Annotated in this window: 59 protein-coding genes (2 of these 59 only partly in view); 20 read left to right on the top strand and 39 right to left on the bottom strand. The window is 67.1% G+C overall.

What is annotated here, in order from left to right:
- Positions 1–78, top strand: the end of a protein-coding gene (locus BLS34_RS01015; protein WP_093147534.1) for an alpha-D-ribose 1-methylphosphonate 5-triphosphate diphosphatase. The gene continues 1,062 nt to the left of window position 1, outside the view; 78 of the gene's 1,140 nt are visible here — the last part of the coding sequence; its start codon lies off the left edge, out of view; its stop codon occupies positions 76–78.
- Between the two features lie 299 nt (positions 79–377).
- Here BLS34_RS01015 and BLS34_RS01005 read toward each other — a convergent pair whose 3' ends face one another.
- The 5 genes from BLS34_RS01005 to BLS34_RS00985 all read right to left on the bottom strand — a co-directional run bounded on the left by BLS34_RS01005 (position 378) and on the right by BLS34_RS00985 (position 4,528).
- On the bottom strand, positions 378–845 hold the full coding sequence (locus tag BLS34_RS01005; RefSeq protein WP_051244824.1) for an L-2-amino-thiazoline-4-carboxylic acid hydrolase: 468 nt from the start codon (positions 843–845) through the stop codon (positions 378–380).
- 14 nt (positions 846–859) lie between these two features.
- Positions 860–1,624, bottom strand: coding sequence for an SDR family NAD(P)-dependent oxidoreductase (locus BLS34_RS01000; protein WP_028794939.1), 765 nt, complete (start codon positions 1,622–1,624; stop codon positions 860–862).
- Between the two features lie 15 nt (positions 1,625–1,639).
- Positions 1,640–2,536, bottom strand: coding sequence for an alpha/beta fold hydrolase (locus BLS34_RS00995; RefSeq protein WP_093147530.1), 897 nt, complete (start codon positions 2,534–2,536; stop codon positions 1,640–1,642).
- A 150-nt stretch (positions 2,537–2,686) separates the two neighbouring features.
- Positions 2,687–3,475: a hypothetical protein gene (locus BLS34_RS00990; RefSeq protein WP_093147528.1), complete on the bottom strand. Its 789-nt coding sequence runs from the start codon at positions 3,473–3,475 to the stop codon at positions 2,687–2,689.
- Positions 3,476–3,559: 84 nt separating this feature from the next.
- Positions 3,560–4,528 carry a LysR family transcriptional regulator gene (locus BLS34_RS00985; RefSeq protein ID WP_093147526.1) on the bottom strand — a complete coding sequence of 323 codons (969 nt, stop codon included), beginning with the start codon at positions 4,526–4,528 and terminating at the stop codon, positions 3,560–3,562.
- A 79-nt stretch (positions 4,529–4,607) separates the two neighbouring features.
- On the opposite strand from BLS34_RS00985, the gene BLS34_RS00980 reads away from it, so the two are divergent.
- Entirely contained in the window at positions 4,608–5,516 is a 909-nt protein-coding gene (locus BLS34_RS00980) for a DMT family transporter (protein WP_175474056.1), read from the top strand.
- 124 nt (positions 5,517–5,640) lie between these two features.
- Here the strand turns inward: BLS34_RS00980 and BLS34_RS00975 are convergent, their stop codons facing one another.
- Positions 5,641–6,420 carry a hypothetical protein gene (locus tag BLS34_RS00975; RefSeq protein ID WP_093147522.1) on the bottom strand — a complete coding sequence of 260 codons (780 nt, stop codon included), beginning with the start codon at positions 6,418–6,420 and terminating at the stop codon, positions 5,641–5,643.
- 5 nt (positions 6,421–6,425) lie between these two features.
- Positions 6,426–6,947, bottom strand: coding sequence for a gamma carbonic anhydrase family protein (locus BLS34_RS00970; protein WP_028794944.1), 522 nt, complete (start codon positions 6,945–6,947; stop codon positions 6,426–6,428).
- Positions 6,948–7,069: 122 nt separating this feature from the next.
- Here BLS34_RS00970 and BLS34_RS00965 point away from each other — a divergent pair, with 122 nt between their 5' ends.
- Entirely contained in the window at positions 7,070–7,642 is a 573-nt protein-coding gene (locus BLS34_RS00965) for a formyltransferase family protein (protein WP_028794945.1), read from the top strand.
- 13 nt (positions 7,643–7,655) lie between these two features.
- Here BLS34_RS00965 and BLS34_RS00960 read toward each other — a convergent pair whose 3' ends face one another.
- Positions 7,656–8,243 carry a TetR/AcrR family transcriptional regulator gene (locus BLS34_RS00960; RefSeq protein ID WP_093147520.1) on the bottom strand — a complete coding sequence of 196 codons (588 nt, stop codon included), beginning with the start codon at positions 8,241–8,243 and terminating at the stop codon, positions 7,656–7,658.
- Positions 8,244–8,315: 72 nt separating this feature from the next.
- Here BLS34_RS00960 and BLS34_RS00955 point away from each other — a divergent pair, with 72 nt between their 5' ends.
- The 3 genes from BLS34_RS00955 to yghU all read left to right on the top strand — a co-directional run bounded on the left by BLS34_RS00955 (position 8,316) and on the right by yghU (position 10,459).
- Positions 8,316–8,900: an NAD(P)H-dependent oxidoreductase gene (locus tag BLS34_RS00955; RefSeq protein WP_093147519.1), complete on the top strand. Its 585-nt coding sequence runs from the start codon at positions 8,316–8,318 to the stop codon at positions 8,898–8,900.
- A gap of 67 nt (positions 8,901–8,967) precedes the next feature.
- Positions 8,968–9,405, top strand: a complete 438-nt coding sequence (locus tag BLS34_RS00950; protein ID WP_028794948.1) for a YqaA family protein — start codon at positions 8,968–8,970, stop codon at positions 9,403–9,405.
- A 199-nt stretch (positions 9,406–9,604) separates the two neighbouring features.
- Positions 9,605–10,459, top strand: a complete 855-nt coding sequence (yghU, locus tag BLS34_RS00945) for a glutathione-dependent disulfide-bond oxidoreductase (RefSeq protein WP_093147517.1) — start codon at positions 9,605–9,607, stop codon at positions 10,457–10,459.
- Positions 10,460–10,518: 59 nt separating this feature from the next.
- Here yghU and BLS34_RS00940 read toward each other — a convergent pair whose 3' ends face one another.
- From BLS34_RS00940 to BLS34_RS00920, 5 genes are all read right to left on the bottom strand, one after another.
- Entirely contained in the window at positions 10,519–11,967 is a 1,449-nt protein-coding gene (locus BLS34_RS00940; RefSeq protein ID WP_215906015.1) for a TrkH family potassium uptake protein, read from the bottom strand.
- A 163-nt stretch (positions 11,968–12,130) separates the two neighbouring features.
- Complete coding sequence (gene rpsI, locus BLS34_RS00935) at positions 12,131–12,628, bottom strand: 30S ribosomal protein S9 (protein WP_038014234.1); 498 nt, start codon at positions 12,626–12,628, stop codon at positions 12,131–12,133.
- Between the two features lie 3 nt (positions 12,629–12,631).
- Positions 12,632–13,090 carry a 50S ribosomal protein L13 gene (rplM, locus tag BLS34_RS00930; RefSeq protein WP_028794952.1) on the bottom strand — a complete coding sequence of 153 codons (459 nt, stop codon included), beginning with the start codon at positions 13,088–13,090 and terminating at the stop codon, positions 12,632–12,634.
- Between the two features lie 172 nt (positions 13,091–13,262).
- Positions 13,263–14,159, bottom strand: a complete 897-nt coding sequence (locus BLS34_RS00925) for an aldose 1-epimerase (protein WP_093147514.1) — start codon at positions 14,157–14,159, stop codon at positions 13,263–13,265.
- 13 nt (positions 14,160–14,172) lie between these two features.
- Positions 14,173–14,613 carry a PaaI family thioesterase gene (locus BLS34_RS00920; protein ID WP_028794953.1) on the bottom strand — a complete coding sequence of 147 codons (441 nt, stop codon included), beginning with the start codon at positions 14,611–14,613 and terminating at the stop codon, positions 14,173–14,175.
- Between the two features lie 72 nt (positions 14,614–14,685).
- Between BLS34_RS00920 and BLS34_RS00915 the strand changes: the two genes are divergently transcribed.
- The gene (locus BLS34_RS00915; protein WP_028794954.1) at positions 14,686–15,792 is read left to right on the top strand and encodes an NADH:flavin oxidoreductase/NADH oxidase; all 1,107 of its coding nucleotides are present in this window, start codon (positions 14,686–14,688) and stop codon (positions 15,790–15,792) included.
- A gap of 45 nt (positions 15,793–15,837) precedes the next feature.
- Here the strand turns inward: BLS34_RS00915 and BLS34_RS00910 are convergent, their stop codons facing one another.
- Together BLS34_RS00910 and BLS34_RS00905 are read right to left on the bottom strand one after the other, a co-directional pair.
- The gene (locus tag BLS34_RS00910; protein WP_028794955.1) at positions 15,838–16,500 is read right to left on the bottom strand and encodes an HAD family hydrolase; all 663 of its coding nucleotides are present in this window, start codon (positions 16,498–16,500) and stop codon (positions 15,838–15,840) included.
- Positions 16,501–16,514: 14 nt separating this feature from the next.
- Complete coding sequence (locus BLS34_RS00905; RefSeq protein WP_028794956.1) at positions 16,515–17,324, bottom strand: alpha/beta fold hydrolase; 810 nt, start codon at positions 17,322–17,324, stop codon at positions 16,515–16,517.
- A 128-nt stretch (positions 17,325–17,452) separates the two neighbouring features.
- Between BLS34_RS00905 and BLS34_RS00900 the strand changes: the two genes are divergently transcribed.
- Positions 17,453–18,391: an AEC family transporter gene (locus BLS34_RS00900; protein WP_093147513.1), complete on the top strand. Its 939-nt coding sequence runs from the start codon at positions 17,453–17,455 to the stop codon at positions 18,389–18,391.
- A 34-nt stretch (positions 18,392–18,425) separates the two neighbouring features.
- On the opposite strand, the gene BLS34_RS25220 is transcribed toward BLS34_RS00900, so the two are convergent.
- Positions 18,426–19,670 (bottom strand): hypothetical protein, encoded by a 1,245-nt coding sequence (locus BLS34_RS25220; RefSeq protein ID WP_215906014.1) that lies wholly within the window; start codon positions 19,668–19,670, stop codon positions 18,426–18,428.
- 179 nt (positions 19,671–19,849) lie between these two features.
- On the opposite strand from BLS34_RS25220, the gene BLS34_RS00895 reads away from it, so the two are divergent.
- From BLS34_RS00895 to BLS34_RS00885, 3 genes are all read left to right on the top strand, one after another.
- Positions 19,850–20,662, top strand: a complete 813-nt coding sequence (locus BLS34_RS00895; protein WP_028794958.1) for an enoyl-CoA hydratase — start codon at positions 19,850–19,852, stop codon at positions 20,660–20,662.
- Positions 20,663–20,666: 4 nt separating this feature from the next.
- Positions 20,667–22,505, top strand: a complete 1,839-nt coding sequence (locus BLS34_RS00890) for an O-acetylhomoserine aminocarboxypropyltransferase (protein WP_093147511.1) — start codon at positions 20,667–20,669, stop codon at positions 22,503–22,505.
- 104 nt (positions 22,506–22,609) lie between these two features.
- Positions 22,610–23,068: a hypothetical protein gene (locus BLS34_RS00885; RefSeq protein ID WP_093148101.1), complete on the top strand. Its 459-nt coding sequence runs from the start codon at positions 22,610–22,612 to the stop codon at positions 23,066–23,068.
- Positions 23,069–23,104: 36 nt separating this feature from the next.
- Here the strand turns inward: BLS34_RS00885 and BLS34_RS00880 are convergent, their stop codons facing one another.
- Positions 23,105–24,559 (bottom strand): amidase, encoded by a 1,455-nt coding sequence (locus BLS34_RS00880; protein ID WP_093147509.1) that lies wholly within the window; start codon positions 24,557–24,559, stop codon positions 23,105–23,107.
- A gap of 293 nt (positions 24,560–24,852) precedes the next feature.
- On the opposite strand from BLS34_RS00880, the gene BLS34_RS00875 reads away from it, so the two are divergent.
- The gene (locus BLS34_RS00875; protein ID WP_028793176.1) at positions 24,853–25,269 is read left to right on the top strand and encodes a PAS domain-containing protein; all 417 of its coding nucleotides are present in this window, start codon (positions 24,853–24,855) and stop codon (positions 25,267–25,269) included.
- Here BLS34_RS00875 and BLS34_RS00870 read toward each other — a convergent pair.
- Complete coding sequence (locus tag BLS34_RS00870; RefSeq protein WP_093147506.1) at positions 25,260–26,501, bottom strand: MFS transporter; 1,242 nt, start codon at positions 26,499–26,501, stop codon at positions 25,260–25,262. The two genes, BLS34_RS00875 and BLS34_RS00870, sit on opposite strands and share 10 nt — an antisense overlap.
- Before the next feature lie 47 nt (positions 26,502–26,548).
- Positions 26,549–27,433, bottom strand: a complete 885-nt coding sequence (locus BLS34_RS00865; protein WP_093147503.1) for a protein-methionine-sulfoxide reductase heme-binding subunit MsrQ — start codon at positions 27,431–27,433, stop codon at positions 26,549–26,551.
- A gap of 250 nt (positions 27,434–27,683) precedes the next feature.
- Between BLS34_RS00865 and BLS34_RS00860 the strand changes: the two genes are divergently transcribed.
- Complete coding sequence (locus tag BLS34_RS00860) at positions 27,684–28,706, top strand: LLM class flavin-dependent oxidoreductase (RefSeq protein ID WP_093147502.1); 1,023 nt, start codon at positions 27,684–27,686, stop codon at positions 28,704–28,706.
- A 6-nt stretch (positions 28,707–28,712) separates the two neighbouring features.
- On the opposite strand, the gene BLS34_RS00855 is transcribed toward BLS34_RS00860, so the two are convergent.
- The 6 genes from BLS34_RS00855 to BLS34_RS00830 all read right to left on the bottom strand — a co-directional run bounded on the left by BLS34_RS00855 (position 28,713) and on the right by BLS34_RS00830 (position 34,013).
- On the bottom strand, positions 28,713–29,342 hold the full coding sequence (locus BLS34_RS00855) for a hypothetical protein (protein WP_093147500.1): 630 nt from the start codon (positions 29,340–29,342) through the stop codon (positions 28,713–28,715).
- 278 nt (positions 29,343–29,620) lie between these two features.
- Positions 29,621–30,319 (bottom strand): 16S rRNA (cytidine(1402)-2'-O)-methyltransferase, encoded by a 699-nt coding sequence (rsmI, locus tag BLS34_RS00850; protein WP_051243886.1) that lies wholly within the window; start codon positions 30,317–30,319, stop codon positions 29,621–29,623.
- Positions 30,316–31,302, bottom strand: a complete 987-nt coding sequence (locus tag BLS34_RS00845) for an RsmB/NOP family class I SAM-dependent RNA methyltransferase (protein WP_093147498.1) — start codon at positions 31,300–31,302, stop codon at positions 30,316–30,318. Before BLS34_RS00845 ends, rsmI begins: the two co-directional genes overlap by 4 nt.
- 1 nt (position 31,303) lies before the next feature.
- Positions 31,304–32,128: a TrmH family RNA methyltransferase gene (locus BLS34_RS00840; RefSeq protein ID WP_093147495.1), complete on the bottom strand. Its 825-nt coding sequence runs from the start codon at positions 32,126–32,128 to the stop codon at positions 31,304–31,306.
- Positions 32,121–33,011 (bottom strand): class I SAM-dependent methyltransferase, encoded by an 891-nt coding sequence (locus BLS34_RS00835; protein WP_245701879.1) that lies wholly within the window; start codon positions 33,009–33,011, stop codon positions 32,121–32,123. Before BLS34_RS00835 ends, BLS34_RS00840 begins: the two co-directional genes overlap by 8 nt.
- A 264-nt stretch (positions 33,012–33,275) precedes the next feature.
- Entirely contained in the window at positions 33,276–34,013 is a 738-nt protein-coding gene (locus BLS34_RS00830; protein ID WP_028793170.1) for a proteasome-type protease, read from the bottom strand.
- 112 nt (positions 34,014–34,125) lie between these two features.
- On the opposite strand from BLS34_RS00830, the gene BLS34_RS00825 reads away from it, so the two are divergent.
- A complete protein-coding gene (locus BLS34_RS00825) occupies positions 34,126–34,596 on the top strand; it encodes a flavodoxin family protein (RefSeq protein ID WP_093148097.1) in 471 nt (156 codons plus the stop codon).
- Here the strand turns inward: BLS34_RS00825 and BLS34_RS00820 are convergent, their stop codons facing one another.
- On the bottom strand, positions 34,597–35,145 hold the full coding sequence (locus BLS34_RS00820; RefSeq protein WP_093147494.1) for an isochorismatase family protein: 549 nt from the start codon (positions 35,143–35,145) through the stop codon (positions 34,597–34,599).
- 134 nt (positions 35,146–35,279) lie between these two features.
- On the opposite strand from BLS34_RS00820, the gene BLS34_RS00815 reads away from it, so the two are divergent.
- Together BLS34_RS00815 and BLS34_RS00810 are read left to right on the top strand one after the other, a co-directional pair.
- Positions 35,280–36,827 carry a DEAD/DEAH box helicase gene (locus BLS34_RS00815; protein ID WP_093147491.1) on the top strand — a complete coding sequence of 516 codons (1,548 nt, stop codon included), beginning with the start codon at positions 35,280–35,282 and terminating at the stop codon, positions 36,825–36,827.
- A gap of 125 nt (positions 36,828–36,952) precedes the next feature.
- Entirely contained in the window at positions 36,953–37,195 is a 243-nt protein-coding gene (locus BLS34_RS00810; protein ID WP_028793166.1) for an Lrp/AsnC ligand binding domain-containing protein, read from the top strand.
- A 169-nt stretch (positions 37,196–37,364) separates the two neighbouring features.
- Here the strand turns inward: BLS34_RS00810 and BLS34_RS00805 are convergent, their stop codons facing one another.
- The 11 genes from BLS34_RS00805 to BLS34_RS00755 form a co-directional block, all read right to left on the bottom strand.
- A complete protein-coding gene (locus tag BLS34_RS00805) occupies positions 37,365–38,252 on the bottom strand; it encodes a polysaccharide deacetylase family protein (RefSeq protein WP_093148094.1) in 888 nt (295 codons plus the stop codon).
- Positions 38,253–38,265: 13 nt separating this feature from the next.
- Complete coding sequence (locus tag BLS34_RS00800) at positions 38,266–38,964, bottom strand: aspartate/glutamate racemase family protein (RefSeq protein ID WP_093147490.1); 699 nt, start codon at positions 38,962–38,964, stop codon at positions 38,266–38,268.
- Between the two features lie 27 nt (positions 38,965–38,991).
- Positions 38,992–41,652 carry an aminopeptidase N gene (gene pepN, locus BLS34_RS00795; RefSeq protein WP_093147488.1) on the bottom strand — a complete coding sequence of 887 codons (2,661 nt, stop codon included), beginning with the start codon at positions 41,650–41,652 and terminating at the stop codon, positions 38,992–38,994.
- A gap of 58 nt (positions 41,653–41,710) precedes the next feature.
- Positions 41,711–42,487 (bottom strand): SDR family NAD(P)-dependent oxidoreductase, encoded by a 777-nt coding sequence (locus BLS34_RS00790; RefSeq protein ID WP_093147486.1) that lies wholly within the window; start codon positions 42,485–42,487, stop codon positions 41,711–41,713.
- Positions 42,488–42,641: 154 nt separating this feature from the next.
- Positions 42,642–44,348: a thiamine pyrophosphate-binding protein gene (locus BLS34_RS00785; RefSeq protein ID WP_093147483.1), complete on the bottom strand. Its 1,707-nt coding sequence runs from the start codon at positions 44,346–44,348 to the stop codon at positions 42,642–42,644.
- On the bottom strand, positions 44,323–44,994 hold the full coding sequence (locus BLS34_RS00780; protein ID WP_093147482.1) for a hypothetical protein: 672 nt from the start codon (positions 44,992–44,994) through the stop codon (positions 44,323–44,325). Before BLS34_RS00780 ends, BLS34_RS00785 begins: the two co-directional genes overlap by 26 nt.
- Before the next feature lie 38 nt (positions 44,995–45,032).
- Positions 45,033–45,677, bottom strand: coding sequence for an ABC transporter ATP-binding protein (locus tag BLS34_RS00775; RefSeq protein ID WP_028793159.1), 645 nt, complete (start codon positions 45,675–45,677; stop codon positions 45,033–45,035).
- The gene (locus tag BLS34_RS00770) at positions 45,670–46,479 is read right to left on the bottom strand and encodes an ABC transporter ATP-binding protein (protein ID WP_093147479.1); all 810 of its coding nucleotides are present in this window, start codon (positions 46,477–46,479) and stop codon (positions 45,670–45,672) included. The genes BLS34_RS00775 and BLS34_RS00770 overlap by 8 nt, the downstream gene beginning before the upstream one ends.
- Entirely contained in the window at positions 46,476–47,471 is a 996-nt protein-coding gene (locus BLS34_RS00765) for a branched-chain amino acid ABC transporter permease (RefSeq protein WP_093147477.1), read from the bottom strand. Before BLS34_RS00765 ends, BLS34_RS00770 begins: the two co-directional genes overlap by 4 nt.
- Positions 47,472–47,480: 9 nt before the next feature.
- The gene (locus BLS34_RS00760; protein WP_028793158.1) at positions 47,481–48,377 is read right to left on the bottom strand and encodes a branched-chain amino acid ABC transporter permease; all 897 of its coding nucleotides are present in this window, start codon (positions 48,375–48,377) and stop codon (positions 47,481–47,483) included.
- Between the two features lie 142 nt (positions 48,378–48,519).
- On the bottom strand, positions 48,520–49,827 hold the full coding sequence (locus BLS34_RS00755; protein WP_215906012.1) for an ABC transporter substrate-binding protein: 1,308 nt from the start codon (positions 49,825–49,827) through the stop codon (positions 48,520–48,522).
- 219 nt (positions 49,828–50,046) lie between these two features.
- On the opposite strand from BLS34_RS00755, the gene BLS34_RS00750 reads away from it, so the two are divergent.
- Complete coding sequence (locus BLS34_RS00750) at positions 50,047–51,480, top strand: aldehyde dehydrogenase family protein (protein ID WP_211228866.1); 1,434 nt, start codon at positions 50,047–50,049, stop codon at positions 51,478–51,480.
- 36 nt (positions 51,481–51,516) lie between these two features.
- On the opposite strand, the gene BLS34_RS00745 is transcribed toward BLS34_RS00750, so the two are convergent.
- Complete coding sequence (locus BLS34_RS00745) at positions 51,517–52,818, bottom strand: pentapeptide repeat-containing protein (RefSeq protein ID WP_175474055.1); 1,302 nt, start codon at positions 52,816–52,818, stop codon at positions 51,517–51,519.
- Between the two features lie 120 nt (positions 52,819–52,938).
- Complete coding sequence (gene phnF / locus BLS34_RS00740) at positions 52,939–53,697, bottom strand: phosphonate metabolism transcriptional regulator PhnF (RefSeq protein WP_093147471.1); 759 nt, start codon at positions 53,695–53,697, stop codon at positions 52,939–52,941.
- A 111-nt stretch (positions 53,698–53,808) separates the two neighbouring features.
- Between phnF and phnG the strand changes: the two genes are divergently transcribed.
- The 3 genes in view from phnG to BLS34_RS00725 are tightly spaced (at most 3 nt apart) and all read left to right on the top strand, a layout consistent with a single transcriptional unit that may run on beyond the window.
- The gene (phnG, locus tag BLS34_RS00735) at positions 53,809–54,291 is read left to right on the top strand and encodes a phosphonate C-P lyase system protein PhnG (protein WP_028793154.1); all 483 of its coding nucleotides are present in this window, start codon (positions 53,809–53,811) and stop codon (positions 54,289–54,291) included.
- Between the two features lie 2 nt (positions 54,292–54,293).
- A complete protein-coding gene (gene phnH, locus BLS34_RS00730; protein WP_245701878.1) occupies positions 54,294–54,890 on the top strand; it encodes a phosphonate C-P lyase system protein PhnH in 597 nt (198 codons plus the stop codon).
- A gap of 3 nt (positions 54,891–54,893) precedes the next feature.
- Positions 54,894–54,913 carry the start of a carbon-phosphorus lyase complex subunit gene (locus BLS34_RS00725; protein ID WP_093147468.1) on the top strand. It continues 1,090 nt past the right edge of the window, so 20 of the gene's 1,110 nt are visible here — the first part of the coding sequence; the start codon lies at positions 54,894–54,896; its stop codon lies off the right edge, out of view.

Raw genomic sequence — 54,913 nt, 5'->3', positions numbered from 1 at the left:
GACCTGATCCGGGTGCGGCTGATCGAAGGACGGCCGGTGGTGCGCGGGGTGTGGGTCGAAGGCCAGCGGGTGGCGTAGGCTGCCCGGGCGGCCCTTCGCCGCGCCCCGGGTCGAGCCCGCGGCTCGCCGGGATGAGGACTCGGCTCTGAACGGGTCCCCGTGTTCCCGGCCGCTTTTTTTACGGTCTTCCCGGCCGTCTTTCCCGTCGTCCCGGCCATTTTTTTTGCCGTCTTCCCGGCCTTGCGCCGGGATCCAGCCATCACGCTGCAGGAGCGTCAGGAATCGTCCTCCGGAGTTCCGGCTGCTTTACCCTGGATCCCGGCGCAAGGCCGGGAAGACGGGAAGGAGTGAGCGCGCCCTTCCGACGCGCCCCGCGCCTATTCCTCGAACGTGTATCGGAAGTCGCAGTGGCTCGCCCCGCCCATCAGAGTCTGGGTGCGTTCCAGCTTGATGCGCGGGTCGTAGCCCTCGCAGAACGTGCCGTCGCGGTTGCAGGACAGCAGGTGGCCGATCTCGCCGAGCCCCATCGCCTTGTACATCTCCGAATACCGGCAGCGGGTCACGTTGAAGTCCAGCGTTTCCGGCGTCCGGTCGACCGGCTCGATCTCCAGCGCGCCGCTCGCCGTCCAGTGCTTCTGGATGTCGGCGAAGCTGTCCAGGTCGGTGCCGCCCTCGGCCTCGGCCGCGAAGCTCTGGCCCTGGGCGATCGCCGCCTTCCGGATCGCACTGTCGAGGATGTCCTGGGCCTGCGCCTTGCCGAGCTGGGCGACCATCTCCTCGTAGATCGGCTTGATCACCTCCGCCTCGATGCGGCGCTGTTCCAGGATCGGCAGTCTGTCGGCCATTGTCTCCTCCTGCGCTATCGCGCGCTGTACCCGCCGTCGAGCAGCAGATCGGCACCGGTCATGAAGCTGGAATCGTCGCTGGCCAGGAACACCGCGCCCCGGCCCATCTCCGCCGGCTGACCGAGACGGCCGAGCGGGTGCATGGCCAGCCCCCACTGCTTCTCCGCCTCATCCATGGTGCCGAACTGGGAGATCATGCGGTCGGTGGCGGTGCCGCCGGGGGACAGGGTGTTCACCCGGATGCCGTCCTCGGCGTGGTCCAGCGCCATGCCCTTGGCCATCTGGATCAGCGCGCCCTTGGTGGTGCAGTAGGTCGTGCTGCCGGCCCGCGCCACCCGCCCCATCTGCGAGGCGGTGAGGATGATCGACCCGCCGCCGGCCCGCTTCAGATGCGGGATACCGTGCTTGCACAGGTGGAAGGCGCCAGTGAGATTGACCGCCAGGGCCTGGGTCCAGGCTTCCTCCTCCAGGGTCTCGATGGTCGCCTTGGGCGTCAGGGTCGCGGCGTTGGCCACCAGGATGTCGAGGCCGCCGAAGGCCCGGGCCGCCTGCTCGACCACGTCGCGGACGCTGTCGGTGGAACGCACGTCGCAATAGCCGCCGGCCGCCCGGCCGCCGCTCTCCACCAGGGACGCCGCCAGGGCCTCGGCCTCGCCGCCGTGCAGGTCGGCGACGTACACCGCCGCCCCCTCCTCCACGAAGGCCTCGCAGATCGCCCGGCCGATGCCGCGCGCGCCACCGGTGACGATGGCCACCCGTCCTTCCAGCTTGTCCGCCATGGCGGCACCCTCCCCTTATTTGTCGTTGACCGGCCCCGCCGTGATGATGGCACCGGTGGTCGAGCGCGGATCGCGCAATCCCCAACGCCCGCACTCCACGGTGTGGAAGAAGTCCTCCACCACGGCGTTGAACAGGGCCGGCTCCTCGATGTTCATGGTGTGGCCGGTCTTCGGCAGCACCGACAGGGCGGCCGACGGGATCATCCGCTTCATGAAATTGCCGACGTCCAGACAGGGATCGTCCTCGTCGCCGTTGACGATCAGGGTCGGCACGGTCAGCGCGTTCATCTGGTCGACCAGATCGTAGAGCGACGGCCGGCGCGCCTGCACGCCGCGCATGGTGTTGGCCGACCCCAGGGTGGAATGCTCGCAGAGCTGGGTCTCGAACTCCTTCCAGCCGCGCGGGTCCTTGGTCTCGAACTGCACCCGGGTCGGGCCGATGGCATAGGCCTTGCCGACCACGTCCATGCCCTCCGCCGCGATGCGGTCGGCCGTCGCCTCGGTTTCCTTGCGGAACTGCTCGCGGCGATCGGCATCGGCGCCGTAGCCGCAGCCGGCCACGGTCAGGGACAGGGCCCGGTCGGGATGGTGGAAGCCGAAATGCAGGGTGGCGAACCCGCCCATGGACAGGCCGACGATATGGGCGGCGTCGATGCCGAGCCCGTCCAGGATCGAGCGGATATCCTCACGGGCCCGGTCCTGGCCATAGGCCTCCGGGCTCTCCGGAATGTCGGACGGCGCGTAGCCCCGAGCGGCGTAGGTGATGCAGCGGTAGCGCCGGCCGAAATGGCGCATCTGCGGCTCCCACGATCGGTGGTCGCCGGCATACTCGTGCACGAACACGATCGGCGTGCCCTCTCCGACCTCCTCGAAGTAGAGCTTCACACCGTCGTCGGTCGTCACGTGACCCATAGTCAGTCCCCCGGGAGCGTCCTGGCTCGATTGATTGCTGAGGACGGCATTGGAGCACCGCTTTCGGCGCGGCGGCAATGGTTCAAGCAGCTTTAGTGGTTGAGAGGACGATTCACGCCTCGGATCGAGTCGATCTGAGGCGATCGTGCTCTAACGCCGGGAGAACCGCATCAGCACGGCAGCGTAGAGCCCCGCCACCACGCCGGAGAGAGCGAAGGCGGTCAGCACGGCAGCGACCCCGGCCATCGGCCCGGCGAGCAGGTGCAGGGCGAGGCAGAAGCTGGCATAGACCACCAGGGACGGCTGGGCGGCGTTCATGGTCGCGGCGGTGAAGTCGCGGCCGTAATGGCCCCACAGCATCCAGGTCGAGGCCAGCAGGGTCGTCGGGAAGGCCAGCAGAATCCCCGACCAGTGAGCCCCGAGCCAGGGGCTGGCGGTGGCGACCGTTGCCACCACGATGCCGGCGGCCAACCCGCGCACGATGGCGAAGCGCCACCCGGCGGCCGAGGGCGGGGCCACCGGCTTGGGAATGCCGCGCCGGCGCAGCACCAGCGCCCCGAGGGCGCCCAGCGCCACCGAACAGCTCGCCACCAGCAGCGACGGCGTCAGCGAGTCCAGCGCGAGCACCCCGGCCAGCCAGGCGCAGATGCCCAGCAGCGAGGTGACGACGAAATTGAACCGTCGCGCCGCATGCACCCAGGCGGTGCAGTAGATCAGGATGATCCCGGTCACGCCGAAGGCCATCAGCGCGCCCTCGGCGATGAACTGCCGCTTCTGATCCAGGGCGACGAAGAAGAACCCCGGGCCGGCGTTGAACGGCATGGTGATCAGCACCGAGGTGAGCAGCGGGCCGAGCCGGCGGGCGAGACGGCCGGCGGCGATGATCACCGAGGCGGTGGCGAGGGTCTTCCAGAGAATGGAGAACAGAACGAGGGTCATGGAACCGCTATGCAAGGGGGCGGCCGAAGGGGGCGGCAGAGACAAGCCTCTGGCGACGCCAAAAGCAACCTCCCGCGTCGCCGGTCAGTCCCCCGGATCCTGCATGACACCCGTCGCCCCGTCGAACGACAGGGTGGCGAAGCCCTGCTTTCCGTAGGCCACCCAGTCGAGCCATGCCGCCACCATGCGGTTCGACGGCGCGTCCGGCGGATCGTCTGCCCGGGTCACCACCCACCAGTCCAGGGACAGGCCGCCCTGGCCGATCGGCTTGGCGATCAGCGTGCCGTCGGCCAGTTCCGGGCGGATCGCCCAGCGGCTGAACAGCGCGACCCCGTAGCCGGCCCGCAACAGGTCGATGGAGGATTCCGGCGTCTGCAGCACGGTCAGGCGGCGATAGGGCGTGGTCGGCGGCCCGATCAGCGTCTCCCATTCGAAGCCGGGATCGCTGGCGAAGGGATAGGAGAACACCCGCTCGTTCGCCAGCAGGGACGAGTCGACATACGCCTCGCCGGCCAGCCGATGGTCCGGGGCCATCACCGCGACGACCGGATCGTTGGCCAGCCATTGCCATCGGAAGCGGCGGGATCCGGTCGGCTTGCCATAGACCGCGGTCACATCCACCGCCCCTTCCTGCAGACAGCCCAGGGGGCGCAGGGTCGCGCCGACGGAGAGATCGCAAGACAGGGTCGGATCGCGCCGCTCCAGAAACTCGAGAAAGGCCGGCAGCCAGTGAAACCGGCTGTAGGTCGCCTGACCGACACGGACCAGGTCGCGGCCGCTGGCCCGGGTGTTCTCGATGTCCTGTTCCAGCCGCCCCAGCTCCCGCAGGAACCGGTCGGCGAAGGCGTGCAGCCGCTCCCCCTCCTCGGTCAGGGTCACGCCGGTGGAGCTGCGCCGCACCAGCGGCGTGTTCAGCCGCCGCTCGGCCTCGCGCAGACGATGGGAGGCGGCGGACTGGGTGATCCCCAGGCGGTTGCCGGCCGCCGCGACGCTGCCGGTCTCGGCCAGCGCGATCAGCAGGGCGAGATGGTTGGTGCCAAGGCGTGGATTCATAGAGTCATTAAATCATTTCATGTCGAACATGAATATTTGGAAATTTTCGACAACCCGTCCGAGCTCTATCTGGAAGCGCATGAGCCTGAACCGACCCCTTCCCCTGCGCGCGCCCCGGCTGACTCCGGCCACGGCCACGCTCGCCGTCACCGCCGCCTGCGTGAGCTTCGGCATGGTGCCGCTGTTCGCCAAGCTGTTGCTCGACGCCGGCATGTCGGCGGCCTCGATCGGCTTCTTCCGCTACGCCTCCAGCGCGCTGATCATGTTTCCCTTCCTGCCCCTGGCCCGGGAGAAGCGCCGCGACGCCTTCCGGCTGCTCGGGGCCGGGATTCTGATGGGCATCGGCTGGGTCAGCTATCTGGAGGCGCTGGAGGTCCAGTCGGTGGCCATGGTCGGGTTGGTCTACATGACCTATCCGGTCTTCGCCCTGCTGCTGGCCTGGCTGCTGGCGCGGCAGACGCCGACGCTGCGGGCCTGGGGCGGCTGCGCCCTGGTCCTGGCGGCCGCCCTGCTGATCTTCGACGGCGGCGTGAGCGGGGCCGCGTCCTGGTCCCTGCTGCTGTCGCTGCCGGCACCGATCATGTTCGCGCTGATCATCGTGGTGCTGACCTGCCTCACCCCAAGCCTCACCTCGGTGGAGAAGCTGGCCTGCGGCATGGTCGGTTGCGTGATCGGCCTCGCCCCGCTGGTGGCGCTGACCGATCCGGCCGCCTTCCTGCCGCGCGACGGCGATGTCTGGCTGATCCTGCTCGCCATGGGGCTGGTCACCGCCCTGATCCCGCAGCTTCTCTATACGGTGGCGGCCCCGAAGATCGGACCCGGCCGCAGTGCGGCGGCCGGCGCGGTCGAGCTGCCGACCATGATCGCACTGGGATGGCTGGCCTTCGGCGAGACGGTCGGGGCGCGCGAGATCGCGGCCTCCGGCCTCGTCCTGGCCGCGATCCTTCTGGTCCCGCCGATCGCGCCGCCGCGCCCGCAGACCGCTTAGCAGGTTCCCCCCTGGAGAAAATCACGATCAGATGGAAACATCTGCTCGTGTGAAATTGCTCTATCTCTAATGGGTCAGAGGGCGATTCACGGTTCAGATCGTTTCGATCTGAACCGATCGCCCTCTAGCGCGACAGGAACTGCACCGGAGTCCAAACGCCCGAGGCCGGATGGCGGCCCACCGCGGTATAGCCGCCGGTGCGCAGCGAGCCCCCGGTGGCGTTCAGGTGGTAGAACACCACCGGACGCACCTTGCCCGAGGCCGTGAACTCCTCCCCCACGATCGAGAGGTACAGCCCGTCGCACTTGTTCCGCGCGGTGATCGTCCAGGGATCCTTGCGCTCCACCGCCCGCGGCCCGCAGGATTCCAGCGACGGCTCATGGAACGCGCCGAGGGAGACGCCGCGCTCAACCGCTTCCGCCACCGAATCGGCGACATTGGCCGAGACCGCGAGCTGAAACCAGGCCGACCACAGGTCGAGCACGTCGGCATGCAGGGTGTGCTTCGGTGCGGTGGTCTCCTCGAAGGTCGCCGCCGCGTAGCGCTCGCCCATGCGGCAGACGTCCGAGACGACGGTCTCCTGGGCCATGCCCTGGGAGGTGTAGGTGTAGTAGCCCTCCTCCTGCATGGCCCGGAGGGTGGAACAGTCGGTCACCGGCGGGATGACGACGTCCTTCTTGGTCGCCTCGTCGTATTTCGACATCTCCAGCGGCCCCTGCCGCAGCAGCAGATCGGGATCGGCGAACTGCGCCAGGATCTCCGGCGTCAGGCGGACCAGGACGACCGGATCCTTCTCCGGAGACGCGGGGGTCTGGGCGGGGGTCTGGGCCGCGGCCGGTCCGGCGCAGATGGCGGCCAGGATGAGGCACAGGACGGGGCACAGGGCGAAGGTCAGACGTGCCATGGCGCTCACCGTCCGACCATGTAGCTGCGGGCAAGCTCGCAGTAATGTTCTGCCGAGCGGTGGATCTGGTCGAAGTCGGCCTCGGTGAGGTCGCGCATCTTCTTCGCCGGCGATCCGGCCCACAGCTCGCCGGTCGGCACCAGTTTGCCCGGCGTGACCAGCGCGCCGGCGGCGACCATGGCGTGGCGCTGGACCACCGCCCCATCCATCACGGTAGCGCCCATGCCGACGAAGCTGTCATCCTCCAGCGTGCAGGCGTGAATGATCGCGCCGTGTCCGATGGTGATGCCGGAGCCGATCACCGTCGGGAACCGGTCGGAGGTGATATGGACGATCGTTCCGTCCTGGATGTTGGTGCGCGCGCCGACCGTGATCGACTGACCGTCGCCGCGCAGGACCGTGCCGTACCAGATCGACGCGTCCTCGCCGATCTCGACCTCGCCGATCAGCACGGCGGTCTCGGCGATGAAGGCGCCGGTCGCCACCCGGGGCGTCTGGCCGTGATGCGGTCGGATAAGGGCGGACATCTGTTTCCTCCAATGCGTATCTTATTGAGGCGCTTGTTGACGCGCACTGTAGCCGAATTGGGGGCCAGCCTTCATCGCCCAAGTGGCAAGACCGTGACAGACCCACGGCACGGGGCCCACGCATGACCTCCGCCCCCATCGCCCTGCTGACGGACATGGTCTCCGCCGCCGCCATCTCGACCCTGTCGGCCGCGCGCGGCCTGCCGAACACCGTGTTCTTCGTCTCCAGCCGCGCCGCCCTGGACCGGCTGTTCGAACCGTTCGACGCCGAGCGGCCCTGGCCCGGCCGGCTGGTCGCCTTCTACAGCGACGTGATCGTGCCGCAACACTACCTGGACGCCATGTCGCTGGAGCCGGTGAACATTCACCCCGCACCGCCGGACTATCCCGGCCGGCGCGCCCTCGAGTTCGCCCTGCGCGACGGGGCACGCAGCTATGGCGTGACCGCCCACGTGATGACCCTGCCGGTGGATTCCGGACCGATCCTCTCGGTCCAGCGCTTTCCGATCACCGACGGCATGACCGAGGAGGCCCTGCGCTATCTCACCTGGCGCGCCGGATTCGCCTTGATGTTCGGCCTGATGCCGACACTTGCGGCGGAGCTTCCCCTGACGCCCGATCCGGATCTCGCCTGGGCCGAGCGGGACTGCAGCGAGGCCGCCTGGCGGGCCCTCCACGCCGAGACGCCGGCCTAAAGGTTACAGAGACCTAGAGGTCGCAGAGCACCCGGCGCGCCATCATGACCATCGCCGCGACATAGCGCTCCTGCGACCAGCCGCGGTCGCCGGTCAGATGCTCCCAGTTCCGCACCGACACCAGGGTCCACAGCAGGTCCGTCGCCGCTTCGCCGTCCAGGTCCGCCCGCAGGCTTCCGTCGGCGGCCAGGTCGCGCACCACAGCCGCGCACCCCTCGCGCAGGGCGTCCATCCGGTCGTCCCAGGCCGCCGCCGCCTCGGCGTCGCTGTCGCGCATCGCCAGCAGCGCACCGCAGACGCCATGCACCTCCGGGATATAGGCGCACCAGGCACGGATGAAGGCCTCCATGCGGGCGAACCCGCCGACCGCGGCCCGGCATTCGGCCAGCCGGCCTTCGACATCCTTCACCGCGTCGATATAGCGGGTGGTGGCGATCAGCAGTTCGGCGCGGCTCGGGAAATGCAGGTACACCGCCTGACGGCTGAGGCCCGCCTGCCGGGCCACATCGGCCATCCGCACGCCGCGGCCGCCGCCCTCCTCCAGGAGGGTCCAGGCGCCGGTCAGGATGCGCTCTCGGGTATCTGGCTGTGCACTTGACATAGCGTCAATCTAGCCATATTTGACATCGTGTCAATTTACACTGTGTAAACTTCGTTCGAACTGGAGCCGACGATGAGCAGACGCATCTTCATCTGGGTTGCGCACCCCAAGGAAAACTCCCTGTGCCGGGGCATGGCCGATGCCTATCAGACGGGCGTGGAGGCCAAGGGCGGCGAGGTTCGCCGCATCGATCTCTGCGACATGCGCTTCGACCTGAACACCGACGGCTATGGCGCCGACGCCACGCCGCTGGAGCCCGACCTGATCGCCTGGCAGGAGGCGGTCGCCTGGGCCGACCATATCCTGATCGTCCATCCCTACTGGTGGGGCGCGATGCCGACCAAGGCGAAGGCGGTGATCGACCGGGCGCTCGCCCCCGGCTTCGCCTTCAAGTACCACCGCCGGGGTCTCGGCTGGGACAAGCTGCTGACCGGCAAGACGGCCGATGTGATGATCACATCCGACACCCCGCCGCTGCTCGACACCCTGCTGTACTGGCGGCCGGGGCGCCGGGTCCTGATCAATCAGATCCTCGGCTTCTGTGGCGTGAAGACGCGCCGGGCCCTGCAGTTCGGATCGGTGAAGACCGCCGCCCCCGAGAAGATCCGCGCCTGGATCGACCGGGCCCGCACCCTCGGTGTCCGGGCCGCGGCGTGACGCAAGACGATGACATTCGGGCGTCCCGCTCCATATGCCCTTGGGTCGGAGCACGGAGCGGGACTGTATGAGTTTCATCGGCGCCTATGGCGGCCTTTTCTTGATTTCGCTGGGGGCCGCCACGTTCCTGCCGATCCAGTCCGAGTTCCTGCTCACCGGCCTGCTGCTGAAGACCGACTATTCCGTGGTCGCCCTGGTCCTCGTCGCCAGCCTCGGCAACACGCTCGGCTCGGTCATCAACTGGGTGATCGGCCTGCAGATCGAGAAGTTCAAGGACAAGAAATGGTTTCCGGCGACACCCGAGCAGCTCGACCGGGCGTCGCGCTGGTATCAGCGCTACGGCTACTGGTCGCTGCTGCTGAGCTGGGCGCCGTTCATCGGCGATCCCCTGACACTCGCCGCCGGGCTGATGCGCGAGCCTCTCTGGGTCTTCGTCATTCTCGTCGCCATCGCCAAGACCCTGCGTTACGTCATCGTCACCGCGCTCATTCTCGGCGTGTTCTAATCCCGCGCCGCTTCATTCTCCCCAGTGGGGACAGACACCGATGCGCGAGCGTGACTACTGTGCGGCCGGGTTGTGGGTTGTAATCGCCGGCCGCTAAGCCAGATCGCCAGGACCGGGACCGAGCGCCCGAGACCGGCACCCCGACACCGACTTTGGGCAGAGCCTTCTGCCGACGACGACATCAGCAACGGAGACCGCCATGAACGACATGCCGTCCTACACCCCGCCGAAGGTCTGGACCTGGGACAAGGAGAACGGGGGCCGTTTCGCCAGCACCAACCGGCCGATCGCCGGCGCGACCCATGACAAGGAGCTCCCGGTCGGCGAGCACCCGCTGCAGCTCTATTCGCTCGGCACCCCGAACGGCGTGAAGGTCACCATCATGCTGGAGGAGCTGCTGGCGCTGGGCCACAAGGGTGCGGAATACGACGCCTGGATCATCAGGATCGGCGACGGTGATCAGTTCGGCAGCGGCTTCGTGGAGATCAACCCGAACTCCAAGATCCCGGCCCTGCTCGACCGCAGCGTCGACACGCCGATCCGGGTCTTCGAGTCCGGCTCCATCCTGTTCTACCTGGCCGAGAAGTTCGACGCCTTCCTGTCGAAGGACCCGGCCAAGCGCACCGAGACCATGAACTGGCTGTTCTGGCAGATGGGCAGCGCGCCGTATCTCGGCGGCGGCTTCGGTCACTTCTATGCCTACGCGCCGGACAAGTGGGAGTATCCGATCAACCGCTTCGCCATGGAGACCAAGCGCCAGCTCGACGTGATGGAGCGCCAGCTCGCCGAGAACCGCTACATCGCCGGCGACGAGTACACCATCGCCGACATGGCCATCTGGTCGTGGTACGGCCAGCTCGCCCAGGGCAAGCTCTACGATGCCGGCGAGTTCCTCGACGTCGCCTCCTACAAGAACGTCCAGCGCTGGACCAACGAGATCGCCGAGCGAAAGGGCGTCAAGCGCGGCCGGGTCGTCAACCGGGTGCGCGGCTCCGAGGACGAGAAGCTGGAGGAGCGGCACAGCGCCGCCGATATCGACGCCATGGGTCTCTGAGACAGTCTCCGGACCAACTCAAAGGGCCGCCTTCGGGCGGCTCTTTTCATATCCGCGCCCTACGCCCGCCAGAAGTCGCGGTCGAAGAACACCAGCAGCGCCAGGACCTCCAGCCGGCCGGCCAGCATGGCGACGACCAGCACCCATTTGGCCGGATCCGGCAGCGACTGGAAGGTGCCGGACGGCCCGATGATCGGCCCCAGGCCCGGACCCACGTTGGAAATCGCGGTGACCGCCGCCGAATAGGCGGTGACCAGATCGAGCCCCAGGAACGTCAGCACCACGGTGAAGATCGCGATGGTCGCGATGAACACGGCCAGGAAGGCCAGCACCGACAGCGGCACGTCCTCGCCCAGCGTCGCGCCGTTATAGCGCAGCACCACGATCCGCCGCGGCGAGAACAGGCGCTTCAGATGGGCGCGCACGAACAGCCACAGCACCTGATAGCGGTAGATCTTGATCGAGCCCGAGGTCGATCCGGAACAGCCGCCGACGAACATCAGCAGCAGGAACAGGCCGACCGCCCCGTTGCCCCACAGCGTGTAGTCGGTCGTGGCGAAGCCGGTGGTGGTGACGATGGCGGTGATGTTGAAGGCGGTGAGCGTCAGTGCCCGGCCGAAACCGAGCCCGTCGTCGCGGCTCATCAGCCACAGCGCGGTCAGGATGCTGAACACCGCCAGGAAACCGAGAAAGCCGCGCACCTGCTCGTCCTTGACCAGGCCGCGCAGGTTTCCCTGGGTCGCGCGTACGAACAGGATGAACGGGATCGCCCCGCAGATCATGAACACGATCGCCGCCCAGTGCAGCCAGAGCGACTCGAAATGCCCGAACGACGCGTCGTGGGTCGAGTAACCGCCGGTGGAGATCGTCGCCATGGAATGGGTGACGGCATCGAAGAAGCCCATGCCGAGAACCCAATAGACCGCGAAGCACAGGATCGTCAGGCCGATATAGACCACCGACAGGCGCAGCAGGATGCGGCTGGTGAAGGACGCCGCCTCGCCCTCGTGGACCGAGGTCTCCATCTTGTAGATCTGCATGCCGCCGACCCGCAGATACGGCAGGATCATCACGGCGATGGCGATGATGCCGATGCCGCCGATCCAGTGCAGCAGGGCGCGCCACAGCAGGATGCCCTCGGGCATGGCGTCGAGGCCGGTCAGCACCGTCGATCCGGTGGTGGTGATCCCCGACATGGTCTCGAACACCGCGTCGGTGACCGACAGCCCGTAGGCCATGAACGGGATCGAGCCGAACACGCAGACGGTGAGCCAGCCCGAGGCGATCAGCACGAAGGCCTGGCGCAGGCTCAGATCCGGGCGCTCCGGCATGGTGTTGGCCAGGATCATCAGCGCCCCGAACAGGGCGGAGATCACGGCGGCCACTACGAAGGCCGGCCAGTCGGCATCCGCCCGCACCCAGTCGAGGCCCGCGGGCAGCAGCAGCGTCACCGCGACGGAAATCATCACCCATCCCAGGATGTGGGCAACGACCCTGAGGTCCAGCACCGCGAAGTCTCCGTGTCAGCCGGTGGTCACCGCCCCGCCCGAAGATCGCTGCGTGGGATCGGCGCCGGGATGATGCACCAGAAAGCGAAAAAGCGCTGCCCGAAGACAGCGCTTTTCCAAAATCTTCGTTTGTCCGGGGCCACCGCCCCGGCTCCGGACCGCCTTAGCGCTTGGAGAACTGGAAGCTGCGGCGGGCCTTGGCCTTGCCGTACTTCTTACGCTCGACCATGCGCGGGTCGCGGGTCAGGAAGCCGCCCTTCTTCAGGGTCGGGCGCAGGCCCGGCTCGAACAGGGTCAGGGCCTGGGAAATGCCGTGGCGCACCGCACCGGCCTGACCGGACAGGCCGCCGCCGGTGACCGTGCAGAACACGTCGAACTGCGCAGTCCGCTCGGCCGCCTCGAACGGCTGATCGATGATCATCTGCAGCACCGGACGGGCGAAATACTCGGCCGACGGCTTGCCGTTGACGGTGATGACGCCCTGGCCGCGCTTGATCCAGACACGGGCGATGGCGTTCTTACGACGGCCGGTCGCGTAGGAGCGGCCGAACTTGTCGACCACCGGCTCCGCCGGCGCGACCGTGGTCTCGGCCTGCAGCTCGGCGAGCTTGTCGAGGCCCTGGGCCTCATCCGTCGACGTGGTCTCGGTTTCCATCGACATCGCTTACCTCGCGTTCTTCGGGTTCATGGCCGCAACGTCCAGCACCTGGGGCTGCTGCGCCTCATGCGGATGCTCCGCACCGGCATAGACCCGCAGGTTGGACATCTGCTGACGGCCGAGCGGGCCGCGGGCGATCATCCGCTGCACCGCCTTGGTGATCACGCGCTCGGGATGCGCGCCGCCCAGCACCTGGTCGACCCGGCGGGATTTGATGCCGCCCGGATGGCCGGTGTGCCAGTAGTACTGCTTCTGGATCATCTTGTTGCCGGTCAGCTTGACCTTCTCGGCATTGACGACGATGACGTTGTCACCGCAGTCCATATGCGGGGTGAAGGTCGGCTTGTGCTTGCCGCGCAGGTAGTTCGCGATGACCGAAGCGAGCCGGCCGAGGACGAGCCCTTCGGCGTCGACCACAACCCACTTCTTCTCGATCTCGCTCGGCTTTGCCGAATAGGTCCGCATGACGGTCCCCTCGCTCGATCGGCCCTGCACCGCAGTGCACAGCCAGGTTCCTGGAAATCTGGAGTCGGCACGGAAAACAACCCGCCTCCGACGGAGCGCGCCTTATGCCGCGCGAGCGGTCGGGAATCAAGCGGAAAAACGCCGTTTTTTCAGGGGCGTTGCGATTGCGGTATTATATTACCTCAGCAATAAACCTCAGAGATACCGAAAACTCCGCGCCGGCCGGCAGAATGGCATGGCCGGTATCCGCAACGCCTTGGGTTTCCGTCAGATTGGCCGCGTCGATGGCGTGGGTGACCGGCTCCACGCAGAAATACTTCCCATGGGTCGGGGTGTAGACGATCACATGGTCCAGCGGCCCCTCGCCGGTCATGGTCAGCGCCACGCCACGCTCCGGCCAGGCGATCCGGGCGGTCTTCTCCCAGCCGCCGAAGCCCTGGTCGAGGCCCATCGGCACCGGTCCCTCCTCCCGCCGGTCGAGCTCGGGCGGCACCGGCTGGCCGCCGGCGACCGGGAACTTCTCGGCCTCGGTCGGCGGCCAGGACGTGGCGACCGGCAGGGTTAGCCGGGTACCCGCGGTCTGCGGAAAATAGGGATGGAAGCCCAGGCCGACCGGCATCGCCCCCTCGCCGCCGTTGAGCACGGACAGGGTGACGGTCATGCCGTCCTCGTCGAGTACGATCACCTGGGCGGCGCGGTAGGGCCAGGGCCAGCCGCCGACCCCCGCCTCGTGGGCGTAGTGCACGCGCAGGGTGGTGCCGTCGCTCTCCGCTTCCCAGATCCGGCGCAGGCCGTGGCCGTGGATCGCGTGGCCGGCCGGCAACTCGGTCGGCGCCAGGTCGACCGTCTCGCCCTCCACATGGAGCCGGGCGTCTCGGATCCGGTTCGACCAGGGCACCAGCGGAAAGCAGCCGCAGGCGGCGGGCGACGCCAGATCGCGCGACCCGTCGGCCGGAATCGGCGAGAAGATGTCGGTGTCGCCGTGGCGGAAAGCGGTGATGCGCCCGCCGAAGGCCGGCTCGACCACGGCACTGACCGCGCCCCTCGCAAGGGTGATCGGATGGCTCATTGCAGCACTCTCCTTAACCGTTGGGCCGGTCTTCCTTCGGCGGGATCGAATAGGTGCCGGTCACGTGGCAGACCGGATCGTCGTCCCTACCGTCTATATGGAGAAGCACCTCGCCATATGCGAGGCGCTGGCCGCATTTGATCAGCTTGCCGACCGCCATCAGGTCGCCCGGCTTGGGACGGCGCAGGAAGTTCGCGGTCAGGCTGGTGGTCACCGCCAGCTTCACCATGCCGATGCGCGACAGCACCACGGCGTAGAGCACCGCGTCGGCCAGCCCCATCATCGCCGGCCCGTTGATCGTTCCGCCGGGCCGCAGCAGCAGGTCCGAATACGGCAGCCGGGCGACCACGTAGCCGTCGGTCATCTCCTCGAACCGGGCCCCCAGATTCCCCATGAAGGACAGGTCCTCCTGCAGAATCTGGTTCATTTCGGCGACAGACACTTTTGCCGTCATGGCACTTCCTCCCCCTGGCGCGACCCGCTACCGTCCCCCGGCCTGCCCGACAGGACAACCAGAGGGGACCCCATGAGCCAACTGTTTTCGCCGATCTCGATGCGCGACGTCACTCTGCCGAACCGTATCGTGGTGGCACCGATGTGCCAGTACGTTTCCGAAGATGGCAGCGCCAACGACTGGCACCTCATGCATCTCGGCCAGTTCGCCATGGGCGCGGGCGGCCTCGTCTTCACCGAGGCGACCCATGTGTCGCCGGAAGGGCGCATCACCCCGGGCTGTCTCGGCCTGTGGTCGGACGAGAACGAGCAGACTCTGAAGCGGGTCGTCGACTTCTGCTATCAGTACGGCACCTCGGTGATGGGTATCCAGATCGCCCATGCCGGACGCAAAGCCTCCAACCGCATCCCGCTGAACGGCGGCGGCCCGCTGCAGCCGGACGAGAATCCGTGGCAGACCCTGGGCCCGTCCGATCGCGGCTACGGCGACTGGCCGGCGCCGAAGGCGCTCGACGCCGACGGGCTGGAGAGGGTCAAGCAGCAGTTCGTGGAGAGCACCAAGCGGGCCGACCGGGTCGGCTTCGAGGTCGCCGAGGTCCACGGCGCCCACGGCTACCTGCTGCACCAGTTCCTGTCGCCTCTGTCCAACACCCGCAACGACGGCTACGGCGGCTCGATCGAGGGTCGGATGCGCTTCCCGCTGGAGGTGTTCAAGGCCTGCCGCGCGGTCTGGCCGGAGGGCAAGGCCATGGGCATGCGCCTGTCGGCGACCGACTGGGTCGAGGGCGGTCTGACCGTCGAGGAAACCGTGGAAGTCTGCAAGGCGCTGAAGGATGCCGGCTGCGACTTCGTCGATGTCAGCTCCGGCGGCAACGATCCGGGACAGAAGATCAGTGTCGGCCCGGGCTATCAGGTGCCCTTCGCGGAGAAGGTGAAGGAAGAGGTCGGCATCGCGGTGATGGCGGTCGGCATGATCACCGACGCGACCCAGGCCGAGGAGATCGTCGCCACCGGCAAGGCCGACATGGTCGCCGTCGCCCGCGGGGCGATGGACGATCCGCGCTGGGCCTGGCACGCCGCCCAGGCGCTGGACGTCAAGATCGAGTATCCGCCGCAGTACGTGCGCTGCCGCCCCGACATCTGGCGCGCCGGCCACGGCTCGTTCGTGCCGAAGAAGTAGGATCAGAAAGGGCCCGGCCGATCTTCTCTCGGCCGGGTCCGCCGCTCAACCGCCGACGCCCAGCAGTTTTGGCAGGTCGGCCATGTTCTCGAATGTCACCTGGGCCCCGGCTTCCTTCAGCCGGTCGACGCCGGAATCCTTTCCATAGCCGAAGACCCGCATCCCGGCCGCCACCCCGGCGCGCACGCCGGGTGGGCTGTCCTCCACCACCGCCACGTCGCCCGGCGGCACGTCGAAATTGGCGGCGGCATGCAGGAACAGGTCCGGCGCCGGCTTCGGTTCCGGCACCATGTCGGCCGAGAAGATCCGGTGCTCCAGCCGCTCGTGCAGGCCGGTGACCGCCAGGGACACGTCCATCTTGTACAGCGGCCCGTTGGATCCGACGCAGTACTGGATGCCCGCCAGGTCGAGGGCGTCGAGCGCGTCGACGATGCCCGGGATCGGCTGCAGCTCGGCGCGGAAGGCGGCGAACTGCTTCTCGTAGATCGCCTCGACCCAGCCGTCACCCAGCTCGATGCCGAGATCCTCCTCAACCTTGATCTTGATGCGGGTGAGTTTGCCGCCGAGATACTGGTGCAGGGCCGCCTCCCCGCTCATCTCCAGCCCCGCCTTGGTCAGGGCGGCGGCGATGATGCGGGTGGCGATCGGCTCGCTGTCCACCAGGACGCCGTCGCAGTCGAAAATTACCAGCGCCGGCTTCCAGGCCACGGCGGTCTCCCCTCTCATACCGTCTTCGCGAAATCCAGCAACGCCTCGGTGAAGGCGCCCGGCCGCTCGATCGGAATCAGATGGCCCGCATCCGGGAACACGACCCGCGAGGTGGTCGGGATCCGCGCCGCGAGCTCTTCCACGTCATCCGCAACGTAGAATACCCGATCGTGCAAGCCGACCATGATCTGCGCCGGAATGTCGAGCGTCTCCCACGGGAAGTTCCAGTCGGTCGCCACCGACTCGACCATCAGCCGGTAACCGCCATCCGCCGGATCGATCGGCGTGTAGGGCGCCCCGGTCTGCACGTCGGCGCGCATCTTGGCGAGCTGGTCCGGGTTCACCAGCATCGGCAGGTTCAGCTCCATGATCAGCCGGAAGCCGCCGGCCGCGACCCCGTGGGCCATGGCGGTGTTGATCCACTCCAGCCGCTCGGTCGGCTTGCGCAGGGTGTTGATCAGCACGATTCCGTCGGCCCGGAGGCCCCTGGCATAGGCCTGGGCGGCGAACAGCCCGCCGATGGACAGGCCCACCAGCACCGGACGCGCCGGCCGCACCTCGGCGCAGAGCCGGTCGAGGTCGTCGACGATCTGGGTCGGGGTCGGTTTCGTCGTGGGCGCCGTGCGGCTCTCCGCCTGGCCGCGGAAATTGTAGACCAGCGTACCGTGGCCGGCCTCACGCAGGGCCGGCGCGATCGAGGCCTCCCACATGGTGTAGCTGCCGGTCAGGGCGTTGACGAAGACGAAGGTCTTGCCGGCGGGATCGCTCGGTGCGGTGTGCTCGAAATACAGGCTCTCGCCGTCGGCGATCTCAAGATGCGGCATGGTCGTCCTCCCGGAAGATTTATTCTTATGAATCACGCTCTGCTTCAGCGGTAGCGCGCGGCGCAAAACGCCGTCAACGCGAGATTAGCATCTGGCGCCGTCGGTCCGCGCCCCTTAAGCCCGTCTTCATGGAGATCCTTCTCGAGATCATCGTGCCGGTGTTCGGTATCGTGGCGCTGGGCTACGGGGCCGCACGCACCGGCCTGTTCCCGCACGACGCCACCAAAGGACTGTCGCGCTTCGTGTTCGACTACGCGATACCGGCGATGCTGTTCCGCACCATGGCGACGACGGAGCTGCCGGCGACGATCCAGTGGGGGTTTCTCATCTCCTATTTCGGCGGCGGCTATATCGCCTGGATCGTCGGATCGCTGCTGAACCGGTATGCCTTCAAGGGCTCCGGCGCGGCGCCGGCCATCGCCGGGATGACCGGCGCCTTCTCCAACACGGTCATGCTCGGCGTGCCGCTGGTGCTGACCACCTTCGGCGACGTGGCGACCCTGCCGCTGTTCCTGATCATCGCCTTCCATTCCTGGCAGCTTCTCTCGGTCGTCACCATCCAGGCCGAGATCGGCATCGGCGCCCGCCAGGAAATGCGGCGGCTGCCGGTCAACGTGGCCAAGGGGCTGATCACCAACCCGATCATCATCGCCCTGCTGCTCGGGGTGCTGGTCAACCTGCTGGGCTTCAAGCTGCCCGGCTTCGTCGACACCCTGACCAGCACGCTCGGCCGCGCCGCCCTGCCCTGTGCCGTCTTCGCCATGGGCGCCTCCATCGCCGCCTACCGGATCGCCGGGGCGGTTCAGCAGGCGGCGGTCGGCACCGTGCTGAAACTGGCGCTGCACCCGCTGCTGGTCTGGGCGCTGGCGACCCACGTGTTCCGAGTGGAGACCCTGTGGCGCGACGTGGCGGTGCTGCTGGCCTCGCTGCCGGTCGGGATCAACGTCTATCTGATGGCCCAGCGCTACCAGTCGGCCGTCGCCCAGTCGACCACGGCGATCCTGATCTCCACCGGCCTGTCGGTCCTCTCGGTCGCCGGCGTGCTGCTGCTGCTGGACGTGCGCTAGAAGCAGGCGGCACCGCTTCTGACCATCACCCAAGCTAGCCTGGTACAACCGGATCGGGTCCCTTCGGTTGCTGATCAACGGCTTGAGCGGGTGGCCTTGACCGACCGATACCGTCGCCGACCTTGCCGAGAATGTATCCAGACAATCCACCAAGAAGAGCCGCAAGCTCTTTGTCCCCCAATACTCCTAGTATCCCAAATAAAATAATCGCAATAACAAGAGAAAATAGCGTAATGAATTGAATACCAGATTGATTAGAAAATATCGATTTTCTCACATATTCATCTTTATAAGATACAACAAAAAACCCAACAATGACTGAAAGCACCAATCCAGCAAATGTCGCGGACATTATCATTTTAAATTCGTTTTTCTCTGACTCTGGCAGAAGTATAAGCGCCGCATGATCGTCAATTTGCTCAAGATAATCGTCGGTCACAATGGAATTATCGCTTAGCGTTAAATGATATTGATTCAATAAATTGAAATCATCCCTAATATCATTTATTTCTGCAAAAATAATTTTTTGCTCTTTTTCTAATCTTTCTTTTTCATCTGCTCTATCTTTTAAGCTTACCTCTACATATTCTATTTCTGCTTTAATATCCTGGATATCATAATTTATATACTCTAACTCATCCCTAAGTTCTTGTAATTTTAAGTTATTTTCTTTTGTTTCTTCTGGTGATAGATTATATGCGCTCAATAGCTTTTCTATTCTTATAATATCCTGCTCAACTCTGCTTCGTTGACTCTCTGATTTACGTCCATCCGAAATCAGCCTCTGTCGACGATCAAGATCTTTTCTACCTTGTAAATCACCTATACGACTCTTTAATAATTCAATTCTATTCAAACTCTTGTCAAGATCACTTTCTCTCTTCTCCGATAAATCCTTTATTTCACGAAGCGTAATCTCCTGATTTTTACGTAACGTGAAATACGTATCACGCTCCCTCCGAATCCAGCGAAATATCGCGTTTACATCCCCTTTAAAAACTTCAATCTTTTGATCTACGTTATCTGTAGGCGGTTTCTTCGAAACAATTCTTTCAAAACGAATTTTCCAGCTCTCGCGTGACTGATTCACGATTAATGCAGGTGCCGAAGTATTTGCCGGTAGCGCGGCAGCGGGTTCGGGCGCCACCGCAGTTTCCATAGAAAGCGAAGCGGGCGACGGCGGATCTCCTTGTGCTAGCACTGCGTTATTCCGGCAATCTGCAAGGAAAATCCCTGACGCTATGAAGCCTATCCACAACAGCCTCAAAATCCGCAACATAACCGCCCCCGGTCTTTAGTTGGTTTTGTTATTTGTCCGCGAAATTTATGGAAAAGTCCGTGACTAATCTCACGGTTGTTTCTTGCGCGACCTGGACCCACTAGGCTGCCCAACAGATCTTGAAATCCTTCTGCGAGAGCGCATTGTGACCACCAATCAAGAAACCGAGGGAGACAGCCATGGCCCTGCCCCAGGCTGAGACGCCGGATACCGACGCCCTGCCCATCCTGGTCCGCGAGGACATCGACGGTGTCGCCACCCTGACCCTGAACCGGCCGAAGCAGCGCAACGCCCTGTCGCGGGCGCTGATGGCCGAGCTGCAGCGCGAGCTGGCGGCGATCGCGGCAGACCGCACGGTCAAGGTGGTGGTGTTGGCCGCCGCCGGCCCGGCCTTCTGCGCCGGCCACGACCTGAAGGAAGTGCGCGAGAACGAGGGCGAACCGTTCTTCAAAGCGCTGTTCGATCAGTGCTCCGACCTGATGATGGCAATCAACCGCCTGCCGCAGATCGTCATCGCCAAGGTGCACGCCATGGCGACGGCGGCCGGTTGCCAGCTCGTCGCCGCCTGCGACCTGGCCGTCGCCGCCGACACCGCGAAGTTCGCCACGCCGGGCGTCAATATCGGCCTGTTCTGCTCGACCCCGATGGTCGCGATCAGCCGCAATGTCGGCCGCAAGAAGATGATGGAGATGCTGGTCACCGGCGAACCGCTGGACGCCGCCACCGCCGAGGCCGCCGGTCTGCTGAACAAGGTGGTCCCGGCCGAGGATCTTGATTCCGCGGTGGATGCGCTCGCCGCCAAGATCACATCCAAGTCGCCGCTGACCCTGACCATCGGCAAGGAGGCGTTCTATCGTCAGCTTGAGCTGCCGATGGACGAGGCCTACGCCTATGCCAGCGCGGTGATGACCCGCAACATGCTGGCCCACGACGCCCGGGAAGGCATCGACGCCTTCATCGAAAAGCGTGCCCCCGTCTGGAAGGGAGAATAAACCCATGGCCGAAATCGACCCGAAGCGCGCGACCGATGCCAATGGCGGGCTCGTCTACGACGACGACGTGATCCGCGACATCCTGCGCGACGTGAAGACCATCGCCATGGTCGGCGCGTCGGACAACTGGAACCGCCCCTCCTACTTCGCCATGAAGTACCTGCAGCAGAAGGGCTACAAGGTCTATCCGGTGAACCCGAAGGTCGCGGGTGCGGGCGGCGAGATCCTCGGCGAGAAGGCCTATGCCGACCTCTCCGAGCTGCCGGAGACCGTCGACATGGTCGACGTGTTCCGCAACTCCGCCGCAGCCGGTCCGATCTCCGATGCCGCCATCGAGCACGGGGCGAAGGTCGTGTGGATGCAGCTCGGCGTGCGCAACGACGAGGCCGCCGACCGGGCCGAGGCCGCCGGCCTCACCGTCATCATGGACCGCTGCCCGAAGATCGAGTTCTCCCGCCTGTTCGGCGAGCTCGGCTGGCACGGGTTCAACAGCCGGGTCGTCTCCTCCAAGCGCCGCATGCCCGGCCGCTCGGACAAGGTGTCGAAGCAGAGCGACGTGGGCGACGGCTTCATCCCCAAGGGCTTCGAGACCATGGCGGTGCATTCCGGCGCCTCGCCGGACCCGGCGACGGGCGCCCGTGGCACGCCGATCTACCAGACCACCGCCTATGTCTTCGACGACGCCGACCACGCCGCGTCGCTGTTCAACCTGCAGACCTTCGGCAACATCTATTCGCGCCTGTCCAATCCGACCGTCGCGGTGCTGGAGGAGCGGATCGCCGCCTTGGAAGGCGGGCGCGGCACCACCTGCACGTCTTCCGGCCACGCGGCCCAGATGCTGGCGCTGTTCGCGCTGATGAGCCCGGGCGACCGGTTCGTCGCCTCGCGCCGGCTCTATGGCGGCTCGATCACCCAGTTCGGCCGGACCTTCCAGAAGTTCGACTGGCATTGCGACTTCGTCGATGCCGAGGATCTGGACGCGGTCCGCGCCGCCGCCATGCAGGACAAGTGCAAGGCGATCTTCGCCGAGTCCCTCGCCAATCCGGGCGGCGTGATCACCGACATCGCCGCCCTGTCCCGCATCGCCAAGGACGCCGGGGTGCCGCTCATCATCGACAACACGATGGCCACCCCCTACCTGTGCCGGCCGTTCGAGCATGGGGCCGACCTGATCGTACACTCGACCACCAAATTCCTGTCGGGCCACGGCAACGCCATGGGCGGGGCGGTGGTCGACAGCGGCACCTTCGACTGGTCGCAGAACGACAAGTTCCCGTCCCTGTCCCAGCCGGAGCCGGCCTATCACGGCCTGACCTTCTACGAGACCTTCGGCGACCTCGCCTTCACCACCTACGGCCACGCGGTCGGCCTGCGGGATCTGGGGCCGACCATGGCGCCGATGAACGCCTATCTGACCATCACCGGCATCGAGACCCTGGCCCTGCGCATGGAGCGCCATGTCGCCAACGCCCAGACGGTGGCGGAATGGCTGGAGGCGCACGACAAGGTCGCCTGGGTCAGCTACGCGGGCTTGGAAGGCAACAAGTACAAGCAGTTGGCCGAACGCTACCTGCCCAAGGGGGCCGGCTCGGTGTTCACCTTCGGGGTCAAAGGCGGCTACGAGGCCGGCATGGCCGTGGTGGAGCGCTGCCGCCTGCTGTCGCACCTGGCCAATATCGGCGACACCCGCTCGCTGATCCTGCACCCGGCCAGCACCACCCACCGCCAGCTCACCGAGGAGCAGCGGACGGCGGCGGGGGCCGGCGACGACGTGATCCGGCTCTCCATCGGCCTGGAGACGGCCGAGGACATCATCGCCGACCTGGAGCGGGCGCTGGGCTGAACGACACGCCCCTATCCATCGCCGGGCGGTTCGCACGCACCGCCCCGTTGACCCCTCGCATCCCAACGCATAGAACATAACAAGAACAATTGTAGATGCGCGCCATGACGGACCTGTCCGCCTACAAGGCGAAGTCCGGCCGCTTCGTGCCGGTCTGGACGCTGGAAATCCAGACGCTGGCCGAGGATACCGACCGGATCCTCGACGCGGTCATGAAAGTGCACCCGCTCAGTTTCGGGCGGTATCAGCGCAATGCCAGCATCTCCGCGGTCGGCAAGGAGACCGCCCAGCCGGAGCCCGGCTCGACCACGACGACCCATGTGGAAGGCTTCGAGGCGGGCACCACCGAAACCTACCCGATGGTCGAGTTGAAGATCTCCATCGAGCGGGATCCGGCGGCCCTGGAGCAGGTGATGGACGCGATCATCTACGCCCATCACTACGAGGAGCCGGTGATCTTCCTGCGCGAAGACTGGGCCAGCCGGGCCGCCTACGACCCGACCAGCGACAACTCGAACCGCTGGTGGAACAACGGCCGAGGCCTGCCGGACCGGATCGACTGACCCGGCCCGCCCTTCCTCTACCGGCCCGGCTGACGGTTACTCGTAGCCCTTCGGCGCGACGAACCCGCCGATCTCGCGTTCCATCATCTTGGCGAAGGCGATGGCCCGCTTGTCGTGGCCGTGCGGGGCGACGATCTGCAGCCCGACCGGCAGCCCGTCGCTGGCCAGACCCACCGGCGCCACCGTGCTCGGCAGGTTGAACGCGCCGGTGTAGCCCGCCCAGAAGAGCTGGTCGGTCACCGGCACCAGCTTGTTGTTCACCACGATCTTGCGGTGGATGCGCTCGCCCTCCTGGTCGTGCGGGAAGGCCGTGGTCGAGGCGATCGGGCAGAGCAGCAGGTCGACCTCCTCGAACAGCGCCTGCCAGGTCTCGCGCATCTGGTTGCGGCGGTTGTTCAGCTTGATCCAGTCGCGGTGCAGCATGGTGTTGCCGCGCGCCATCTCGGCGATGTAGCTGTCGTCATCGTCGCCCAGCTCGGCCAGCAGCGCGTGCTGCTTGGCCATCTCCTCGTCGTTCACCCGGCCGGAGGTGGCGGCCCGCAGCAGGCGGATATAGAGGCTGTGCGCCTCCTTGGTGTCGAAGGCCGGCTTGGCGCCCGACACGATCTTCATGCCCCTGGCAGCCAGCGCATCGATCGCCTTCTGCAGGGCGTCGGTGAGCACCGTGTCCTGGTCGAGGTTCTGGTCTTCCAGCACCACCGCGACCTTGAAGTCGCCCGGTTCGCGCTGGGTGGCTTCCGGCAGGGTCAGGGTCCAGCAGGCGGCGTCGAGCCCGTGCGGTCCGGCCATGATGTCGAGGGAGATCTCCAGATCCTCGGCCGAGCGGGCGAGCGGGCCGATCACCGAGATGTCGGACGGGGTGATGGTGCCCGGCATCGCGTGGCCGCGCGGCGGCAGGATGCCCCAGGTCGGCTTGTGGCCGTACACGCCGCAGTAATGGGCCGGGTTGCGGATCGACGCGCCGATGTCGGATCCCGCCTCCAGCCCGGTCAGCCCGGCTGCCAGCGCCGCCGCCGATCCGCCGGAGGACCCGCCCGGCGTGCGGCTCAGATCCCAGGGATTGTTGGTGCTGCCATAGACCGGATTGAAGCTCTGCCAGTCGGCCAGCAAGACCGGCACGTTGGTCTTGCCGAACACCACCGCCCCAGCCGCCTTCATGCGGGCGACAGGCACGCTGTCCTCGTCGGGGACATTCTTCGCCAGATGCTCCAAACCCCAGGTCGTCGGCATGTGGACCGCGTCGTAGCTCTCCTTGAAGGTCATCGGCACGCCGTGCAGCGGGCCGGAGACCTCGCCCCGCGCCAGGGCGGCATCGGCGTCGTCCGCCGCCTTCCGCGCGCCCTCGTAATCGGTGGCGATGATCGCATTCAGCGGCGGATTGTACTTCTCCACCCGCGCCAGATAGTGCTCGAGCAACTCGCGCGACCCGATCTCCTTGGAGCGGATCTTGGCGGCGAGTTCATGCGCGGGCGCGAAAGCGATGTCGGTCATGGGACGGCTCCGGAAAGCGGACGGACGGGGTGTCGAGGCGGGTCCTGCAGGCAGGGCCGTTAGCGTGACCCAGTCCCGCACGGCGATCAACTCACCGATCCGGTCACGCCTCTGGCTTTCGAAAATGCGAAAATTATCATAGGGTGTGCGATATCGCACAAACTTCAGTTGACGCGCGACTCCTGCATACCGTCGTATGTCAATCCTTGGCGCAGAGTGACTTGGCACGGATACCTGGAATGGATGGCGACCAAAATTGGCCCGCTGAGCTAGATCTCACAGCTCCCGCGCACGTGGCCGCCTATGCCTACTGGCGCGCGCGCAAGCCGAGCGAGTCCCTGGTGCCGTCGCGCCACGACATCGACCCGCTGGAGATGCCGCGCACGCTGCTGCCCTGGATCAATCTGATCGAGGTCCACCGGAAGCATGGGAACCTGAGCTACCGCCATCGGCTGGTCGGGACCGGTATCGTCGACATGCGCAACCGCGACGGCACCGGGCGCTGGTTCGAGGACCTCTACGACCACGCCCGCCTGGCGCGGGTTCACCGGGTGCTCGATCCCGTCGTCCAGGACGGCCAGCCACGCGTCCTGCAGGACGATCTGGGCAATACCGGCCGCGCCTACCGCACCCTGCATTCCCTGGTGCTGCCGCTGGCCGCCGACGGGGTCACCATCGACATGCTGATGGCGGTCGCCCATTACGAGTAGGCGTCGTCACGCCGCCGCCGTGTCGCCAGTTCCGGCACCACCCAGAAGACCGTCATCGCCGCCAGCATGAAGCCGCTCGAGATCACGAAACCGACCGTATAGCCGCCGGTGAGGTCGTGCAGGAAACCGGCGAGCCAGGTGCCGATCGCCGCCCCCAGCCCCTGCCCCGTGGTGATCGTCCCGTAGATCGCGCCGATGCCCCGCCCGCTGAAGATCGTCGCGGCCAGGGTGGAGATGATCGGCCCGCGCGCGCCCATGGACCCGCCGAAGAACAGCACGAAGCCGACGACGAAGGCGAAGCCCGGATGCACCTGCACCAGGGCGAGCGACACGATCCCCACCAGGGTCGCGATATAGGTGACGCTGACGGTCACCCGGTTGCCGTAACGGTCGGCGGCGGCCCCGACCACGAGCATGCCGAAGATCGACAGCATGCCGGCGAAACCGAAGGCGCTGGCGGCCTGGATCGGCGCGAAGCCCTGCTCGACCAGATAGGCGACGGTCTGCAGGGCGACGCCGTATCCGGCCACGGCGGTGAAGAAGAAGGCGAAGAACAGCGCCCAGAACGGCCGGGTCCGGATCGCTCGGGCGATGCCTTGAGTCGGCAGCCCGGCGCTCGCCGCCGGTGCGCGCTCGACCACCCCCGCCGTGATCCGGCGCCAGGGCAGTAGCGCCACCGGCACGGCGAGCAGCAGGATCGTGCCGCCGATCAGCCCATACCCGCCGCGCCAGCCGACGCTGTCCACCATCACCTGGGCCAGCGGCGCCAGCACCAGGGTGCCGGTGCCGAGCCCGGCCGAGGCGATCGCCATGGCCGTGCCCATGCGGGCGTCGAACCAGCGGCTGATCAGGATCGAGCCCGGAATCATGCCCAGGGACGCGATCCCCAGCCCGCCCATGACCCCGACGGTCATCGTCAGGTGCCACAGGTTCTGCATCTGCCCGGCGAGCCAGAACCCGCCGCCCAGGGAGATCAGGCCGAAGACATAGAGCGCACGGCCGCCGAACCGGTCGAACGCCGCCCCGACGAAGGGCGAGGCCAGGCCATTGGCCAGCATGTAGACGGAATAGACCGAGGTGAGATCGGCACGGTGCCAACCGGTCTCCTCGCCGATCGGCAGCAGGAAGACCGCGTAGGTCTCTCCCGCCCCGCGGGCCAGAGCATTCAGCAGAAAGCAGAGGGCGAGCACGCTGAGAGCGGCCCAGCCAGTCTTGGAGCCGGTCTTGCGCATAGGCGAAGTCTAGAAGGGCCGTTCCGCCCTGCCTACCCACCACGCGCCTAGGCCGTCCGCTCTACCGTCCGCTCGGCCGTCCGCTCGGCCGTCGACCGGGTGCCCGCCCTGATGCGCCGGCGCAGCGGCGTGAGCAGAAGCGGCAGCAGCGCGACCGCGAGCCCCGCCGCCAGCACCCACCAGGCCGGCCGGATGGTGTCGGGCAGCATCAGGTTCGCCTCCAGCACCCGCAGCGGCGGCACACTGGTGCCGGCCCAGAACCACAGCGCCTCGACCCCGGCCGTCAGCAGGCCGCCGGCCACGGCGATCGCCGCGAGAACCAGGGGCGACGTAAGGGACATCCGGCGCTTTGCCGCCAGCCGATACATCCCAAGCACCAGCAGGAAGCCGGCGATCAGGCTGGCCTCGTAGGCCTGGATCTTGGTCTGCATGAAGAAATGCACCGCCCCCAGGGCCGCCGCCGGATAGACCAGCATGTGCAAGTGGTTCCAGCGCCGCCCCAGGCGCCGGACCATGCCGTCGAAGCTGGTCGCGCCCAGCGCCGCCAGGATGACCAGGGCCACGAACCCGATGGTGAGGTAGGTCCGCAGCACGACCTCGCTGGCGACCTTCGGCAGGTCGAAGCCCTGATCGGCGATGTAGAGCCCGACATGCAGCAGCAGGTAGGCGAGCGCACTGACCCCGAGCATGCGGCGGACGGAGATCAGCCGGGGATAGGACAGGATCCGGATCGCCGGGCTGACCGCGAGCGAGACGGTGAGGATGCGGATCGCCCAGTCGCCGCTGCGGTGGATCGCCTCGTCGAACGGCCGCGCCCCGAGCCCGCCCAGCACCGCGTCGGCGCCGAGGAGAACCGCCGGGACCGACATGGCGACCAGCGTCGCGATCTTCAGTCTGGAAACCCGTCCGGCCCGGTCATGCCACAGCGCCATGCGATCCTTCCGATGGAAATTGTCTTGGTCCGCCGGGGTTTGCCGGCGGTGTCGAGCCGAACATGAGGGGCGGACGCCCCGCCGTCCAGGCATCCGGCGACACACGGCCGATCACCATCGCGGCATCCTGGCCGGGCCTTATGTAGGTCCAGGCCTGCGGTTCACGACACTCGTGCCACGGCACCGGTTGGCAGCGGCGCGCGACACCCCCACCATATGGGGCGATCGACCTCACAGCCTGTCCGGTGCCATGCCCCTGATTTCAGTTCTCGACCAGTCCCCGATCCGTGCCGGCGCCACGCCGGGCGATGCGGTCGCCGAAACCATCGAGCTCGCCCGCCTGGCCGACCGGCTGGGCTTCCACCGTTACTGGGTGGCCGAACACCATTCGTCGGAGGGCCTCGCCGGCTCGGTGCCGGAGATCCTGATCACCCGGCTGGCGAACGAGACCCGGCGGATCCGGGTCGGGTCCGGCGGGGTGATGCTGCCGCATTACGCGCCGCTGAAGGTGGCGGAGACGTTCCGCATGCTGGAGGCGATGTATCCCGGCCGCATCGATCTCGGCATCGGCCGCGCCCCCGGCTCCGACCAGCGCACCGCCCGGGCGCTCGCCTATACCCGCGATCCGATCCCGATCGAGTATTTCCCGCGCCAGGTCCAGGACCTGATGGACTGGATGGACGGGCGGCTGGAGGACGACCACCCGTTCCGCGGCGTCACCGCCCAGCCGGCCGGCCCCTCCTCGCCGCCGGTCTGGCTGCTCGGCTCCAGCGACCAGGGCGCCCAGGTGGCGGCCCATTTCGGCACCGCCTTCTCCTTCGCCCATTTCATCACCGAGGGCGGCGAGCCGGTGGTGGAGATGTACAGGAAGCGGTTCCAGCCCTCCTCGACCCTGTCCGAGCCCCAGGCCAATATCGGCGTCTTCGTGATCTGTGCGGAGACCGAGGAGGAGGCGAAGTACCACGCCGCCTCGCGCGATCTGTGGCGGGTGCGGCTCGACCAGGGCCACATCACCCCGATTCCGACGCCGGAGGAAGCGCTGAACTACGACTTCACCGAGTCCGAACGCGAGCGCGCCGCCTTCCACCGCCGCCGCAACATCGTCGGCACCCCGGAGCAGGTCCGCGAGAAGCTGGACGCGGTGATGACGCGCTACGGCGTCGACGAGGCGGTGGTGGTGACGATCACCCACGACCATCAGGCCCGGCTGAAATCCTACGAACTGCTGGCCCAGGCCTACGACCTGGCCCCTGCGGCGCAGGCGGCGGAGTAGCCGGGGTCAGTCGGCATACAGCTCGTCGCGCAGGGTGTTCCAGAGCCGCTTGCGTTCGCGCGAGGAACGGATCTGACGGGTGCGTGGGCTGGTCGGGACAATGCGCGGATCGTCGCCGTCCGGCCGGATGTCGAAGCTGCGGGTCGCGGCGATCGGCAGGTTCTCCGAGGCGTAGTGGGCCATGACCAGGATCTCGACGCAGTAGCGCCCGGTCTCCAGGTCCAGCGAGCCCGAGCCGGCGCTGTCATAGGCGCGTTCGATCACGCTCTCGAAGGAGCCCAGATCCATCATCTCGCCGGGCTGCAGCGGTCCCTGATGGGTCTGCTCGCGCACGTCGCCGCCCTTGCCGGTATCGGACGGGCGGCGGACATCGGTGATCGGGTGGGTCGAGGCACCGTTGTCGGAGCGGATCGAGACGGTGACGCTCATCACGTAGATGATCTGGGCGCTCATGTTGCAGATCATGCAATGGGCGCTCGCCCGCTGGCCGCCGCCGCGGGTGATCAGGATGGACGATCGCTCGTTCCGGCGGATGGTCTGGATGAACAGCCGCAGATAGATCAGCCAGATCAGCACCATCGCCGCGTTCACGCCGACGCTGAGAAGCTGGGAGTGGTTCTGGATCCAGGACAGCATGGGGCACTCTGAGGTCATGAAACGCACACGGCGCGGGACCTTCTGCTAACGGCGCAGCAGGCGGATCGTTCCGAGATCGATGTCGCCCAGGCCAACCCACATCACTCCCCGGCCTTGTGCCGGGGCAACCGCCGGGAGGTGGACGGGCCGGTGAGAATCAGCCGCTTGCCCGTCACGCCGCCCCGCTCACCCCGGCACAAGGCCGGGGAGCAGGGGATGGTGGGTTGGAGATATCGAGGAGAAGGAATGAAGGTGCCCGTTCGAACCGGGCACGCGCGTCACTCCGCCTCGAACCAGTCCGCCGCGACCTCAGCGCCGGCGATCACCAGACAGCATTCGCCGGTCGGCTGGGTGCCGCGACCGGCGAGGAACGCCTTCACCTCGCTCAGCCGCCCGCGCACCACCTCCTCGTGCAGCTTGGTCAGCTCGCGCGCCAGGGCCGCGGGCCGGTCGCCATAGACCTCCAGACACGCGTCCACCAGCTTGCCGATGCGATGCGGGCTCTCGTACAGCACCAGGGTGTGCGGGCTGGCGAGGTCCACTTCCAGGAAACGCTGGCGCTGGCCGGATTTCTTCGGCGGGAAACCGCGGAAGGTGATGCCGTGCACCGGCAGACCCGACAGCACCGCCGCCATCACGAAGGCCACCGGGCCCGGCACCATGGTGATCTCCACGCCAGCCCGCGCCGCCGCGCGTACCAGGGTGAAGCCCGGATCGCTGACCCCCGGCGTGCCGCCGTCGGTCGCCACCGCGATCCGCTGGCCCTGCCCGGCCCATTCGACCAGGGTCGCGGACATGTGGCGCTCGTTGTGCTCGTGATAGGCGACCATGCGCTTCTTCAGCCCGGCCGCCTGCAGCAGCCGGCCGGTGCGCCGGGTGTCCTCCGCCGCCACCACGTCGGCCTTCTCGAAGGCCTCGCGGGCACGCGGGCTCAGGTCGTCCAGGTTGCCGATCGGTGTGGCCACCAGCTCGATCATGCCGTCTCTCCAGTGGGCTGCTTGCCGGGCGGAAGCTTGCGGATCCGGCAGACGAAGAACGCCTCCAGAAAGTCGCTCGGCACCACCCGCATGGCATGGCGCAGGTCGGGATGGTAGCTGCGCCCCTCCCATTTCGCGAGGCCGGGACGGCCCTCCGGCACGTCGACGCCGATCGGCTCGATCGCCGCGTCGGCGTTGTGCCGGACCAGATGGTCGACCGGGGCCTCGTTCTCCTCCGGCGCGATGGTGCAGGTGGAATAGACTAGCACCCCGCCGGGGCGGAGCTGCTTGAAGGCGGCGACCAGCATGCGCTGCTGCAGCCGGCTCATCTTCTCGATGCGGTCGGGCGTCCAGAATTTCAGCGCGTCGGGCCGCGACAGGTCGGCCATGCCCTCGCCCGAACACTGGGCGTCGAGCAGGATGCGGTCGAAGGTGGCGTCGAGGAACTTGTCCAGGTACTGGCCCTGGATTTCCGTCATATCGGTGATCTCGACACCCAACAAATCAACAACTTCCTGGAGTTTCTTCAGACGCGCCCTGATCCCGTCATTGACGTGCAGCCGGGCCTTGTTGCCGGTGAGTGCGGCGATATGGGCCGCCTTGCCGCCGGGCGAGGAACAGATGTCGAGGATGTCCTCCCCGGGTTGGGGGTCCATGGCGAGGCCGGGGATCAGCGACGCAGCGTTCATCACATAGACCTCGCCGGCCGCATGGATCGCGCTCTCGGTCACCGCCTTGCGGTCGCCCAGGATGTGGAAGGCATTCGGGCACCAGGGAATCGCCTCGACCTCGGTGAGCGATTCAAGATCGGCCCGGATCTCGTCGACGGAGCGGGATTTCAGCGGGTTGATCCGCACGCTGGAGCGCAGCCCTCCGCTGGCGAGCCGCTCGGCCTCATAGGGCTTCACCTCCCAGACGGAAGCCGCACGGGCCAGGAAGGCGTCGCGCCGGCGCTGGTCGGCGGGATGGGGGCGCTTGGCCATGCTACTCCAACCCCCCGGCCCCGCCGGCGAGGCCGTGCAGCATGATCGCCGTCGCCGCCGCCAGGTTCAGGCTGTCCGCCCCCGGCCGCATCGGAATGCGCACCAGGGTATCGCAGGCCCGCGCCATTTCGGTCGGCAGCCCGGCCTGCTCGTTGCCCATCAGCAGCACGGTCGGCGTCGGCGCGCGCAGGCCCTCGGGCCGGTGCGGCCCTGACAGGTGGGTGCCGACGACCCGTCCCGGCCAGGACGCGCGCCAGTCCAGGAACGCCGCCGCGTCGCAGCGCACCAGCGGCACGTTGACGATCGCGCCCATGGTCGCGCGTACCGACTCGATGGAGAACGGATCGACCGTATGGCCGACCAGGATCAAGCCCTTCGCCCCGAAGGCGTCGGCGCTGCGCATGACCGAGCCGAGATTGCCCGGATCGCGCACGCTCTCCAGCGCCACCCACAACGCCCCCGGCTCCGGCGTGACGTCCGAGAGCGGGGACGTCTTCTGTTCGATCACGGCGATGACGCTCTGGGCGTTGTCGCGCTTGGCGATGCGGGTCATCAGCTCGCCGCTGACGGTGATCACCCGGCCGCCGGCGTCGAGGCAGGCCTGGCGCGCCTCGTCCATCACCGGGCTCGGCGCCTGTGTGTCGGCGACGATCAGCCGGCGGATCACCCAGCCGGCGCGGGCCGCCTCCACCACATGGCGCAGGCCTTCGGAGACGAAGGCGTTCTGCTGCTGACGGCCCTTCTTGGTAGCCAGCGCCTTGACCGCCTTGATCTCGGGATTAGCGGAACTGGTGATGACGAGATCAGCCCGTGTCTGCTCAGCCATGGCGGTCCCACCGCACGAACAGCGAGGTCGGCAGCAGCCGGCCGCTGCCCTCCTCCCGGATGGTCATCTCGCCATGGGTGATCGCACCGCCCAGCCCGGCCAGCGCATCCTCGACCAGCCGGCGCAGGGTGATCGCCGACAGGTGGGTGGCATAGGCGGTCAGCACCATGAAGGACGATCCGCCGTCCAGCATCGCCCGCACATCGGCCAGCAGGGTCGGCAACTGTTCCTCCAGGCGCCAGATCTCGTTCTTCGGGCCGCGGCCGTATTTCGGCGGGTCGAGCACGATGCCGTCGTAGCGGTTGCCGCGCCGTACCTCCCGGGCGGCGAAGCGGGCGGCATCGTCGCAGATCCAGCGCACCGGCGCCTCGGCCATGCCCGACGCCTCCTGGTTGGTGCGGGCCCAGGCGATCGCCTTCTTCGACGCATCCACATGGGTGACCTTCGCCCCCTTCGCCGCCGGCAGCAGCGAGGCGAGGCCGGTATAGCCGAACAGGTTCAGCAGGCTGAACTCCGGCCCCACGCGTTCTTCCATGAAGTCCCAGTGCACCCGCTGCTCGGGAAAGATGCCCACATGGCGGAAGCCGGAGAGCTGCGCCTCGCAGCGCACGTCGCCATAGGTCAGCGGCCAGGTACCGTCGGCGTGGCGTTTGAGGATGTCCCAGTTGCCCTGGCCTTCCTCGTCCTTGCCGCCGGTGAAGCGGGCATCGGCGGCGTCCCAGGCCTCGGTCGGCTGGCTGCGCGCCCACAGCGCCTGGCTGTCCGGCCGGTCGAGGATGCGGGCGCCGAAGCGCTCCAGCTTTCGACCCTCGCCGCTGTCCAGCAGAGCGTAGTCGCGCCAGGGCTCGGCGACGAGCGTTTCGGAGGAAGACAGGGTCGGCACGTGGAAAATCCGGCGGGTTGCGACGGGCCGGACAATAGCGCCGGCGGGGCCGAAATCCAAACCGCTCGGCAGCAGTCCCCGGCGCCGTCGTCCCGATGCAAATCAGGACCGAGCTTCAGACCTATCCGCGGTACCGGCTTCCGATCCTGACGGTCCTCAGGGTGACGGGAGAGGTGGAGAGGGAGGCCGCATGGTCCTGATCGTCATCAGGACGACGGGGAGAGTTGGACGGGTTGGTGCACCAGGTTGACTGTCACCGCCCCCTCACCCCTCCGGACACAGCCTCGGTTCCGGGATGGCGTCCACCGTGGCCTGGATGCCGTCCGAATAGCGCTGCTTCAGCTCGGTGAAGTACGGGTCGCTGTTCTTGTACTTGATCAGGTTGCGCGTGGAGAAACTGTCGGTCTGGTAGCACAGCACGTCGATCGGCGGGCCGACCGACAGGTTGCTTCGGATCGTCGCGTCGAAGGAGATCAGCGCCAGCTTGGCCGCCCGGGCTAGCCCGTTGTCGAAGCGCAGGGCGCGGTCGAGGATCGGCTTGCCGTACTTGGTCTCGCCGATCTGGAGGTAGTGATTGCGCGGTGTCGCCTCCACGAAATTGCCGGCGGAATAGACCTGGAACAGCCGCGGCGGCTCGCCCCGGATCTGACCGGCCAGCAGGAAGGTGCCGTTCGGGTCGCCGAATCGCTCCACGTATGGCCCGTCGCGCTCCAGGATCCGGCGCAGCAAGCCGCCGACGGTCTGGGCCACGTCGAACATGGAATTATGCAGGAACAGGTCGCGGTCGGGCGTGCCGGTGCCGGCCGCCTGTTTCAGCGTGGTGACCACGGTCTGGGTGGTGGCGAGGTTGCCGGCGGACATCAGGGCGATGACCGCCTTGTCCGGGTTCTCCAGGATCGCGAGCTTTCGCACGGTGGCGATCTGGTCGACGCCGGCGTTGGTTCGGGAGTCGGAAGCGAGCACGAGGCCCTCCGGCAGGAGGATGCCAAGGCAGTAGGTCATGTCGGTCTCTCCCTCCGGCGCCCGTCCCACGATCCAATTTTCGGGCGTGCCGGCGGGCATCCGGGCGACGACACGTTGACCTTCCGGCTCCTGTGATGCAATGCCGTCGACCATGACCGAGCGCAAATGCCTGCTGATCGTTGCCCATGCCCCCTCGCCGAACACGCGGCGGCTGCGCGACGCGGTGGTCGAAGGCGCGCGGAGCGAGGACGTGGACGGGGTCGAGGTGGTCGTGCTGTCGCCGTTCGACACCACGCCGGAACATGTGCTGGCTGCCGACGCCATCATCCTGGGGACGACCGAGAACCTCGGCTACATGAGCGGCGCGCTGAAGGACTTCTTCGACCGCTGCTACTACCCCTGCCTGGAGGAAACCCAGGGCCGGCCCTATGCGCTGTACATCCGCGCCGGCCATGACGGCACCGGCACACGGCGCGGGGTGGAGACCATCGTCACCGGCCTGCGCTGGAAGGCGGTGCAGGAACCGCTGCTGTGCCGCGGCGATTGGGACGAGGCGTTCCTCGAGCGGGCCCGCGAGCTCGGCCTGTACCTGGCCGCCGGACTGGAGGCCGGTGTTCTGTAGTCAACTCTCCTTGACGATCGCCAGTGCCTCGCGGAACGCCGGGTGGTCCGCGTTCTCCAGCCATTCGAAGATCAGCGCCTCCACGGTCACCGGCACCGCCCCCGCGGCGCGCAGCCGGGCGAGACCGACGGCCCTGTCCTCCGGCCGGCGGCTGCCGCAGGCATCCTCGACCACCGCCACCCGCCAGCCCAGCCGGCCGAGCCCGAGGACGGTCTGGGCGACGCAGACATGGGCTTCCACCCCCGCCACCACGGCGATCGGCCGTTCCAGCGCCGACAGCGCATCGGCCAGCCCAGGCTCCCGGGTCGCGTCGAAATGACGCTTGGCCAGGACCTCGTGCGACCCGAGGCGGTCGACGAGCGGCGAAACCGTCGCCCCGATCGCCTCCGGACAATGCTCGGTGGCGCGGATCGGAACGCCGAGAATCCGGGCGGCGCGGGTCAGGCGATCCATGGCCGCAACCAGGTCATCCCTCTGCGAAATCGCCGGAACCAGACGGGCTTGGGCGTCGATCACAAGAACGAAACAAGACTTAGCCGGACATGACATCCGGTCAATTGCGTTAATCGCCAATGAATCCGCGCCTTTCAGCGTCTCTTGGATTGACATGAAAGGTTTTGTCCTTATAGTCCGCTCGCATCTCGACCGGGACGATACCGGAAGAGTCCACAACCTAAGCCGACATGTCAGACACACAAAAAACATTCGCCGATCTCGGCCTTTCGGACGAGATTGTTGAGGCTGTTACCTCAGCCGGTTACGCCACCCCAACCCCGATCCAGGAAAAGGCGATCCCTTATGTCCTGATGGGCCGCGACGTGCTGGGATGCGCGCAGACGGGCACGGGCAAGACGGCGTCCTTTACCCTTCCGATGATCGACATCCTGTCGGCAGGCCGCGCCAAGGCGCGCATGCCGCGCTCGTTGATCATCGCGCCGACCCGGGAGCTTGCTGCCCAGGTGTCGGAGAACTTCACCAAGTACGGTGCCAACACCAAGCTGACGATGGCGCTGCTGATCGGGGGTGTATCCTTCGACGATCAGGAGTCCAAGCTGGACCGTGGCGTCGATGTGCTGATCGCCACGCCAGGCCGCCTGCTCGACCATTTCGAGCGGGGCAAGGTGCTGCTGACCGACGTCAAGGTGCTGGTCATCGACGAGGCCGACCGCATGCTGGACATGGGGTTCATCCCCGATGTCGAGCGGATCGTGTCGCTGCTGCCGACCATCCGGCAGACCCTGTTCTTCTCCGCCACCATGGCGCCGGAGATCAAGCGCATCGCCGACAAGTTCCTGATGAATCCGAAGGAAGTGACCGTCGCCCCGCCGACCTCCACGGCAGACACTGTCGCCCAGCACCTGGTGCGCTGCGATCCCAAGGACAAGCGCGACGTCCTGCGCAACATCATCAACCGCGAGAACGTCGAAAGCGCGCTGATCTTCTGCAACCGCAAGCGCGATATCGGCGTCCTGCACCGGTCCCTGGTGCGCCATGGCTTCGACGCAGTGCAGCTGCACGGCGACATGACCCAGCCGGCGCGCATGGAGACCCTGAAGAAGTTCAAGAACAACGAAGCCCGCCTGGTGGTGTGCAGCGACGTCGCCGCGCGCGGCCTCGACATCAAGGGGCTGAGCCACGTCTTCAACTTCGACGTGCCGTCCAACGCCGAGGACTACATCCACCGGATCGGCCGTACCGGCCGCGCCGGCATGACCGGACGCGCCTTCACGCTGACGACGTCGGACGACTCCAAGTTCCTGGCTGCCGTCCATCGCCTGATCAAGAAGGACATCCCGGAGATCGACGCGGACGGCAACCCGGTCGGCGCTTCCGCGAAGTCCGCCCCCAAGAAGGCCGACAACGCCAGGAATAAGGCGAAGCCCGAGGCCGCACCTGAGGCAGCCGAGGACACGCGTCCGACCGCCGCGGCCGAGGAGAAGCCCGAGGGCGAGAAGCGTTCGCGCCGGTCCCGCGGCGGCCGCAGGTCCGCCGGCAAGGACACGGCTCAGCAGAAGGGCGCCGCCCCCCAGAAGGAGGCAGCGCCCCAGAACGAAGCCCCTGTTGCCAAGACCGAGCGGGAGCCGTCGGTCACCGGCGGTGGCGTGGTCGAGCAGTTCCCGGACAAGCGCCGGCGCGGCGGTCGCGACGACAGCTCGCGTGTGGTCGGGTTCGGCGACGATGTACCGGCGTTCGTGCTGCGCCCGGTGCCCAAGAAGGCGATGGGCGGCTGAGCCGCCCTTCCCCTGTCGTTTCCAAGACGGCAGTTTCCCGTTCCGCCCCTTGATTCGAACCGGCCGCTGACCGATCCTGCGGTCGCCCCGGTTCGACGGTGGACGGCAACGCGCGGTGACCCGACATGCAAACCATCTTCATCCAGGTCAAATGCGAGCTCGGCAAGGCCTATGACGTGGCCGACGCCGCCGTGCTCGACGTGGAGGAGGTCTCCGAGGTCTACTCGACCTCGGGCCAGTACGACTTGCTGATGAAATGCTATCTCGGCGACGACCACGATATCGGCCGCTTTGTCACCGAAAACGTCCAGACCCTGCCCGGGGTGAAGGACACCTTCACCCTGATCACGTTCAAGGCCTTCGGGTAGCGAGCTCCGTTTCCATAGACTTCCCCTAAGCAACCCCACCCGGGCGCGTCGAAGCGCCGCCCCTGAGCGTTCGAGCTGGGTTCCGGCCCGCGCCTGGATCAAGTCCGGGGCCGTGCGGGATGACGGGTGGGGGTTTAGAATCCGATCGTCGTCCCGGTGAGCGCCAGGCCTACCCCGCCTGTTCCCGCCAATGCGCGGCGATCTCGCCCGCCTCGCAGAGCCAGATCTCGTCGCGGTGCCGCGCGATATGCTCCAACGCCGCCCGCAGCGGCCGCAACCGGTGCGGCTGGCCGACGATATACGGGTGCAGCGCGATCCCCAGCACCAGCGGCTGCTTGGCGGACTGCGCGAGTTGCTCGTCGAACCCGTCGATGATCATCTCGGCGAAGGCGCGGCCCTCGACCTTGCGGGCGACCACCGCCGGAATGTCGTTCAGCTCCTGGGGATAGGGCACCGACAGGATGCGGCCGCCGTCGCGGGTCGCCATCCAGACCGGCTGATCGTCATGGCACCAGTCCAGCAGGTAGTCGTAGCCGGCCTCGGCCAGCAGGTCCGGAGTAGCGCGGCTCTGGGAGATCCAGGGGCCGAGCCACCCCTTGGGCGGCCGCCCCTCCTCGCGCGCAATCACCTCGGTGGTCTCGGCGATCAGTGCCCGCTCGCCCGCCTCGTCCAGCACGCCCTGGCGTTCGGAGTTGGTGCGGCCGTGGGCCACCACCTCGTCGCCGCGCTTGCGGAACGCCTCCATGATGCCGGGAGCGGCGGTGTAGGTCTCGCTGTTGGCGAGCACGCTGACCGGCAGTTCCAGGCGGTAGAACTCGTCGAGCAGCCGCCAAACCCCGACCCGGTTGCCGTAGTCGCGCCACGCGTAATTCAGCACGTCGGGCTGCGGGATGCCGACCGACGCGCCCGGCGCCAGCTCCGCCCCCAGCCCCTCGCCGAAGCCGAAGACCTCTACGTTCAGCGCAATATAGACCGCCAGCCGCTTGCCGCCGGGCCAGTCCGGTGCGTCGCGGCTCTCGATGGCGGAATAGGCGTAGCGGCCGTGATCGGCGAGCACCGGGCGGCGCGCCTTATTCGGCAGCCATGGCCGGCGCGGCGGCAAGGCCGTTGGTCTGGCGCAGCATCACCGCGCCGATCGCCATGGAGACCGCCGCCTGGGTCGGATCGACCACGGGGATGCCGAGCCGGTCGGAGAGGCGCTCGCGGTAGCGCGCCATGCCGGCACAGCCCATGACCAGGACGTTGGCGCCGTCGGTGTCGCGCAGGGTGGTGCCGACCTGAACCATGCGCTCGAAGGTCTTGGACTCGTCGGACAGTTCCACGACGCCGAGCTCGATGCCCCGGTCGCCGGCCACCCTTCCCTCCACCCCGATGCCGCGGAAATAGCGCATGTGGCGCGGCACCGAGCGGCTGAGGATGGCGATCACCCCGACCTTGGCGCCCAGCGACATGGCCGTCAGCATCCCGCTCTCGGCGATTCCGAAGACCGGTCGGCTGGTCGCCTCGCGGGCGGCGTAAATGCCCGGATCGGAGAAGCAGGCGATGACGAAGGCGGCCGCGTCGGCATCGCGCTCGGCGATGATTCGGCGGATGTCGCGCGACACGTCGTCGGCATGGGCCTGGCATTCGATCCCGGCCGGACCGTTGGCGTTCGTCACGCTCTCGATCTCCGGCGCGCCGGCCAGGCGCAGCGGATCCAGTGCGCGGTCCATCGCCTCGGTCACGGCCTCGGTGGAGTTCGGATTGATGACGATGATGCGTCCGGTCATGGCGGGGTCCTCACGGGAGAGCGGATCTCAGGACAGGCCCTTCGAGGCGATCTCGAAGACGTCCTTCGACAGAGTGGGCTGCTCGACGATCCGGCGCAAGGCACCGGTCATCGCCTTGGCCCGCTCGCCGTCGAACCGGCGCCAGCGCACCAGCGGCTGGCACAGGCGTGAGGCGATCTGCGGATTGAGCTGGTCGATGCGCAGCACCTCGTCCGCCAGGAACGCATAGCCGGAGCCGTCACTGGCGTGGAAGCGCACCGGGTTGCCCATGGTGAAGCCGCCCACGAGCGCCCGGATGCGGTTCGGGTTCTTCGGATCGAAGCGCGGATGGGACTGCAGTTCCTTCACCCGGTCCAGCGTGCCCGGCAGGGCGGAGGACGCCTCCAGGGTGAACCACTTGTCGAGGACCAGCGGGTTGTCCTGCCAGCGGTCGTGGAACGCCTGAAGCGCCTCGGTACGCTCCGGACAATCGGTGTCGTTCAGCGCCGCCAGCGCACTCATGACATCGGTCATGGACGCCGCCGCCTGCACCTGCGCCGCCGCCCGTGCCAGCCCTTCCGGCCGGCCGGACGAGACAAGGAACTGCAGCGCCCGGTTGCGCAGCGCCCGACGCCCCATGGCGGCGGTGGAGAGGTCGTCTGCCGCCGTCTCGCCGGACAGCCGGTCGTAAAGCGCCAGCCAGGTGTCGAACAGCGTGTCGCCCAGGGTCCAGATCGCGTCCTCGCGGGCCTCGTGCACCGCGTCCACATGCCAGACATCCATCGCCTGCCCCAGCATGGACTCGCCCGGCAGTGCCAGCAGTTCGGCCAGGAAGGCCGGCTCCAGCCGCGCGTCCTCCAGCCCGTCGCGCACGGCGGAGACCACCGCCGCGTCCAGCGACATCGGTCGGCCGGCGCGCTTGGCCTCGACCATAGCCAGGATGGCGCGGGTGGCGAGGGTCTGCAGCGCCTCCCAGCGCGAGAACGGGTCGTCGTCGGTTGCCGCCAGGAAGCCGAGATCGGCATCGCTCCAGGCGGCGTCCAACTTCACCGGAGCGGAGAAGCCGCGCAGCAGGGACGGCACCGCGCCCTTGGGCACGTCGCTGAAGGTCACGCGGCGCTCGGCCTCGTCCAGCACCAGCACGGTCTCGTCGCCGCTCTCCTCGCCGTCGACGGTCAGCGGCAGGCGCTGGCCGTTCTCGCCGATCAGCGCCGTGCGCAACGGGATAACCACCGGCTGCTTGTCCGGCTGGCCAGGGGTCGGGTCGGTCGTCTGGGCAAGGTCGAGGGTCAGGGTGCGGGCGGCCTCGTCGTAGCGCCAATCGGCCGAGACCCGCGGCGTGCCGGCCTGGGCGTACCAGCGCTTGAAGCGGGTCAGGTCGATGCCGCTGGCATCCTGCATGGCGGCGACGAAATCGTCGCAGGTCACCGCCTGGCCGTCATGGCGCTCGACATAGAGGTCGATGCCCTTGCGGTAGGCCTCGGCGCCGAGCAGGGAGTGGATCATCCGCACCACCTCGGCCCCCTTCTCGTAGACCGTGACGGTGTAGAAGTTGTTGATCTCGATATAGCTGTCGGGGCGCACCGGGTGGGCGGTCGGACCGCCATCCTCGGGGAACTGGGCGGCGCGCAGCAGGCGCACGTCGCCGACCCGTTTCACCCCGCGGTCATGGGTGTCGGCGGAGAATTCCTGGTCGCGGAAGACCGTCAGCCCCTCCTTCAGGGAGAGCTGGAACCAGTCGCGGCAGGTGATGCGGTTGCCGGTCCAGTTGTGGAAATACTCATGCGCGACGATCGCCTCGATGCGCTGGAAGTCGGCGTCGGTCGCCGTGGAGAGATCGGCCAGGATGAATTTATCATTAAATATATTCAGCCCCTTATTCTCCATTGCTCCCATATTGAATGAAGAAACGGCGACGATCATGAAGATGTCGAGATCGTATTCGAACCCGTACACCTCCTCGTCCCAGGCCATGGAGCGCTTGAGCGAATCCATGGCATGGCCGGTGCGGCCCTCGTTGCCCGGCTCGACATAGATCTCCAGCGCCACCTCGCGGCCAGAGCGGGTGGTGAAGCTGTCGCGGTCGACCATGAGGTCGCCGGCCACCATGGCGAAGAGATAGGCAGGCTTGCGGAACGGGTCGTGCCACACGGCGTAGTGGCGGCCCTCCTCCAGGTCGCCGGTCTCGATCCGGTTGCCGTTGGACAGCAGCACCGGGTAGCGCGCCTTGTCGGCCTCGATCCGCACGGTATAGACGGCCATCACGTCGGGCCGGTCGGGGAAATAGGTGATGCGGCGGAAGCCTTCCGCCTCGCACTGGGTGCAGTACATGCCGCCGGCCTTGTACAGGCCCTCCAGGCGGGTGTTGTCCTGCGGCTTGATCCGGCCTTCCACCTCTAGGGTGAAATCTCCGGCGATGCCGGGGACGACGATCCCCTCCGGCTTCTGGCGCCAGTCGCCCTTCTCCAGCGTGCGGCCGTCCAGGGTGAGCGAGACCAGTTCCTGGTCCTCGCCGTCGAGATAGAGGTCCGCCGGACCGGAACCCGACGCCGGGTTGCGCCGGCCGACCAGCCTGCTGGACACGGTGGTGACGTCGTCGTTCAGACGGACGGTGAGCTCGATCGTGTCGATCAGGTGGGTCGGCGGGGTGTAGTCCTTCAGGAAGATCGTGCTCGGGTCGGTCTTCACGGCGGCGTCGGCGCGGTCCATCGGGATCCTCGGGGGGTTCAGTCCAGTCGGTTGGAGAAACCTATGTGGGTCGGCGGCCTCAGTTTGCCATCCAGCCGCCATCCACCATTAGGTTCTCGCCGGTAATGTAGCTCGCCTCGTCGCTGGCCAGGAACAGCGCCGCATTCGCCACGTCCAACGGCCGGCCAAGGCGCGGCCAGGGGGTGCGGCTGTGGGAGTACTCCAGCATCTCCGGGGCGATGGCACGGCCGGACTTGCCGGTCAGGATCTTGCCGGGGGCCACGGCGTTGCAGACGATGCCGTGCCCGGCATAGTCGCCGGCGATCTGCCGGGTCATGTAGACCACGGTGGCCTTGCCCACTCCGTAGGCGAAATCATGGGGCGCGCGGATCATGCCGTGCTGGGAGGAGATGTTGACGATCCGTCCCCGGACCTCCCCGTCGCCCTGCGGATCCTGCCCCATCATCTGGCGCACGGCGGCGCGACAGCCGAGGAACACGCCCTTGGCGTTGACCGCCATGACCCGGTCGAAATCCTCCTCCGAGGTCTCGTGCAGCGGCGTGTCGGTGCCGATGGCGGCGTTGTTCACGATGACGTCGAGCCGCCCGCCGATCTCGACCGCGCGGGCCACGGCGGCCTCAAGGTCGGCCGGTCTGGTGACGTCGCATTTAAGAAACTCGGCCGTGCCGCCGGCCTCGATGATCGCATCGACCGTCGGCATGCCGCCCTCGCGCGGCTCCTCCGTTAGGTCGGCGACGATCACGCTCGCCCCTTCCTGGGCGAACCGGAGGGCGATGGCCTTGCCGATGCCGCCGGCGGCACCCGTGACGATGGCAGTTCGGTTGGCGAGGCGCATGGGGGCTTCCGTCGAATTCTCTCCGTCATCCCGGGAGACCCCGGACGTGATCCGGGGGCTGCCCGGGATCTTGCTGAGCTGTTCTGTACCCTGTCCCGGCCGAACCCCGGGTAGCGCCCGGGGTTCACCGCGATGATGTAGAAGAGATAGGAAGTTACAGCCCCGCCGCCAGGGCGGTCTCGCGGATCGAGGACAGCGACTTGGCGATGGTGAGGGCTTCCGGATCGACCTGGATCTCGATCAGGGCCGGCGTGCCCGCCGCCTTGGCCCGCTCGAAGGCCGGGGCGAAGTCGGCGGTGCGGGTCACCGTCTCGCCATGCGCCCCGTAGGCGCGCGCCAGGGCGGCGAAATCCGGGTTCTTCAGCCCCGTAGCGCTGACACGCCCCGGATACTCGCGCTCCTGGTGCATGCGGATGGTGCCGTACATGCCGTTGTTCACCACGATGAAGATGGTGTTCACGCCGTACTGCACCGCCGTGGCCAGCTCCTGGCCGTGCATCATGTAGCAGCCGTCCCCGTTGAACGAGATCACCGTGCGCTCCGGATGCACCAGCTTCGCCGCCACGCCCGCCGGCACCCCGTAACCCATGGAGCCGCAGGTCGGCGCCAGGCAGCTGCGCCACGCCTTGTAGCCGTAGTAGCGGTGCACCCAGGTGGCGTAGTTGCCGGCGCCGTTGGTGATGATCGAATCCTCCGGCAGCATCTCGTCGAGATACTTCACGATCTCGGCCATCTGCACGTCGCCCGGGCCGTGCAGCACGGTGCGGGTCGCCTCGTACTCCGAGCGCGCGACCTTGGTGTCCTCGGCCCAGGCCGAGCTGTCCACCGGCTCCAGGTCGGCGGCCGCCTTGAAGAAGCTGCGCTGGCTGGCGTTGATCAGCAGGTCGCCCTGGTAGACCTGACCGAGCTCGTCGGAGCCGGCATGGACATGGACCAGGCCCTGGCGCGGCCGCGGGATGTCGAGCAGCGTGTAGCCGCTGGTGGTCATCTCGCCCAGGCGGGAGCCGACCACGATCAGAAGGTCGGAGTCCCGGACCCGGGCACCGAGCTTCGGATCGATGCCGATGCCCACATGGCCGACATAGTTCGGGTGCCGGTTGTCGAGATAATCCTGGCAACGGAACGAGGCGCCGACCGGTAGATTGTTGGCCTCGGCGAAGCGCGCCACGTCGGCGGCAACACCCTCATCCCAGCCGCCGCCGCCGATGATCACCAGCGGCGTCTTCGCCTTGGCCAACAGCTCGCGGAACCGGGCCATGTCCTCCGCGCCCACATGGGGCTCGGTGCGCTTGTAGCGGTCGAAATCGCCGGTCTCCGCCCGCTCGGTGAGCATGTCCTCGGGCAGCGCCAGAACCACGGGTCCCGGTCGGCCGGAGGTGGCGACATGGAACGCGCGGCTGACGTACTCGGGAATGCGGGCCGGATCGTCGATCTGCGCCACCCACTTGGCCATCTGGCCGAACATGCGGCGGTAGTCGAGCTCCTGGAACGCCTCCCGGTCGAACATCTCGCGGCCGACCTGGCCGACCAGCAGGATCATCGGGGTGCTGTCCTGCATGGCGATGTGGACGCCGGCGCTGGCATTGGTGGCGCCCGGTCCACGGGTGACCATGCAGATGCCCGGCTTGCCGGTCAGCTTGCCATAGGCCTCGGCCATCATCGCGGCCCCGCCTTCCTGGCGGCACACGATCGTCTTGATCTCCGGCGCGTCGACCAGACCGTCGAGCACGGCGAGATAGCTCTCGCCCGGGACCGCGAAGGCGAGATCGGCGCCATGGGCGCGCAGGCTCTCAACCAGGATGTGACCGCCGATCTTGCCGGCGTTGCGTCGTTGCTCAGTGCTCGATGGGTTCGTCGACATAATGCTGGTACCGCTGTGACTTAGGTTTATCGATGTCGTCCGGATTGACGTATTGGATGGAGCTCTTACCACGCAGCTCGGCGGGCAGCACCATGACGCGCACGAACGAGGTGCAGCGCTCCGAGCAGGCCTGGGCGAAGACCGGCTCCGGCCCCGGCTCGAACCAGGCGTCGCCCGGCTGGTATTCCCTGGTCCGGCCCGCCGTCTCGATCCGGATCTTACCCTCGCGCAGGCAGCGGATGCCCGGACCCTGGTGGATATGCGAGAACGCCTGGCCGCCCATCGGGAACTTGACCCCGTCGCAGCGCAGGATCCAGTCGCCGGAGGGATCGGGCCCCTCGATCTCGGATTCAAGCGTGAGCACCGACGAAACTCCGGTGCCGGCGGCCATCTTCGCCGGCGAGCCGCTGTCCGCCAGCTCGTAGCGCCAGATCACCGCGCCGTCGTCCCCCGCCTGTACCGTGACGCTGCCGGACCCGAACCAGGCCCGATCCTCGCCGACCGTCTCGTCTTCCTTGCCGACCACCGCGAAGGATCCCTCGCGGCAGTACAGAACGCGGTTGAGTGCCGGCAGGGGCTCGAAATACGCCGCCCCCGGAGCCAGCCGATCGACGATGTGGCGGAGTTTGTACCCCGTTCTCGACATCGCTTCCTCCCTGAGACCCTTGCGGTCTTCGTTATCAATCACTGGTCCTGCACGCTCCCGCGTTCGATCACGTAGGTGCGATCGAGCAGACCGTGCAGATGTGTATCGTTGGACTCGGCGATGAGGACCGACAACCCCTCTTGTTTCAAATCCGATAGAACCTCGACAATTCGCCGCGCCAGAACCGGCGCGATGCCCTCGGTCGGCTCGTCCAGAAGCAGCAGCCGCTCGCCCACCATCAGCGCGCGGGCCAGGGCCACCAGCTTCTGCTGCCCGCCGGACAGGCTGGTGGATGCGCGCGCCCGGAAATCCGCGACTTCCGGCATCAGCTTGTAGACCCAGGCCAGCCGGTCCTCGGCATCGGGGATCTCGGTCGACCAGACCGGCAGCAGGATGTTCTCCTCGGCCGTCAGGGACGGCACCAGCTTGCGGTCCTCCGGCATGTAACCAATTCCGAAATGCGCACGCTTGAAGTCGGCCACCTTGACCAGATCGTGGTGGTCGAAGCCGATGCTGCCGGCCGAGGCGGCCAGCAGGCCCATGACGCTGCGCATGAAAGTGGTCTTGCCCGCCCCATTGCGGCCGATCAGCCCGCACATGGCCCCGGTCGGCACCTGCAGCGAGACCTGCCGCAGGATCGGGATCGGGCCGATATCGACATCGAGCCCCTGAACGTCAAGCATCGCTCCCCTCCCCCGCCGGAGCCAGTCCGGCCCGCTCGCGCATCGCCTGCCCCTGCGGCTCGTCGCCGATGACGAATTCGATGACCTTGGGGTCGATCAGCGCCTGCGCCGGCGGCGCGTCGCAGATGATCTCGCCCTGATAGAAGGCGAGCACCCGGCCGACATAGCGCTCGACGATCTCCATGTCGTGCTCGACGAACAGCACGGTCACCCCGTCCTCCTTCAGCGCCGACATGACGATGTCCATCAGGCCGAACTTCTCCTCCACCGAGATGCCGGAGGTCGGCTCGTCCAGCAGCAGGATCTTCGGCTCGGCCACCATGGCCATGGCAATGTCGAGCAGCTTGCGGATGCCCTGGGGCAGCGTGCTGGCGACCTGGTCGCGGTACTCGTGGATCCGGTAGCGCCGCAGGATCGCGTCCGCCCGCGCCTCGCGCTCGGCCAGGCGCAACGGCTTCAGCACCGCCAGTCCGTGGCTGTCGGCGATGCCGAGCGCGATCATCAGGTTGTCGAACACGGTGGCGGTCATGAACACCTGGGCCACCTGGAACGACCGGCAGATGCCCAGCCGGGTGATCCGGCGCGGCGCGAGGCCGGTGATGTCCCGGCCGTCGAACCGGATGGCCCCCGATGTCGGCGTCAGCCAGCCGGTGACCATGTTCACGAAGGTGGTCTTGCCGGCCCCGTTGGCGCCGATGATGCCGACGATCTCGTCGCGGGCGACGGCGATGTTGATGTCCTTGGCCGCCGTCACCGCGCCGAAGGTCTTGTTGAGGCCGCTCGCCTCCAGAATGGCGGTCATCGCTCGCCCTCCCCCCGGTTACCGCCCGGCTGTGCCGCCCGGTCACGGCCGCCGAGCTTGGAGATCAGGGACCACAGGCCGCCCGGCAGGAAGAAGATCACGGCCAGCAGGGTACCGCCGACGATCAGCTGCCAGGCATAGGGCACCAGTTCGAAGGCGTAGGTCCGCAGCAGTTCGAACAGCAGGGAGCCGATGAAGGGTGCCGCCACGCTGCCCGGCCCGGACAGCACGGTCACGAAGACCAGCTCGCCCGAGACGGTCCAGTTCACCATCGATTCCGGATCGACCTGTCCGAGCGCCAGGGCCGTGAATCCGCCGGCGAGGCCGGTCAGCGCAGCCGACATCACGTATTTGCCGTGGATCGCCTGAGCCACCGAGTAGCCGAGATACTCGACGCGGATCTCGTTGTCGCGCACCGCCGTGGTCAGGCTGCCCAGGACCGAGCCCAGATAGCGGTGCACCAGCACGGCGGAGAGCCAGCCGACGGTGCAGACCGCGAGGAACAGCACTGTCAGCTTGACGGTCGAGTCCTCCGTCCCGATGCCGAACAGGGTCGGCTGCTCGACGCTGAACCCGTCGGTCGAGCCGAGCGCCTCGGTCTTCACCAGGATGCCGAACAGCACCATGGAGAAGGCGAGGTTCAGCATGGCGAAGAAGATCTCGCGGTATTTGCGGATGATGAAGCCGAGCGCGAAGCCGACGACCGCCGCCACCAGCCCCGCGGCCGGCAGGGTGATCAATACCTCGGTCACGCCGAGATCCTTGCCGAGCATCGCCACCGTATAGGCGCCGAGGCCGAAATACAGGGCGTGACCGAAGGAGATCAGCCCGGTGCGCCACAGCACGACGAGGCCGAGCACGGCGAGCGCGCGGGAGAAGGCGATCAGGACCTGGCTCATCAGCCAGTCCGGCAGAACGAAAACGCCGAGCAGGGCGACAAGGGCGAAACCGAGGGTGAGGCCGATCACGGTGCGGTCCATGAACTGTGTCATCTCGGGCCCTCAGATCTTGCGGGCTTTGGCGGGGGCGAACAGGCCCTCCGGGCGGAAGATCAGGACCGCGGCCATGACGGCATAGACCACGAACAGCTCGATCTCCGGCCATTGCAGCACCGCGTAGGCGCGCAGCAGGCCGACCATCAGCGCCCCGATGGCGGCACCGCCGATGCTGCCCATGCCGCCGATCACCACCACTGCGAAGGACAGCACGATGACCTCGACGCCGAAGCCGGGGGAGACCGAGATCGTCGGCGCGATATAGGCCCCGCCCAACGCGCCGAGCACCGCGCCGGCGACGAAGACGACGTAGAAGACGCGGCGCACGTTGACGCCCATGGCGACGGCGAGCTCGCTGTCGAAGATGATCGCGGAGACCAGCTTGCCCCAATGGGTGCGGTTCAGGACGATCCAGGAGATCAGCCCGACGACGAGGCTGAGGGCGATCATCGTCAGCTTGTAGCCGTCCTGGTAGATGCCGCCGATCTGCACGCCCGGCATCGCCAGGGTCGGCTGGAACGCGAAATACGGGTCGACGCCGAACACCAGCAGGATGACGTCCTCCAGCACCAGGAACAGCCCGAAGGTCGCCAGCACGATGATCACCTCGTCGCGGCCGTAAAGGTTGCGGATGATGGTCCGCTCGATGGCCGAGCCGAGCACCACGCCGACCACCAGGGCGGCGATCGGGATCGCGATCATGGTGCCGAGGTCGGACACTCCCATGGTCGAGAGCTCGCCGATCAGGAAGGCGCAGGAATAGGCCCCCCAGGCGTAGAACGCCCCGTGGGCGACGTTCAGGATCTTCAGCACCCCGAAGATGATCGTCAGGCCGAGCGAGACGATGAACAGATAGGACGCGTAGCCCAATCCCTCGACCAGAATTGTCAGTGCTAGGTTCATAGGACGATACCCGGCCGGGGCTGCCACGAAATCCGGGGCCGCCGGCGGTGAGACAAAGGATCCAACGAAAGAGTGACGGCGCCGGGCGCCGTCACTCGCGCTGTAAAATCAGGCGGCAGAGTCAGGCCGCTTGATCAGGCGCTCAGCACTTGGCGCCCGGCATGCCGGCTTCGATCCACTCGACGCTGGTCTTGTCGGCCGGCGGCATGACGCATTCGGCCGGATAGACCTTCACGTCGCGCAGGCCGAGCTCGCCGGCATCCTCGTTCCACTGCACGATGCCGTACATGTGCTCGGTGATCGCCTGGTGCCCGTTGCCCAGCGCCATCTTCACCGGCGCCGCGAAGCTCTCGAACTCCAACCCGGTCAGCGCGTCGCGCACCTGCTTCTCGTCCGGGAACGAGCCGGCCGCCTCGGCCGCCTTGTCATAGGCGATCTTGGTGGCGAGAATCGCCTGGGCGTACTGATAGGCCGCACCCGACGGATACTCGCCATAGGCTTCCTTGTAGGTCTCGACGAACCAGGTGTTCAGCGGCGTGTCGCGGTCGCGGACCAGGATGCCGTACGGACCGCGGCTGCCGATCGCCACGCCGTCCGGCAGGCGCTTGCCGAGCCGGTAGGCGCTGACGCCGCCGACGGTGAGCACCACCTTCTTCTGCTGGAAGAAGCCGCGCGGCGTCGCCTGCAGGATGAAGGCCTCGAAATCGCCGCCCCAGAACGAGGAATGCACCAGCTCGGCGTCGTCCAGCGACAGCGCCGAGATCTCCGACCCGTACTGGCCGGCGAAGATCTTCGGGAACTGCGGCTTGTCGGAGACCTTGGCGTCCGGCATGACGTCGGTCATGGCCAGCGAGAAGTCGCGCCAGCTGTCCTGCCCCCAGGCGTAGTTCTGGTTGATGCCGGTGTAGGACTTCACGTCCGGCATCATCTCCTTGACGTAATGCGCCGCGGCGATGTTGTCGGCCGTGGCGTGGCTCATGGTCCGGAACACGTACTCGCGCGGCGCTTCCTCGAAGATCCGGGGCGTGCCGCAGACCGCCATGACCGTCAGCTTCTGCAGTTCCTCGGCGACCGGCGCGATGGCCGCGCAGGATCCGGAGGACACGTAGCCGACGACCGCGTCGACCTCGCGCTTCTGTACCAGGTTGCGGTACTCGGAGACCTGCTTGGTGTTGCCGCCGGATTCATCGATGTACTCGGCCTCCACGGTCGCGCCTGCAAACCCCTTGGTGTCGTAGGGTGCGGGAAGCGTTCCCTTGTTGATGGCCTCGATTACCATCTCGGCGCCATTGCGCCCGGGAACGCCGTACGGACCCGCCGCCGGACCGGACAGGAACGCAACGATTCCGAGCGACACGGTGTCCTTCGCCGCCACCGACGCCGGCGCGGACAGCGCAAACGCAGCAGCCAGGCCGGCGCCAACAACACCAGCATATCTCATTGGTTTCATGCGATCTTTCCCTCTCTCAAACGGTGAAGCCCGTTACGGAATCGGCGTCGCGGAAGCGGGGTCGTATCGCCCGTCTTCTCGGCTCCGCGAGGCCGCGGTTCGTGCAAGGGTAACCATGCTCTTCGCTGCGATGCAACGTAGAGGACCGCTTGCATGGGCCCGGCCGGAGGGTTACCTCAGTCTCCCAAATGCTTCTGAACCCCTGAAGGGAGAAAGCACATGGGCGTGCAGCAGAACTATATCGGTGGCAAATGGACCGACGGCGCCACCGCCAAGGACAACGTGAATCCGTCCGATCTGAAGGACGTCATCGGCAGCTATGCGCAGGCCGACGCCACCGGGGTCGCCGCAGCCGTCGATGCCGCCAAGGCGGCGGCCCATGGCTGGAATCGCTCCACGCCGCAGCAGCGCTACGACGTCCTGGAGTTCGTCGGCAACGAGATCATGGCGCGGCGCGAGGAACTCGGCCGCCTGCTCTCCCGCGAGGAAGGCAAGACCCTGCCGGAAGGCATCGGCGAGGCGACCCGTGCGGCGCAGATCTTCAAGTTCTTCGCCGGCGAGGCCCTGCGCATCCAGGGCGAGAAGCTCGCCAGCGTGCGGCCGGGCGTCGAGGTCGAGATCACCCGCGAGCCGGTCGGCATCGTCGGCATCATCACGCCGTGGAATTTCCCGATCGCCATCCCGGCCTGGAAGATCGCCCCGGCCCTGGCTTACGGCAACTGCGTGGTGTTCAAGCCGGCCGATCTGGTCCCGGGCTGCGCCTGGGCGCTGGCCGAGATCCTGTCGCGCGCCGGCCTGCCGGAGGGTGTGTTCAACCTGGTGATGGGCCGCGGCTCCGTCGTCGGCGAGGCGATCCTCAACGCCGACGCGCTCGGTGCCATCAGCTTCACCGGCTCGGTGGAGACCGGCAAGCACGTGGCGGCGACCTGCGCGGGCCGTCTGGCCAAGGTGCAGCTCGAGATGGGCGGCAAGAACCCGTTCGTCGTGCTCGACGACGCCGATCTCAATGTCGCGGTTAACTGCGCGGTCAACAGCGCCTTCTTCTCCACCGGCCAGCGCTGCACCGCGTCCTCGCGCCTGATCGTCACGGAAGGCATCCACGACAAGTTCGTCAAGGCGATGTCCGACCGCATCGGCACCCTCAAGGTCGACGATGCGCTCGCCGAGGGCACCGAGATCGGTCCGGTGGTCGACGAGAACCAGCTCAAGCAGGACATGGACTACCTGGAGATCGGCCGCAAGGAAGGCGCGAAGCTGATCGGCGGCGACCGCCTGACGCTCTCGAAGGACGGCTATTACATGAAGCCGGCCCTGTTCACCGAGACCACGAACGACATGCGGATCAACCGCGAGGAGATCTTCGGTCCGGTGGCGTCGGTCATCCGGGTGAAGGACTACGACGAGGCCCTGGCCGTCGCCAACGACACCAGCTTCGGCCTGTCCTCCGGCATCGCCACGACGTCGCTGAAACTCGCCAGCGACTTCAAGCGGAACGCCGAGGCCGGCATGGTCATGGTCAATCTGCCGACGGCGGGCGTCGACTATCACGTGCCGTTCGGCGGCCGGAAGGGCTCCAGCTACGGTCCGCGCGAGCAGGGCCGCTACGCCGCGGAGTTCTACACCACGGTGAAGACCGCCTACATCCAGCCGTAAGGCTTCCCGACCCCCTTCGTTACGGAGCGGCCGGCGTCAGTGGGCGTCGGCCGCAGCCGTATCCTGGGCCGCCTCCGTCTCGGCCGACGGCATCCGGGTGCGGTCCAGATTGGCATTCTCGAAACTGGTCCCGTCGATCGTGCACTCGGCTAGGTGTGCGTGGGACAGGTCGCAGCCGTCCAGCACCGCCCCCGACAGGTTGGCCGACGTGAAATCGACGCGCTGGAAATTGGCGCCGGTCGCCTTGGCCCCGGACAGGTCCGCCGCCCAGATCCCCTTCTCCTCCCCCGAGCGTGGATCGACCACCCGCATCGGTGTCAGCACGGCCGCCTGGAAATTGGCCTCGTCGAGGATGGCGTTGCGGAAATTGGCGCCGCGCAGGTCGCTGCGCTGAATCTGCGCGCCGGCGAGGCTGGCGGTGGTGAACTTGGTGAATCGGAACGAGCAGCGCCGCAGGTTGGCGCGGTTCAGATTGGCACCGGTGAAATCCGCCGCCGACAGATCGGCGCCGGAGAAGTTCACGCCCTCCAGGTTACGGCCGGAGAAATCGGCCGGCGCGCCCTTGCGGCCACCGGAACTGATCCAGGCGAAATGCCGGACCAGCAAGTCGCGCACGTCGGCGTCCAATGCCTCCATGTCCGAGGCGATCACGCAGTCGGACAGGTCGGCGCCGGACATGTCCGCACCGTCGAGGTGGCAGGACCGCAGGTCGGCCCCGGTCAGGTCGGTATTGGCGAGCCGGGCGTCGGCGAAGTTCACGTCCTGCAGATTGGCGCCACGCAGGCTGGAATTCTCGAAGGTGGCACCGGTCAGGATCGCGCCCTTCAGGTTGGTCGCGTCCATGGTGCAGCCGTCGAAATGCGCGCCGCTCGCCGTGACGCCCATCATGTTGGCACGGCCCAGATTGGTGCGCACGGCCCGGGCATTCTCCAGGTCGGCGCCGCCGAGATTGGTGACCGTCTCCTCGCCCTTCTTTGCGCCGATCTTGGTGGACCGGAAATCGGCGTCGGTCAGGTCGGCGGAGGAAAGGCGGGCCTGTTCCAGGTCGGCCCCGCGGAAATCGGTCTTCACCAGCTTCGCCCCGGTCAGGTCCGCCGCGCGGAGCTGCGTGCCGGCGAGCGAAGCCTCCGAGAGGTTGGCGCCGACGAACTGGGCGCCGCGGAAATCGGCGTTGCTGATGAGCGCGCGGCGAAGGTCCACACCGTTCAGCAGCGCGCCCCGTTGCTGATAACCGCGCAGGTCCGCCCGCTTGCCGTCACCATAGTTGTTCAGGAAGTTGACATGCTTCCTGATGATGTCGGCGAGTTTCCAGTCCACATTGCTTGGGTCGAATGCCAAGCGCCTTCTCCTTGGATCCCTACTATCCCCGGCTGTGGCCGGATCGCGCATCTTCGGGTATCCGGCCGAGGATACGCTATCTTTTACTGTACCGCATAACCTGCAGCACTGCAGACATTTTCAGTCGCCTTCAAAGTACTTGGCGCCTTCGGAGAGAGTTTCGAACACCATCTGGAAGCGGTCTGCGGCATATCTCACATGGGACAGCTGAACCGGGACACCGTCGGGATCGACATTAACCGCCTCGACGTAAAGCACGGGACGGTTGCGCGGTTGTCCCAGCACCTCGGCTTCGGTCACATCCGGCATGCGGGCCGTCACCTTGGTCACGGCGCGGGCATAGTTCGGGATGCCGTGATGTTCCATCACCCGGGTGATGGAGTGGGTGGCGTCGTAGACCTCCTGGAAATCCGGGAATCGTTTCGCCGGAAACCAGTGGGCACCGACGGACAGAGGCCGATCATCCACCTGATTGACCGTCTCCACCTGCAGGACCGCGGTCCCCGGGGTCAGCCGCAGAACCTCGGCCACATCCTTCGACGCCCGCATCCGTTTGAAGGACAGCAGCCGGCCGCTGGCCGACCGGTTGGCGCGGCGGACGTTCTCGGTGAACCGGGTGCGCTGTCCGACCAGGTATTCCAGCACGTTCTCGCGTACGAACGCGCCGCGCCCTTGCTCCACCCGCACCAGCCCGCGGTCGACCAGGGCCGAGACCGCCCGGCGCAGGGTGTGGCGGTTCACGCCGAAGCGCTGCGACAGTTCCGCCTCCGTCGGCAGCCGCTGGCCCTCCGTCCAGCGACGGCTGCGGATCTCCTCGGCGAGCGTCTCCTCGATCTGCCGCCAAACCGCCAGTCCGGAATCCCGATCGATCGCGGTCACGCAGGTCCTCCCGTCACGAAAGCTTAATCATCGACGGCTTTACAGCCACGGATTTGTTGATCATATTGCGCTCAATAAGTCTGGATGTCTAGACAAATTGGAAATTCGTCGATGACCTCGAAACGCCCCACAGCCTGCTCCCCGGAACAAAGTGCGGAACGCCGCGCGCGCCAGCGCTGGATGTCCGCCCTCGCCAAGGCGGAGTTCGGCGATCTGGATTCGCTCTGGAACAACCTGCCCTCCAAGCCGGCCTGGACGGTGATCCGCGCGCCGGAGGTCGGCATGGTCATGGCCCGCGGCCGCGCCGGCGGCACCGGTGCTCGCTTCAACATCGGCGAGGTGACCGTCACCCGCTGCGCCGTGCAGCTCGACTATGGGGCTGTCGGCTTCGGCTACGTCATGGGCCGCAACAAGCGCCACGCCGAGCTGGCAGCGGTGGTCGACGCCATCATGCAGACCCCGTCGCGCCGCGAGGCGCTGGAACGGGCGGTAATCGCTCCGCTGAGTCTGCGCCAGGACGCGGCGAAGCGGGAACGCGGCCAGAAGGCGGCATCGACCAAGGTCGATTTCTTCACCCTCGTGCGGGAGAGCTGACCATGGCGCCGATGACCGACATCAAGCCGGGCTTCCGCGACCCGGTCCTCGATTCCCAGGCGACGTTCCGCGCCGTGCTCGACGCCATGGCGCGGCCCGGCAGGCTGCGGACCCTCGCCCTGCTAGAAGACCCCCCCGCCCCGCTGGCGCCGGCTACCGCGGCGGTCTGCCTCGCCCTGGTGGATCAGGACACGCCCCTGTGGATCGCGCCGGACCTGCGCTCCCAGGCGGCGGAGACCTTCATGAAGTTCCATTGTGGCTGCCCGATCGTCGACGACCGCGCCAAGGCCGCCTTCGCCATCGCCTCGGCTGCCAAACTGCCGTCGCTTGGCGGCTTCGCGATCGGCGACGACGCCTATCCGGAGACCTCGACCACGGTGATCGTCCAGACCGTCGGGCTTGCGGCCGGCGACGGTCTCACCCTGAGCGGCCCCGGCATCGAGGACACCCACCGCCTCGCCGTCTCCGGCCTGCGATCCGGGGTCTGGCGCGAGTGGATGGAGAACGGGGTTCTGTTCCCCTGCGGTATCGACCTGATCCTGGTGGACGGCGCCACGCTCGCCGCCCTGCCCCGCACCACCACCGTCACGGAGGCCTGAGCCATGTATGTCGCCGTCAAGGG

Origin of the sequence: Thalassobaculum litoreum DSM 18839 (assembly GCF_900102465.1) — a bacterium.
GTDB lineage: Bacteria > Pseudomonadota > Alphaproteobacteria > Thalassobaculales > Thalassobaculaceae > Thalassobaculum > Thalassobaculum litoreum.
The sequence above is the reverse complement of the archived record's forward strand: the minus strand, read 5'-3'. Positions and strand labels throughout refer to the sequence as shown.

Bases quoted from the DNA above. Each gene is read 5' to 3' on its own strand.
- BLS34_RS01005 (WP_051244824.1), bottom strand. From the start codon at position 845: ATGGCCGACAGACTGCCGATCCTGGAACAGCGCCGCATCGAGGCGGAG.
- BLS34_RS01000 (WP_028794939.1), bottom strand. From the start codon at position 1,624: ATGGCGGACAAGCTGGAAGGACGGGTGGCCATCGTCACCGGTGGCGCG.
- BLS34_RS00995 (WP_093147530.1), bottom strand. From the start codon at position 2,536: ATGGGTCACGTGACGACCGACGACGGTGTGAAGCTCTACTTCGAGGAG.
- BLS34_RS00990 (WP_093147528.1), bottom strand. From the start codon at position 3,475: ATGACCCTCGTTCTGTTCTCCATTCTCTGGAAGACCCTCGCCACCGCC.
- BLS34_RS00985 (WP_093147526.1), bottom strand. From the start codon at position 4,528: ATGAATCCACGCCTTGGCACCAACCATCTCGCCCTGCTGATCGCGCTG.
- BLS34_RS00980 (WP_175474056.1), top strand. From the start codon at position 4,608: ATGAGCCTGAACCGACCCCTTCCCCTGCGCGCGCCCCGGCTGACTCCG.
- BLS34_RS00975 (WP_093147522.1), bottom strand. From the start codon at position 6,420: ATGGCACGTCTGACCTTCGCCCTGTGCCCCGTCCTGTGCCTCATCCTG.
- BLS34_RS00970 (WP_028794944.1), bottom strand. From the start codon at position 6,947: ATGTCCGCCCTTATCCGACCGCATCACGGCCAGACGCCCCGGGTGGCG.
- BLS34_RS00965 (WP_028794945.1), top strand. From the start codon at position 7,070: ATGACCTCCGCCCCCATCGCCCTGCTGACGGACATGGTCTCCGCCGCC.
- BLS34_RS00960 (WP_093147520.1), bottom strand. From the start codon at position 8,243: ATGTCAAGTGCACAGCCAGATACCCGAGAGCGCATCCTGACCGGCGCC.
- BLS34_RS00955 (WP_093147519.1), top strand. From the start codon at position 8,316: ATGAGCAGACGCATCTTCATCTGGGTTGCGCACCCCAAGGAAAACTCC.
- BLS34_RS00950 (WP_028794948.1), top strand. From the start codon at position 8,968: ATGAGTTTCATCGGCGCCTATGGCGGCCTTTTCTTGATTTCGCTGGGG.
- yghU (WP_093147517.1), top strand. From the start codon at position 9,605: ATGAACGACATGCCGTCCTACACCCCGCCGAAGGTCTGGACCTGGGAC.
- rpsI (WP_038014234.1), bottom strand. From the start codon at position 12,628: ATGTCGATGGAAACCGAGACCACGTCGACGGATGAGGCCCAGGGCCTC.
- rplM (WP_028794952.1), bottom strand. From the start codon at position 13,090: ATGCGGACCTATTCGGCAAAGCCGAGCGAGATCGAGAAGAAGTGGGTT.
- BLS34_RS00925 (WP_093147514.1), bottom strand. From the start codon at position 14,159: ATGAGCCATCCGATCACCCTTGCGAGGGGCGCGGTCAGTGCCGTGGTC.
- BLS34_RS00920 (WP_028794953.1), bottom strand. From the start codon at position 14,613: ATGACGGCAAAAGTGTCTGTCGCCGAAATGAACCAGATTCTGCAGGAG.
- BLS34_RS00915 (WP_028794954.1), top strand. From the start codon at position 14,686: ATGAGCCAACTGTTTTCGCCGATCTCGATGCGCGACGTCACTCTGCCG.
- BLS34_RS00905 (WP_028794956.1), bottom strand. From the start codon at position 17,324: ATGCCGCATCTTGAGATCGCCGACGGCGAGAGCCTGTATTTCGAGCAC.
- BLS34_RS00900 (WP_093147513.1), top strand. From the start codon at position 17,453: ATGGAGATCCTTCTCGAGATCATCGTGCCGGTGTTCGGTATCGTGGCG.
- BLS34_RS25220 (WP_215906014.1), bottom strand. From the start codon at position 19,670: ATGTTGCGGATTTTGAGGCTGTTGTGGATAGGCTTCATAGCGTCAGGG.
- BLS34_RS00895 (WP_028794958.1), top strand. From the start codon at position 19,850: ATGGCCCTGCCCCAGGCTGAGACGCCGGATACCGACGCCCTGCCCATC.
- BLS34_RS00890 (WP_093147511.1), top strand. From the start codon at position 20,667: ATGGCCGAAATCGACCCGAAGCGCGCGACCGATGCCAATGGCGGGCTC.
- BLS34_RS00885 (WP_093148101.1), top strand. From the start codon at position 22,610: ATGACGGACCTGTCCGCCTACAAGGCGAAGTCCGGCCGCTTCGTGCCG.
- BLS34_RS00880 (WP_093147509.1), bottom strand. From the start codon at position 24,559: ATGACCGACATCGCTTTCGCGCCCGCGCATGAACTCGCCGCCAAGATC.
- BLS34_RS00870 (WP_093147506.1), bottom strand. From the start codon at position 26,501: ATGCGCAAGACCGGCTCCAAGACTGGCTGGGCCGCTCTCAGCGTGCTC.
- BLS34_RS00865 (WP_093147503.1), bottom strand. From the start codon at position 27,433: ATGGCGCTGTGGCATGACCGGGCCGGACGGGTTTCCAGACTGAAGATC.
- BLS34_RS00860 (WP_093147502.1), top strand. From the start codon at position 27,684: ATGCCCCTGATTTCAGTTCTCGACCAGTCCCCGATCCGTGCCGGCGCC.
- BLS34_RS00855 (WP_093147500.1), bottom strand. From the start codon at position 29,342: ATGCTGTCCTGGATCCAGAACCACTCCCAGCTTCTCAGCGTCGGCGTG.
- rsmI (WP_051243886.1), bottom strand. From the start codon at position 30,319: ATGATCGAGCTGGTGGCCACACCGATCGGCAACCTGGACGACCTGAGC.
- BLS34_RS00845 (WP_093147498.1), bottom strand. From the start codon at position 31,302: ATGGCCAAGCGCCCCCATCCCGCCGACCAGCGCCGGCGCGACGCCTTC.
- BLS34_RS00840 (WP_093147495.1), bottom strand. From the start codon at position 32,128: ATGGCTGAGCAGACACGGGCTGATCTCGTCATCACCAGTTCCGCTAAT.
- BLS34_RS00830 (WP_028793170.1), bottom strand. From the start codon at position 34,013: ATGACCTACTGCCTTGGCATCCTCCTGCCGGAGGGCCTCGTGCTCGCT.
- BLS34_RS00825 (WP_093148097.1), top strand. From the start codon at position 34,126: ATGACCGAGCGCAAATGCCTGCTGATCGTTGCCCATGCCCCCTCGCCG.
- BLS34_RS00820 (WP_093147494.1), bottom strand. From the start codon at position 35,145: ATGTCATGTCCGGCTAAGTCTTGTTTCGTTCTTGTGATCGACGCCCAA.
- BLS34_RS00815 (WP_093147491.1), top strand. From the start codon at position 35,280: ATGTCAGACACACAAAAAACATTCGCCGATCTCGGCCTTTCGGACGAG.
- BLS34_RS00810 (WP_028793166.1), top strand. From the start codon at position 36,953: ATGCAAACCATCTTCATCCAGGTCAAATGCGAGCTCGGCAAGGCCTAT.
- BLS34_RS00800 (WP_093147490.1), bottom strand. From the start codon at position 38,964: ATGACCGGACGCATCATCGTCATCAATCCGAACTCCACCGAGGCCGTG.
- pepN (WP_093147488.1), bottom strand. From the start codon at position 41,652: ATGGACCGCGCCGACGCCGCCGTGAAGACCGACCCGAGCACGATCTTC.
- BLS34_RS00790 (WP_093147486.1), bottom strand. From the start codon at position 42,487: ATGCGCCTCGCCAACCGAACTGCCATCGTCACGGGTGCCGCCGGCGGC.
- BLS34_RS00785 (WP_093147483.1), bottom strand. From the start codon at position 44,348: ATGTCGACGAACCCATCGAGCACTGAGCAACGACGCAACGCCGGCAAG.
- BLS34_RS00780 (WP_093147482.1), bottom strand. From the start codon at position 44,994: ATGTCGAGAACGGGGTACAAACTCCGCCACATCGTCGATCGGCTGGCT.
- BLS34_RS00775 (WP_028793159.1), bottom strand. From the start codon at position 45,677: ATGCTTGACGTTCAGGGGCTCGATGTCGATATCGGCCCGATCCCGATC.
- BLS34_RS00770 (WP_093147479.1), bottom strand. From the start codon at position 46,479: ATGACCGCCATTCTGGAGGCGAGCGGCCTCAACAAGACCTTCGGCGCG.
- BLS34_RS00765 (WP_093147477.1), bottom strand. From the start codon at position 47,471: ATGACACAGTTCATGGACCGCACCGTGATCGGCCTCACCCTCGGTTTC.
- BLS34_RS00760 (WP_028793158.1), bottom strand. From the start codon at position 48,377: ATGAACCTAGCACTGACAATTCTGGTCGAGGGATTGGGCTACGCGTCC.
- BLS34_RS00755 (WP_215906012.1), bottom strand. From the start codon at position 49,827: ATGAAACCAATGAGATATGCTGGTGTTGTTGGCGCCGGCCTGGCTGCT.
- BLS34_RS00750 (WP_211228866.1), top strand. From the start codon at position 50,047: ATGGGCGTGCAGCAGAACTATATCGGTGGCAAATGGACCGACGGCGCC.
- phnG (WP_028793154.1), top strand. From the start codon at position 53,809: ATGACCTCGAAACGCCCCACAGCCTGCTCCCCGGAACAAAGTGCGGAA.
- phnH (WP_245701878.1), top strand. From the start codon at position 54,294: ATGGCGCCGATGACCGACATCAAGCCGGGCTTCCGCGACCCGGTCCTC.